Source organism: Leifsonia sp. NPDC056824, from assembly GCF_042789575.1.
In the GTDB taxonomy this organism is placed as follows: domain Bacteria; phylum Actinomycetota; class Actinomycetes; order Actinomycetales; family Microbacteriaceae; genus Leifsonia.
On record NZ_JBHUAV010000007.1, the window covers coordinates 1 to 55,466 of the forward strand.

The 55,466-nt window shown below is 71.4% G+C and carries 52 protein-coding genes and 1 riboswitch (1 of these 53 running past the window's edge); of the genes, 27 read left to right on the plus strand and 25 right to left on the minus strand.

Annotation, left to right across the window (positions count from 1 at the left end):
* Window positions 1-81: 81 nt before the first annotated feature.
* Window positions 82-1,299, minus strand: coding sequence for an MFS transporter (locus tag ACFRFH_RS18955; protein WP_382464544.1), 1,218 nt, complete (start codon window positions 1,297-1,299; stop codon window positions 82-84).
* A 284-nt stretch (window positions 1,300-1,583) separates the two neighbouring features.
* Between ACFRFH_RS18955 and ACFRFH_RS18960 the strand changes: the two genes are divergently transcribed.
* From ACFRFH_RS18960 to ACFRFH_RS18970, 3 genes are all read left to right on the plus strand, one after another.
* A complete protein-coding gene (locus ACFRFH_RS18960) occupies window positions 1,584-4,070 on the plus strand; it encodes a ribonucleoside-diphosphate reductase subunit alpha (RefSeq protein WP_382464545.1) in 2,487 nt (828 codons plus the stop codon).
* A 128-nt stretch (window positions 4,071-4,198) separates the two neighbouring features.
* Window positions 4,199-5,188 (plus strand): ribonucleotide-diphosphate reductase subunit beta, encoded by a 990-nt coding sequence (locus tag ACFRFH_RS18965; protein ID WP_370054308.1) that lies wholly within the window; start codon window positions 4,199-4,201, stop codon window positions 5,186-5,188.
* A gap of 1 nt (window position 5,189) precedes the next feature.
* Window positions 5,190-6,065: a sulfurtransferase gene (locus ACFRFH_RS18970; RefSeq protein ID WP_382464546.1), complete on the plus strand. Its 876-nt coding sequence runs from the start codon at window positions 5,190-5,192 to the stop codon at window positions 6,063-6,065.
* Here ACFRFH_RS18970 and ACFRFH_RS18975 read toward each other — a convergent pair whose 3' ends face one another.
* A complete protein-coding gene (locus ACFRFH_RS18975; RefSeq protein ID WP_382464547.1) occupies window positions 6,066-7,673 on the minus strand; it encodes a hypothetical protein in 1,608 nt (535 codons plus the stop codon). It abuts the gene before it with no gap.
* A complete protein-coding gene (locus tag ACFRFH_RS18980; protein ID WP_382464548.1) occupies window positions 7,670-8,260 on the minus strand; it encodes an RNA polymerase sigma factor in 591 nt (196 codons plus the stop codon). Before ACFRFH_RS18980 ends, ACFRFH_RS18975 begins: the two co-directional genes overlap by 4 nt.
* A gap of 119 nt (window positions 8,261-8,379) precedes the next feature.
* On the opposite strand from ACFRFH_RS18980, the gene ACFRFH_RS18985 reads away from it, so the two are divergent.
* The 3 genes from ACFRFH_RS18985 to ACFRFH_RS18995 are packed head-to-tail and all read left to right on the plus strand — an operon-like array spanning window position 8,380 to window position 12,193.
* Complete coding sequence (locus ACFRFH_RS18985; RefSeq protein WP_382464549.1) at window positions 8,380-9,402, plus strand: PLP-dependent cysteine synthase family protein; 1,023 nt, start codon at window positions 8,380-8,382, stop codon at window positions 9,400-9,402.
* Window positions 9,403-9,426: 24 nt separating this feature from the next.
* Window positions 9,427-10,728: an NtaA/DmoA family FMN-dependent monooxygenase gene (locus ACFRFH_RS18990; protein ID WP_382464550.1), complete on the plus strand. Its 1,302-nt coding sequence runs from the start codon at window positions 9,427-9,429 to the stop codon at window positions 10,726-10,728.
* A 1-nt stretch (window position 10,729) separates the two neighbouring features.
* Window positions 10,730-12,193, plus strand: coding sequence for an aromatic amino acid ammonia-lyase (locus ACFRFH_RS18995; protein WP_382464551.1), 1,464 nt, complete (start codon window positions 10,730-10,732; stop codon window positions 12,191-12,193).
* Window positions 12,194-12,451: 258 nt separating this feature from the next.
* On the opposite strand, the gene ACFRFH_RS19000 is transcribed toward ACFRFH_RS18995, so the two are convergent.
* Complete coding sequence (locus tag ACFRFH_RS19000) at window positions 12,452-12,961, minus strand: GNAT family N-acetyltransferase (protein ID WP_382464552.1); 510 nt, start codon at window positions 12,959-12,961, stop codon at window positions 12,452-12,454.
* Between the two features lie 219 nt (window positions 12,962-13,180).
* Between ACFRFH_RS19000 and ACFRFH_RS19005 the strand changes: the two genes are divergently transcribed.
* From ACFRFH_RS19005 to ACFRFH_RS19020, 4 genes are read left to right on the plus strand one after another with little or no spacing between them, the layout of a single operon-like run.
* Window positions 13,181-14,083 (plus strand): ABC transporter substrate-binding protein, encoded by a 903-nt coding sequence (locus ACFRFH_RS19005; RefSeq protein WP_382464553.1) that lies wholly within the window; start codon window positions 13,181-13,183, stop codon window positions 14,081-14,083.
* 4 nt (window positions 14,084-14,087) lie between these two features.
* Window positions 14,088-15,074 (plus strand): amino acid ABC transporter permease, encoded by a 987-nt coding sequence (locus tag ACFRFH_RS19010; protein WP_382464554.1) that lies wholly within the window; start codon window positions 14,088-14,090, stop codon window positions 15,072-15,074.
* A 47-nt stretch (window positions 15,075-15,121) separates the two neighbouring features.
* Complete coding sequence (locus ACFRFH_RS19015; protein WP_382464620.1) at window positions 15,122-15,874, plus strand: amino acid ABC transporter ATP-binding protein; 753 nt, start codon at window positions 15,122-15,124, stop codon at window positions 15,872-15,874.
* A 37-nt stretch (window positions 15,875-15,911) separates the two neighbouring features.
* Window positions 15,912-16,655 (plus strand): SDR family oxidoreductase, encoded by a 744-nt coding sequence (locus ACFRFH_RS19020; RefSeq protein WP_382464555.1) that lies wholly within the window; start codon window positions 15,912-15,914, stop codon window positions 16,653-16,655.
* An 82-nt stretch (window positions 16,656-16,737) separates the two neighbouring features.
* Here ACFRFH_RS19020 and hrpA read toward each other — a convergent pair whose 3' ends face one another.
* On the minus strand, window positions 16,738-20,601 hold the full coding sequence (gene hrpA / locus ACFRFH_RS19025; protein ID WP_382464556.1) for an ATP-dependent RNA helicase HrpA: 3,864 nt from the start codon (window positions 20,599-20,601) through the stop codon (window positions 16,738-16,740).
* Window positions 20,602-20,687: 86 nt separating this feature from the next.
* On the opposite strand from hrpA, the gene ACFRFH_RS19030 reads away from it, so the two are divergent.
* From ACFRFH_RS19030 to ACFRFH_RS19040, 3 genes are all read left to right on the plus strand, one after another.
* Window positions 20,688-21,311, plus strand: coding sequence for a hypothetical protein (locus ACFRFH_RS19030; protein WP_382464557.1), 624 nt, complete (start codon window positions 20,688-20,690; stop codon window positions 21,309-21,311).
* Between the two features lie 5 nt (window positions 21,312-21,316).
* Complete coding sequence (locus tag ACFRFH_RS19035) at window positions 21,317-21,607, plus strand: transcriptional regulator (protein WP_382464558.1); 291 nt, start codon at window positions 21,317-21,319, stop codon at window positions 21,605-21,607.
* A gap of 90 nt (window positions 21,608-21,697) precedes the next feature.
* Window positions 21,698-23,266 carry a long-chain fatty acid--CoA ligase gene (locus ACFRFH_RS19040; RefSeq protein WP_382464559.1) on the plus strand — a complete coding sequence of 523 codons (1,569 nt, stop codon included), beginning with the start codon at window positions 21,698-21,700 and terminating at the stop codon, window positions 23,264-23,266.
* Window positions 23,267-23,268: 2 nt separating this feature from the next.
* Here ACFRFH_RS19040 and ACFRFH_RS19045 read toward each other — a convergent pair whose 3' ends face one another.
* Both ACFRFH_RS19045 and ACFRFH_RS19050 read right to left on the minus strand, forming a co-directional pair.
* Window positions 23,269-23,679, minus strand: a complete 411-nt coding sequence (locus ACFRFH_RS19045; protein WP_382464560.1) for a hypothetical protein — start codon at window positions 23,677-23,679, stop codon at window positions 23,269-23,271.
* A gap of 72 nt (window positions 23,680-23,751) precedes the next feature.
* Complete coding sequence (locus tag ACFRFH_RS19050) at window positions 23,752-24,585, minus strand: aldo/keto reductase (protein ID WP_382464561.1); 834 nt, start codon at window positions 24,583-24,585, stop codon at window positions 23,752-23,754.
* Window positions 24,586-24,644: 59 nt separating this feature from the next.
* Between ACFRFH_RS19050 and ACFRFH_RS19055 the strand changes: the two genes are divergently transcribed.
* Window positions 24,645-26,495, plus strand: a complete 1,851-nt coding sequence (locus ACFRFH_RS19055; RefSeq protein ID WP_382464562.1) for a thioredoxin domain-containing protein — start codon at window positions 24,645-24,647, stop codon at window positions 26,493-26,495.
* A 24-nt stretch (window positions 26,496-26,519) separates the two neighbouring features.
* Here ACFRFH_RS19055 and ACFRFH_RS19060 read toward each other — a convergent pair whose 3' ends face one another.
* From ACFRFH_RS19060 to ACFRFH_RS19075, 4 genes are all read right to left on the minus strand, one after another.
* Window positions 26,520-27,134 (minus strand): dihydrofolate reductase family protein, encoded by a 615-nt coding sequence (locus ACFRFH_RS19060; RefSeq protein WP_382464563.1) that lies wholly within the window; start codon window positions 27,132-27,134, stop codon window positions 26,520-26,522.
* Between the two features lie 13 nt (window positions 27,135-27,147).
* Window positions 27,148-27,483 carry a hypothetical protein gene (locus ACFRFH_RS19065; protein WP_382464564.1) on the minus strand — a complete coding sequence of 112 codons (336 nt, stop codon included), beginning with the start codon at window positions 27,481-27,483 and terminating at the stop codon, window positions 27,148-27,150.
* 442 nt (window positions 27,484-27,925) lie between these two features.
* Window positions 27,926-28,816 carry an aminotransferase class IV gene (locus ACFRFH_RS19070; protein WP_382464565.1) on the minus strand — a complete coding sequence of 297 codons (891 nt, stop codon included), beginning with the start codon at window positions 28,814-28,816 and terminating at the stop codon, window positions 27,926-27,928.
* A 48-nt stretch (window positions 28,817-28,864) separates the two neighbouring features.
* Window positions 28,865-29,158, minus strand: coding sequence for an acylphosphatase (locus ACFRFH_RS19075; protein ID WP_382464566.1), 294 nt, complete (start codon window positions 29,156-29,158; stop codon window positions 28,865-28,867).
* Between the two features lie 32 nt (window positions 29,159-29,190).
* Between ACFRFH_RS19075 and ACFRFH_RS19080 the strand changes: the two genes are divergently transcribed.
* Entirely contained in the window at window positions 29,191-30,702 is a 1,512-nt protein-coding gene (locus ACFRFH_RS19080) for a methyltransferase (protein WP_382464567.1), read from the plus strand.
* On the opposite strand, the gene ACFRFH_RS19085 is transcribed toward ACFRFH_RS19080, so the two are convergent.
* Complete coding sequence (locus ACFRFH_RS19085; RefSeq protein ID WP_382464568.1) at window positions 30,699-31,199, minus strand: metallophosphoesterase family protein; 501 nt, start codon at window positions 31,197-31,199, stop codon at window positions 30,699-30,701. The genes ACFRFH_RS19080 and ACFRFH_RS19085 overlap by 4 nt on opposite strands.
* Before the next feature lie 48 nt (window positions 31,200-31,247).
* Between ACFRFH_RS19085 and ACFRFH_RS19090 the strand changes: the two genes are divergently transcribed.
* Window positions 31,248-32,279 (plus strand): aldo/keto reductase, encoded by a 1,032-nt coding sequence (locus ACFRFH_RS19090; protein WP_382464569.1) that lies wholly within the window; start codon window positions 31,248-31,250, stop codon window positions 32,277-32,279.
* Window positions 32,280-32,365: 86 nt separating this feature from the next.
* Here ACFRFH_RS19090 and ACFRFH_RS19095 read toward each other — a convergent pair whose 3' ends face one another.
* Window positions 32,366-32,959 carry an NADPH-dependent FMN reductase gene (locus ACFRFH_RS19095; RefSeq protein WP_382464570.1) on the minus strand — a complete coding sequence of 198 codons (594 nt, stop codon included), beginning with the start codon at window positions 32,957-32,959 and terminating at the stop codon, window positions 32,366-32,368.
* Between the two features lie 174 nt (window positions 32,960-33,133).
* Here ACFRFH_RS19095 and ACFRFH_RS19100 point away from each other — a divergent pair, with 174 nt between their 5' ends.
* Together ACFRFH_RS19100 and ACFRFH_RS19105 are read left to right on the plus strand one after the other, a co-directional pair.
* Window positions 33,134-33,424, plus strand: a complete 291-nt coding sequence (locus tag ACFRFH_RS19100) for a hypothetical protein (RefSeq protein ID WP_382464571.1) — start codon at window positions 33,134-33,136, stop codon at window positions 33,422-33,424.
* Between the two features lie 73 nt (window positions 33,425-33,497).
* Window positions 33,498-36,461, plus strand: coding sequence for an AAA family ATPase (locus ACFRFH_RS19105; RefSeq protein ID WP_382464572.1), 2,964 nt, complete (start codon window positions 33,498-33,500; stop codon window positions 36,459-36,461).
* Window positions 36,462-36,591: 130 nt separating this feature from the next.
* Here the strand turns inward: ACFRFH_RS19105 and ACFRFH_RS19110 are convergent, their stop codons facing one another.
* Window positions 36,592-37,008 carry a TraR/DksA family transcriptional regulator gene (locus tag ACFRFH_RS19110; protein WP_382464573.1) on the minus strand — a complete coding sequence of 139 codons (417 nt, stop codon included), beginning with the start codon at window positions 37,006-37,008 and terminating at the stop codon, window positions 36,592-36,594.
* Between the two features lie 72 nt (window positions 37,009-37,080).
* Here ACFRFH_RS19110 and ACFRFH_RS19115 point away from each other — a divergent pair, with 72 nt between their 5' ends.
* A complete protein-coding gene (locus ACFRFH_RS19115; RefSeq protein WP_382464574.1) occupies window positions 37,081-37,371 on the plus strand; it encodes a hypothetical protein in 291 nt (96 codons plus the stop codon).
* Between the two features lie 9 nt (window positions 37,372-37,380).
* Here the strand turns inward: ACFRFH_RS19115 and ACFRFH_RS19120 are convergent, their stop codons facing one another.
* From ACFRFH_RS19120 to ACFRFH_RS19135, 4 genes are all read right to left on the minus strand, one after another.
* Entirely contained in the window at window positions 37,381-37,869 is a 489-nt protein-coding gene (locus ACFRFH_RS19120; RefSeq protein WP_382464575.1) for a glutathione peroxidase, read from the minus strand.
* A 75-nt stretch (window positions 37,870-37,944) separates the two neighbouring features.
* Window positions 37,945-38,871 carry a sulfurtransferase gene (locus ACFRFH_RS19125; protein WP_382464576.1) on the minus strand — a complete coding sequence of 309 codons (927 nt, stop codon included), beginning with the start codon at window positions 38,869-38,871 and terminating at the stop codon, window positions 37,945-37,947.
* A 144-nt stretch (window positions 38,872-39,015) separates the two neighbouring features.
* Window positions 39,016-40,401 carry an L-serine ammonia-lyase gene (locus ACFRFH_RS19130; protein WP_382464577.1) on the minus strand — a complete coding sequence of 462 codons (1,386 nt, stop codon included), beginning with the start codon at window positions 40,399-40,401 and terminating at the stop codon, window positions 39,016-39,018.
* A gap of 76 nt (window positions 40,402-40,477) precedes the next feature.
* On the minus strand, window positions 40,478-40,648 hold the full coding sequence (locus ACFRFH_RS19135) for a hypothetical protein (RefSeq protein ID WP_382458500.1): 171 nt from the start codon (window positions 40,646-40,648) through the stop codon (window positions 40,478-40,480).
* Between the two features lie 281 nt (window positions 40,649-40,929).
* Here ACFRFH_RS19135 and ACFRFH_RS19140 point away from each other — a divergent pair, with 281 nt between their 5' ends.
* The 4 genes from ACFRFH_RS19140 to ACFRFH_RS19155 all read left to right on the plus strand — a co-directional run bounded on the left by ACFRFH_RS19140 (window position 40,930) and on the right by ACFRFH_RS19155 (window position 43,617).
* Window positions 40,930-41,172, plus strand: a complete 243-nt coding sequence (locus tag ACFRFH_RS19140; RefSeq protein ID WP_370054275.1) for a helix-turn-helix domain-containing protein — start codon at window positions 40,930-40,932, stop codon at window positions 41,170-41,172.
* The gene (locus tag ACFRFH_RS19145) at window positions 41,165-41,671 is read left to right on the plus strand and encodes a Clp protease N-terminal domain-containing protein (protein WP_382464578.1); all 507 of its coding nucleotides are present in this window, start codon (window positions 41,165-41,167) and stop codon (window positions 41,669-41,671) included. The genes ACFRFH_RS19140 and ACFRFH_RS19145 overlap by 8 nt, the downstream gene beginning before the upstream one ends.
* A gap of 114 nt (window positions 41,672-41,785) precedes the next feature.
* Entirely contained in the window at window positions 41,786-42,802 is a 1,017-nt protein-coding gene (locus ACFRFH_RS19150) for an ATP-binding cassette domain-containing protein (protein ID WP_382464579.1), read from the plus strand.
* Window positions 42,799-43,617 carry an ABC transporter permease gene (locus ACFRFH_RS19155; protein WP_382464580.1) on the plus strand — a complete coding sequence of 273 codons (819 nt, stop codon included), beginning with the start codon at window positions 42,799-42,801 and terminating at the stop codon, window positions 43,615-43,617. The genes ACFRFH_RS19150 and ACFRFH_RS19155 overlap by 4 nt, the downstream gene beginning before the upstream one ends.
* Window positions 43,618-43,678: 61 nt before the next feature.
* On the opposite strand, the gene ACFRFH_RS19160 is transcribed toward ACFRFH_RS19155, so the two are convergent.
* Window positions 43,679-44,707, minus strand: coding sequence for an acyltransferase family protein (locus ACFRFH_RS19160; protein ID WP_382464581.1), 1,029 nt, complete (start codon window positions 44,705-44,707; stop codon window positions 43,679-43,681).
* A 101-nt stretch (window positions 44,708-44,808) separates the two neighbouring features.
* Window positions 44,809-48,099 carry a BTAD domain-containing putative transcriptional regulator gene (locus ACFRFH_RS19165; protein ID WP_382464582.1) on the minus strand — a complete coding sequence of 1,097 codons (3,291 nt, stop codon included), beginning with the start codon at window positions 48,097-48,099 and terminating at the stop codon, window positions 44,809-44,811.
* 57 nt (window positions 48,100-48,156) lie between these two features.
* Here ACFRFH_RS19165 and ACFRFH_RS19170 point away from each other — a divergent pair, with 57 nt between their 5' ends.
* The 3 genes from ACFRFH_RS19170 (at window position 48,157) to ACFRFH_RS19180 (ending at window position 49,669) form a co-directional block, all read left to right on the plus strand.
* Window positions 48,157-48,738 carry a class I SAM-dependent methyltransferase gene (locus tag ACFRFH_RS19170; protein WP_382464583.1) on the plus strand — a complete coding sequence of 194 codons (582 nt, stop codon included), beginning with the start codon at window positions 48,157-48,159 and terminating at the stop codon, window positions 48,736-48,738.
* A 188-nt stretch (window positions 48,739-48,926) separates the two neighbouring features.
* A complete protein-coding gene (locus ACFRFH_RS19175) occupies window positions 48,927-49,160 on the plus strand; it encodes a hypothetical protein (protein WP_345834400.1) in 234 nt (77 codons plus the stop codon).
* Window positions 49,157-49,669 (plus strand): type II toxin-antitoxin system VapC family toxin, encoded by a 513-nt coding sequence (locus tag ACFRFH_RS19180; RefSeq protein WP_382464584.1) that lies wholly within the window; start codon window positions 49,157-49,159, stop codon window positions 49,667-49,669. The genes ACFRFH_RS19175 and ACFRFH_RS19180 overlap by 4 nt, the downstream gene beginning before the upstream one ends.
* A gap of 13 nt (window positions 49,670-49,682) precedes the next feature.
* On the opposite strand, the gene ACFRFH_RS19185 is transcribed toward ACFRFH_RS19180, so the two are convergent.
* Complete coding sequence (locus ACFRFH_RS19185; protein ID WP_382464585.1) at window positions 49,683-50,252, minus strand: CoA-binding protein; 570 nt, start codon at window positions 50,250-50,252, stop codon at window positions 49,683-49,685.
* Complete coding sequence (locus ACFRFH_RS19190; protein ID WP_382464586.1) at window positions 50,249-51,547, minus strand: O-acetylhomoserine aminocarboxypropyltransferase/cysteine synthase family protein; 1,299 nt, start codon at window positions 51,545-51,547, stop codon at window positions 50,249-50,251. Before ACFRFH_RS19190 ends, ACFRFH_RS19185 begins: the two co-directional genes overlap by 4 nt.
* A gap of 154 nt (window positions 51,548-51,701) precedes the next feature.
* Window positions 51,702-51,766, plus strand: a riboswitch (guanidine-III (ykkC-III) riboswitch).
* A gap of 11 nt (window positions 51,767-51,777) precedes the next feature.
* On the opposite strand from ACFRFH_RS19190, the gene ACFRFH_RS19195 reads away from it, so the two are divergent.
* The gene (locus ACFRFH_RS19195; protein ID WP_382464587.1) at window positions 51,778-52,092 is read left to right on the plus strand and encodes a DMT family transporter; all 315 of its coding nucleotides are present in this window, start codon (window positions 51,778-51,780) and stop codon (window positions 52,090-52,092) included.
* A 16-nt stretch (window positions 52,093-52,108) separates the two neighbouring features.
* Here the strand turns inward: ACFRFH_RS19195 and ACFRFH_RS19200 are convergent, their stop codons facing one another.
* From ACFRFH_RS19200 to ACFRFH_RS19210, 3 genes are all read right to left on the minus strand, one after another.
* Window positions 52,109-53,146 carry a YeiH family protein gene (locus ACFRFH_RS19200; protein WP_382464588.1) on the minus strand — a complete coding sequence of 346 codons (1,038 nt, stop codon included), beginning with the start codon at window positions 53,144-53,146 and terminating at the stop codon, window positions 52,109-52,111.
* A gap of 231 nt (window positions 53,147-53,377) precedes the next feature.
* Complete coding sequence (locus ACFRFH_RS19205) at window positions 53,378-54,997, minus strand: protease pro-enzyme activation domain-containing protein (RefSeq protein ID WP_382464589.1); 1,620 nt, start codon at window positions 54,995-54,997, stop codon at window positions 53,378-53,380.
* A 69-nt stretch (window positions 54,998-55,066) separates the two neighbouring features.
* On the minus strand, window positions 55,067-55,466 hold the 3' end of the coding sequence (locus tag ACFRFH_RS19210) for a dolichyl-phosphate-mannose--protein mannosyltransferase (protein WP_382464590.1). 1,226 nt of this gene lie beyond the right edge of the window; only the last 400 of its 1,626 coding nucleotides appear in the window; the start codon falls outside the window, past its right edge; its stop codon occupies window positions 55,067-55,069.

Sequence of the window (55,466 nt, forward strand, 5' to 3'; positions counted from 1 at the left end):
CTGCGCCGGGCAGCGCCTCCAGGGAGGCCATGTCGATCTCGTTGTCGAAGTGGCCGACGTTGGCGACGACGGCGAGGTGCTTCATCGCGAGGATGGCTGGACGGGGACGGGCTCGGTGTCGGGGATGGGGGAGGCGTCGCGGCCGCGGAGGTCGGGGTGGACGCGCCACGCCAGCGCGGGCACGACGAACCCGACCAGCGCGAACGCGCCCGCCACCCAGAACGCGCCGACCGGCCCCTGAGCGTCGATCAGGAACCCCGCGAGCGCGGAGCCCAGAGCCGCGCCGATGAGCTGGCCGGTGCCGACCCAGCCGTACGCCTCCGCCGTGTCGGAGAACTTGACGCTCGCCGACACGATCGCGAACAGCACGGCCAGCGCGGGCGCGATGCCGAGGCCCGCGATGATCAGCGACAGCGACAGCCCCCACCACGACCACAGCATGAACGTGGAGATGACGACGCCGACGAACACGATGAGCATGCGGCGCGCCGTCGCCCACGGCCCGATCGGGATGTGCCCGAACGCGAGCCCGCCGACCAGCGAGCCCAGCGACCAGATCGCCAGCACGATGCCGGCGAACGGCGAGCCCTCGCCGAAGTTCGCGACGACCCCGGCCTCCACCGCCGCGCACGAGCCGATGAGCAGGAAGCCGACCACGGTCGCCAGCAGCACGGGAGGCCGCGCCAGCACCACCCCGAACCGCCGCTTGCTGCGCGGGATGCGCACCCGGCCGACCTCGGGCGACGAGATGAACCAGGCGCCGCCGAGCAGCATGATCGCCACCGACATCAGGACGCCCTCGACGGTGCCGATCTGCGTCGACACGAACGTGATCGCGACCGGGCCGGCGATCCAGATGATCTCCTGGGCGGACGCGTCGAGCGAGAACAGCGGGGTGAGCTGCCGCGAGTTGACCATCTTCGGGTAGATGGTCCGCACGGCCGGCTGGATGGGCGGCATGCTAAGCCCGGCGAAGAACGCCACCGCCATCGTGAGCGGGATGGGCATCACGACGATGCCGATCGCGGCCACGGCGGCCGAGCACAGCGCGAGCGTCGTCCACAGCACCACGCGCATCCCGACCACGCCCATCAACCGGCTGGTCATCGGGCCGGCGATGGCCTGCCCGATGCTCATCGCGCCGAGCACGAGCCCGGCCGCGCCGTAGGAGTGGTGGATGCGCTCGATGTGCAGCAGGAACGCCAGCGAGAGCATCCCGAACGGGAAGCGCGCCGTCAGCTGCGCGGCGATGATCCGCGCGACGCCTGGCGTCTTCAGAAGGCTCGAGTAGCTGCTCACAGTCTGCTCACTCTATCGGTCCGGCTCGATCGTGGAAGGGTCGTGAAACCCATTCGAGGGGGTGTGGAAATGTGCATAACTTCTGCACATCTGTGGATGACACGCCCACTAGATATGGGGGCATGGAAATGTCGGCACCCGGCTATATAGTGGTGGACGCGACAGGGGGTCCGATCGGCACCCGAGGCCTCGATACGAGGTTTTCGGAGCGCTCCGCTCACCCCGCCGCAGGGACTTCGCCGCTCACCGGAGCGGCACCGTTGAGGTAAACAGAGGGAGAGAAAGTGGCTATCACTGTTGTGAAGCGGAACGGCGAGCGCGAGCCGTACGACGCCAACAAGATCAACCTGGCCATCGAGCACGCCGCCGCCGGTCTGGACGAGAACATCACCTGGGTGACCCAGATCGCCAGCGAGCTGGAGCTGACCCTCTTCGACGGGATCACCACCCAGCAGCTCGACGAGGCGGTCATCCAGGTCGCCCTCCAGAACGTCAAGGACGACCCGGCGTTCGACACCGTCGCCGCGCGCCTCCTCCTCAAGACGATCTACAAGCGCGTCCTCGGCGACTACGCGACCCTCGACGAGCTCACCGAGCTGCACACCTCCCACTTCCGCGGCTACATCGAGCGGGGCGTCTCCGAGACCCTCCTCGACTCCCGCTTCACGACCCTCTTCGACCTCGACCGCCTCGCGGGCTCCCTCGACCCGTCGCGCGACGAGCTGCTCAAGTACATCGGCGTCGTCACCCTCAACAACCGCTACGGCATCAAGGCGCGCAACGGCGACTCCCTCGAGGTGCCGCAGTACTTCTGGATGCGCATCGCGATGGGCCTCTCCCTCAACGAAGCCGACCCGACCGCGCACGCCCTCGCGTTCTACGACAAGATGTCCAACCTGGAGTACCTGGCCGCGGGCTCCACGCTCGTCAACGCGGGCACTGCCTACCCGCAGCTCTCCAACTGCTTCGTCATGGAGATGCAGGACGACATCGAGCACATCGCCAAGTCGGTCCGCGACGTCATGTGGCTCACCAAGGGCACCGGCGGCATCGGCCTCGCGGTCACCAAGCTGCGCGCCCAGGGCTCGCCCATCCGCTCCAACAACACCACCTCCACCGGCCCGATCCCGTTCATGCACACGATCGACTCGGTGCTGCGCGCGGTCAGCCGGGGCGGCAAGAAGTTCGGCGCCCTGTGCTTCTACATGGAGAACTGGCACATGGACTTCCCGGAGTTCCTCGACCTCCGCCAGAACTCCGGCGACCCGTACCGCCGCACCCGCACCGCCAACACCGCGGTGTGGATCAGCGACGAGTTCATGAAGCGCGTCCAGAACGACGAGGACTGGTACCTCTTCGACCCGCTGGAGGTCGCCGACCTCAACGAGCTGTACGGCAAGGCGTTCTCCGAGCGCTACGCGTTCTACGTCGGCGAGGCCGAGGCCGGTCGCCTGCACATGTTCAAGAAGATCAGCGCCCGCTCGCAGTTCAAGGACATCCTGATGAGCCTGCAGACCACCAGCCACCCGTGGCTGACCTGGAAGGACACCATCAACAACCGCGCCCTCAACAACAACACGGGCACGATCCACCTCTCCAACCTCTGCACCGAGATCACGCTGCCGCAGGACCGCGACAACGTCTCCGTCTGCAACCTGGCCTCCATCAACCTGTCGCGTCACCTCGTCGACGGCAAGATGGACTGGGAGCGCATCGAGGCGAGCGCCCGCCAGGCCGTCCGCCAGCTCGACAACCTGATCGACATCACGGTGTCCAGCGTGGACGAGGCCGACTTCTCCAACCAGCAGAACCGCGCGATCGGCCTGGGCGTGATGGGCTTCACCGACATCGTCGAGCGCCTCGGCTTCAGCTACGAGAGCGAGGAGGCGTACGCCCTGATCGACGAGATCATGGAGCACGTCTCGTACGCGGCGATCGACGAGAGCGCCGACCTGGCCCAGGAGCGCGGCGCGTACCCGAACTTCGAGGGCTCGCGCTGGTCGCAGGGCCTGGTGCCGTTCGACTCGATCGCGCTGACGGAAGCCGACCGCGGCCTCCCGATCACGGTCGACCGCACCACCCGCCTCGACTGGGACCGCCTGCGCGAGAAGGTCAAGGGCGGCATGCGCAACGCCACCCTGATGGCCATCGCGCCCACGGCCTCCATCGGCCTCGTCGCCGGCACCACGCCGGGCTTCGACCCGCAGTTCTCGCAGATCTTCAGCCGGTCGACCTCCTCGGGAAAGTTCCTCGAGGTCAACCGCAACCTGGTCGAGACGCTGCAGGAGCGCGGCATCTGGCAGGACGTCCGCGAGGCGATCCTGCGCTCGCAGGGCGACATCCAGGGCATCGCGGCGATCCCGGACGAGATCAAGGCCACGTTCAAGACCAGCTTCCAGCTCTCGCCGTACGCCTTCATCGAGGTCGCAGCCCGCGCCCAGAAGTGGATCGACCAGGCGATCAGCCGCAACATGTACCTCGAGACGCGCGACCTCGGCGACATGATGGACATCTACTACGCCGCGTGGGAGAAGGGCGTCAAGACGACCTACTACCTGCACATGAAGCCGCGTCACCAGGCCGAGCAGTCGACCGTCAAGGTCAACAAGGCCGAGGAGATCTCGGGAGCCCGCACCGGCTTCGCCACGGTGGGCGCCGGCGCTGCTGTCGCCCCCGCCGTCACCGAGACCGCTCCGGCGGCTGCTCCCGCCCGTCGCGGGTTCGGCTTCGGCGGCCTGACCTCCAACACCCCCGCGGGTGGTGAGAAGTAATGAACAGCACCAAGATCGAGGAGTACTACGTGCCGGTCGACCCGATGGACGACCTCCAGTGCGAGTCCTGCCAGTAGAGTCCTCCAAGAGAATCGGGCGCCGCCGTAGACGATAGAGAAGAGACGAAGATGGGCATCCTGGGAACGGGAATCGAGGAGGGCCTCCTCCTCAAGCCGGTGAAGTACAAGTGGGCGATGGACCTCTACGACCAGGCCGTCGCGAACACCTGGTTCCCCAACGAGATCCAGCTCGGCGAGGACATCGCGGACTTCAAGCGGATGACCGACGAGGAACGTCACGCGGTCACCTTCCTGATGAGCTACTTCAACCCGAACGAGCTCCTGGTGAACAAGGCGCTGGCGTTCGGCGTCTACCCCTACATCAACGCGGCCGAGGCGCACCTCTACCTCGCCAAGCAGATGTGGGAGGAGGCCAACCACTGCATGTCGTTCGAGTACGTCCTGGAGACGTTCCCGATCGACCGCGAGCAGGCCTACAACTCGCACGTCGACATCCCGTCGATGGCGCGCAAGGAGGAGTTCGAGGTCGGCTTCATCAAGCGGATGACCGAGCAGACGCTCGACATCACGACGACCGAGGGCAAGCAGGACTTCATCCGCAACCTCGTGGCCTACAACGTGATCCTCGAGGGCATCTGGTTCTACTCGGGCTTCATGGTGGCGCTGTCGTTCCGCCAGCGGAACCTGCTGCGCAACTTCGGCTCGCTGATCGACTGGGTGGTGCGCGACGAGTCGCTGCACCTCAAGTTCGGCATCAACCTCATCCTGACGGTGCTGGAGGAGAACCCCGACCTGCAGACGCCGGAGTTCGCCAACGAGATCCGCCAGATGATCCTCGACGCCGTGGAGATGGAGGAGCAGTACAACCGCGACCTCCTGCCGGGCGGCATCCTGGGCCTGAACGCCAACTACATCAACCAGTACGTCCGCTACCTGGCCGACCGCCGCCTGGAGGAGCTCGGCTTCGAGGCCGAGTACAAGGTCTCCAACCCGGCCAAGTGGATGGCGACCGCCAACGACACGCTCGAGCTGGTCAACTTCTTCGAGTCGACCAACACCTCGTACGAGTCGAACGCGAAGGCGTCGAGCGGTCACTGAGATGACGATGCGGAACTCTCCGCTGATCACTGCCGCCGCGCTGGACGCCGCTTCAGGGACCGAGTCCCTGTGGAGCGGCGCCGGCCGGCGGCGGTCGACGTTGCGGGTACTCGATGTGCGCTGGAAGCTCGGCGGCCCTCCCGGGGCCGAGGAGTTCGCGAAGGGGCACATTCCCGGAGCGGTATACGTCGACCTGGACACCGAGCTGGCCGGGCACGGCCTGCCGACGGACGGGCGGCATCCGCTGCCGGACATTGAGGCGTTCCAGGCGTCCGCGCGCCGGTGGGGCGTGAACGACGGGGACAGCGTCGTCGTCTACGACGACGTCTCGGGCACGTCGGCCGCGCGGCTCTGGTGGCTGCTGCGCCACGCCGGGTTCGAGGACGTGCGCGTTCTCGACGGCGGCCTGTCCGCGTGGGTCGCCTTCGGCGGCGGCCTCGACACGGGCAGTTCGGCTCCCGTTCCCGGGACGGTCCAGCTCTCGTACGGGAGCCTCCCGACGCTCGACGCGGACGCCGCCGCCGCGCTTCCGGCAGGCGGAGTGCTGCTCGACGCGCGCGCCGGTGAGCGGTTCCGCGGCGAGGTCGAGCCGATCGATCCGCGCGCGGGGCACATCCCGGGCGCCGTGAGCGCTCCGACCGCCGACACCATCGGGCCGGACGGCCGGCTGTTGCCGCCGGATCAGCTCGCCGCCCGATTCGCCGCGCTCGGCGCCGGCCCGGAGACGCGGACCGGCGTCTACTGCGGCTCCGGTGTCACCGCCGCCCACGTCGCTCTCGCGATGGAGGCCGCCGGCCTGCCGATGCCCGCGCTCTACCCCGGCTCGTTCTCGGCCTGGTCGAACGATCCGTCGCGCCCGGTGGCCGTCGGCGGCTGATCAGCCCAGCCCTGTCAGCCGGTGGCCGGTGAGCGTCACCAGGTAGCCTCCGGCGAAGTACGCGCCGCCCGGGTAGTTCATTCGCCACAGCTCCGCGCCCGACTGCCGGTCGAATGCAGTGATGGTGCTTTCGTTCGACTGGGGTGCGACCGCATAGGTGTTCGCAGGTCCGAAGAGCAACCCTGTCCCGGTCCCGCTCGGCACATCCGGAAGCGGATGAGGCGCGCCCGTCGATGCCGCGAAGGTGCACGTCTTCGTGGTGCCGATCACGACGATGAGGTCGTCGTGCGCCGCGTCCAGGACGACCTCGGTGAGGGGCATAGGTCGTGACGAGTCCAGACCGCACCGGGCCGCAGACGCGGACCACCGGGTTGTTCCGCTGGCAGCGTCGACGACGGTGAAGTCGGAACCGGAAAGCACAGCGAGGAGATCGGATGCGGTGGGGTAGGTGACGTCCGCCCCGGCGACGCCGTCCATCGCGTGGACGGGGACGACGTAAGCGGTGGGCGGGAGCTGCTTCGTCCAGATCGATCCTCCGGAAGGGTCGAGACCTGTCAGCAGGGAGGGGTGCCCAACGCTGTCGTAACCGGACATCGCCACCCTGGTGGACGCGCCCTGGATCAGGGAGGAGTCGTTCCATCCGGAGTCCAGACGTCCGGTCGTTGCGTCGATGCGGGCGAAGTCGTACGGGTTGCCTGCCGAATCAGGCGAGTTCGCGATGCTGACCGGAGCGAAGTTCGCGCCACCCCCGAACGGAAACACATAGGCGCTCTTTCCGGGGGCGGGGGTCGACCAACGGGTCGAGCTCACGTCGCGGGGGTCGGCCCGGACGATGGTCTTCCCCGTACTCATGATGATGTCGCCCGAGTCGCCTGGCACGGGCACGACATCGATCAAGCGGTCGTTGACTGTGCCTGCGAAGTTCCCCACGGTCGCTCCGGTGACGAGATCGAGGACGTCGTGAGGTCCGCCTCCGAGGGCCGCGTCCGCGACGAGGACGCGTCCTGACGTCCCGAGCACGATGACATCGACGTCGTAGAGCGGCTGAGCGTGCCACGTCCACTCCCGCGACCACAGCACAGTGCCGTGCTTCGTGTCCACGAGCGACACCGCCACGTGCTGCAGATCGTCCTGGCAATCGGGGGAGCCGTCGCCCACGACGTTGGCGCCCAGTTGGACGAGCGCGAGGCCGTCCGCGACGTCGTAGACGTGGTGCTGCTCGCAGCTCCGTCCCGTGCCGGGGAGGTCCACGGACCAGGGAGCTGCTGCGAGTTCGTTCACGTCGTGCCGCTCGATCGGCGTGGTCTGGACGGCGATCGGCAGGGTGGACGGCGTCGGCGTCGGCGTCGCTGTGGGGGTCGGGGTGGACGTGGAGCTCGGTGTCGGCGCGGGCGCAGGCGCGGGCTCCGGCGAGCCGAAGTGCAGCACTCCGCTGATCGCCAGCGCGGCGGTTCCGCCGGCGAGGAGGGCGGCGGCCCCGACCAGGCCGGCGACGAGCGCGAAACGGAGGCGGGCGGGACGGGCAGGGGCGTTCGCGACGGTCTCGTGGAGGATGTCGCGGAGGGCGGCGCTGCGCGCCGGGTCGAAGACGGGGCCGGTGGCGGTCATTCTGCACCTCCTTCGAGGGCGGGGGTCGTGGCAGGGGCAAGCGCGAGGTCGCCGAGACGACGCTTGGCTCGGGAGAGCCGGGATTTGATCGTGCCGAGCGGGACGCCGAGGGTGCGTGCCGCCTCGGCGAGCGGAAGCTCCTCCAGTACGCAGAGCGTGATGACGTTCTGGTCGGCGGCGGACAGGTGGGCGAAGGCGTCGCGGACGCGCCGGTCGCGATCCCGGTTGTCGAGGCCGGCCACGACGCCGTCGGCGTGATCGGGCTCGTGAGCCGGTTCGGGCATGCGGGCGAGGGCCGCCCGGTGGCGGCGCTTGCTGCGTTCGAGGTTGTGGACGGTGTTGTTCGCCGTGACCAGCAGCCACGCGATGATCGAGCCGTCCACCACCCGCACGGCGTCGCGACGGCGCCAGGCCTCCAGGAAGACCATCGCGGTGACGTCCTCGGCGTCGTGAGGCTGCCGGACGAGTCGCAGCGCGTGGCCGAAGACGCGATCGCGATGCGCGTCGAAGAGGAGGGTGAACGCGTCGGGGTCCCCGTGACGCGCTCGGGACCAGGCGTCCGCCTCGTCCGATCCGGCGTTGTTCATATCCCCTAGTGTCCGATCGGCCCGAAAGGTTCCATCATGGCGCGGCGGACGCCGGCCGCACGGTGTAACACGTCGAAACAGCCCGTGCGCTTCCCAGCGCACGGGCCTATCGTTCCTCCATGACCGCGCTCGACCTGATCCCCTCCTCCGCCCCCGGGAACCTCCCGCTGGGCGAGGTGTGCGACTCGGCGGCGGCGCTCATCGGCAACACCCCGATCGTCGAGCTGCACGCCCTCCCGTCCGGGCTCGACGTGAGGGTCCTGGTCAAGCTGGAGGGCCGCAACCCCGGCGGCTCGTCCAAGGACCGCATCGCGCTCAACATGATCCGCACCGCGGAGGCGGCCGGCGCGCTGGCCCCTGGCGGCACGATCGTGGAGGCCACCAGCGGCAACACCGGGATCGGCCTGGCGCTGATCGGCCGGCTCACCGGGCACCCGGTCGTCATCGTCCACGCCTCCGACATCTCCGACGAGAAGCGCAAGGTCCTCGCGGCCTACGGCGCGCGCTTGGTTGAGGCCGACTGGGAGGCCGGGCCCGACGACCCCGCCAACCCGCGCGCGGTCGCCGACCGGATCGCCGCCGAGACGCCCGGCGCGTGGCGCCCGGCCCAGTTCGCGAACACCGCCAACCCGGAGGCGCACTACCGCGGCACCGGGCCGGAGATCTGGCGGCAGACCGCGGGCCGGGTCACGCACTTCGTGGCCGCCATCGGCACCGGCGGCACCGTGAGCGGCACCGGACGCTACCTCAAGGAGGTCAGCGGCGGCGCCGTCGAGGTGCACGGCGCCAACCCGGCGGGCTCGACCTACGACGGGGGAGCGGCCGGCCGCATCCTGATCGACGGGGTCGGGACCGCGTGGCCGCGCGAATTCTGGCCGCAGACCTTCGACCGGGGGGTGGTGGACGAGGTGCACACGGTCGAGGATGGTGTGGTCTACCGCACGCTCCGCCGGCTCGCCGCCGAGGAGGCGCTGCTGCTCGGACCGTCGTCGGCGCTCGCCGTCGCGGCGGCCCTCCGGGTGGCGCGGGAGGCGCGGCCCGGATCGGTCATCGTGGCGATCGCCCCGGACGGCGGCACCAACTACCTGACGAAGGCCTACGACGCGGACTGGCTGACCGCCGCGGGCGTCGGCGTCGACTGACTGACTGACTGACACAAGGATCACATGGCACTCCTCCACTTCGGCTGGTTCCTCGGCGCGGGCTTCGGCGTCCAGGGCTGGGGCGACCCGAGCTACGGCGTCGGCTACGACTGGAAGCAGCCGCCGGTCTACCAGGACGCCGCGCGCGCCTTCGAGGGCGCCGGCTTCGACCTCTTCATCATCGAGGACGGCGTCGCCGTGCCCGACACCTACGGCGGTTCGGCCGAGGTGAACCTCGCCGCCGCGCGCTTCGTCCCGAAGCACGACCCGCTGCCCCTCGTGCCCTACCTGCTCGGGGCGACCTCCCGGCTCGGCATCGTGCCGACGCTGAGCGCGAGCTTCTACGAGCCGTTCACCGCCGCGCGCCTACTGAGCACCCTCCAGCACTTCGCGGGAGGCCGGCTCGGCTTCAACGTCGTGACCAGCGGCTCCGACCTCGCCGCGCAGAACTACGGCCTCGACAAGCAGGTCGAGCACGACCTCCGCTACGACCGCGCCGACGAGTGGGTGGACGTCGTCCGCAAGCTCTGGCGGAGCTGGGAGCCCGACGCCATCGTCGAGGACGTGGCGGGCGGCGTCTTCGCCGACTACCGCAAGGTGCACACGATCGACCACGAGGGCCGGTTCTTCCGCGTCCGCGGGCCGCTCAACACCGCGCCGGCGGCGGAGGACCCGGTCATGGTGCAGGCGGGCGCGTCCGGCCGCGGCCGCGACTTCGCAGGCAAGAACTCGGACGTGGTGCTGGCGCTGGCCTCCACCGCAGAGCGGATGCGGGAGCATCGCGACAGCATCCGGGAGGTCGCCGTGCAGCACGGCCGGCCGGCCGACGCGGTGAAGGTGCTGTTCGTGGTGCAGCCGATCCTGACCGCGAACGCCGAGGAGACCGCGAGCGTCCGCGCCGCGCGCGCCGAGCTGACGCAGGCCGCGATCGACGAGCAGCTCCAGTCGATCAGCTACCTGACCGGCGTCGACTTCAAGACCTTCGACCTCGACGCCCCACTGCCGGACGTCACCACCAACAGCAACCGCGGCACGCTCGACAACTTCGTCTCGTCGGCTCCGGCGGGCTCAACGCTGCGCGAGATCCTGCAGACCCGCGCGAAGAAGGACGGCCTCGCGATCATCGGCACGGCCGACGAGGTCGCCGACCACCTGGGCGAGCTGGGGGAGGCCGTCGGCGGCGACGGGTTCCTGTTCACCGGCCAGGTGCACCCGGCCAACGTGCACCGCACGCTCGACCCGCTCGTGCCCGCCCTGCGGCGGCGCGGTTTGCTGCGGAGCGAGCTCGGGGACGGCGGGCTGCGGCAGAACCTGGCCGATTTCTGACATGCGGCCCGTCCGGTTCGGCGCGCAGTCTCCGACCGTCTCCGACATCGTGGCGGTCGCGGAGGGCGCCCCGGTCGAGCTCGACGCCGACGCCCGCGCGACGCTCGCGGCCTCCCGCGCCGTCGTCGACCGCGCGATCGAGTCGGGCGAGCCGGTCTACGGACTGAACCGACGGCTCGGCGCCGGACGGGACGACGCGGTGGAGGCCGACGAGCTGGCGGCCTTCCAGCGCCGCACCATCGCGAACCACCGCGGCGGCGTCGGCGAGCCGCTCACCGAAACGGAGGCGCGCGCGGTGGTCGCCGCCCGGCTCGCCGGCTTCACGCGCGGGGGAGCGGGCGTGCGGCCCGAGCTCGCCGACGCGTACGCGGCGCTGCTCAACGCGGGCGTGACGCCGCGCATCCCGTCGCGGGGATCGGTGGGGGCGGCTGACCTGACGGCGCTGGCGGAGGTCGCCGCCGTGGTCATGGGCACCGGGGCCGTGCTGCGCGATGGCGCGGAGGTGCCGGCTGCGGAAGCGCTCGCGGACGCCGGCCTGGATCCGATCGAACTCGCGCCGCACGAGGCGCTCGGCGCGTTGAGTGCCAACGCGCTGAGCATCGGCGTCGGCTCGCTCGCCGCCGTCGCCGCCCGGCAGCTCGCCGAGGCGGCCGACCTGGTCGTCGCGCTGTCGCTGGAGGCGGTCGCCGCCCACGGACCCGCGGGCAACCTCAGCCCGTACTCCGAGGCCGTGGCCGACGCCCGCGGAGGCGAGGGCCAGCGCGCGTCCGCCCAGGCGATCCGCACGGCGCTGGCCGGCAGCGCGGTGGAGGCGACGGACCGCACGGTCAGCGTCCAGGACCCGCTCGCCTTCCGGACGGCGCCGCAACTCCACGGCGCGCTGCGGGAGGCCGTCGCCCGGCTCCGCACCGAGCTGGAAGTGGAGCTCGCCGCGCGCTCGGAGAACCCCGTCGTCGACCTCCCGAGCGGCCGGCTCGTCTCCGGCGGCAACTTCCAGGCCCTCCCGCTGGCGCTCGCGCTGGAGAGCCTGCGACTCGCGCTGGCCCACGTCGCGGAGGCGTCCGAGCGCCGCAGCGCCGCCCTCTCGCTCGCGCTCGCGCCTGCCCGGCGTGACGGCCGCACGCGCGTCCCCGGCCTCCTGCTGTACGCGGCCGCGGACGCCGTCGCCGAGGTGCGCCAGCTCGCCGCACCGGCCACGCTCGGCAGCTCGACGCTGTCGGGCGTGGAGGATCACGCCACCTACGCGCCGCTGGCGCTCCGTCTCCTGCAGCGCTCGCTCGCTCTCACAAGCGAGGTGCTCGCGATCGAGGCCCTGCACGCCGCCGACCTGCTCGGCGTCCTCGACGCGACGCCGACCGGCGCGGGCACCGCGCCGCTCGCAGCGGCGCTCACCGCCGCCCTCGGCGCGGCGCCCGCCCTCGACGCGCTCGTGCGCACCACCGAGCGCGCCCTCCTCCTCGGCTGACCCCCCCACATTCGTGCCGAATGTCGCGTTCCGCGCCGCCATTCACCACATTCGTCACGAATCGCGCCGCCCGCGATTCCCCACATTCGTGCCGAATGTCGCGTTTGGCACCGCGATTCGCCACTTTCGTGCCGAATCGCGCCGCCCGCGAATCACGACATTCGTGCCGAATCGCGCCGCGCGCGATTCGGCACATTCGTCACGAATGTGGTGAATGGCGGTGCGAATCGCGACATTCGGCACGAATCGCGGCGCGCGCTAGAGGTCCTTGCGGAAGGCGAGGTACGAGACGCGCTCCCAGTCGCCGTCGAGGTCGAAGAGGGGCGAGTAGCCGAGCGAGATGTACAGTGCGACGGCCTCGGGCTGGCGGGCGCCGGTGGTGAGCACGATCGTGCCGATGCCGCGGCGGGCCGCCTCGGCCTCCAGCTCGCTCATCACCCGGCGGGCGAGTCCCTGCCGGCGGAACGCGGAGTGCGTCCAGACCCGCTTGACCTCGACGGTGGCGTCGTCCTCGCGCATGAACGCGCCGCCCGCCACCGGAACGCCCTCGGAGTCCACCAGCAGCAGGAACGTGCCGCCCTCCTCCGCCGTGAAACGCTCTGCGGGGTAGCGCGACAGCTCCGCCGAGGACGGGATGCCGTCGTTGAATCCGTACCGTTCGTCGTACTCGCGGGAGAGCTCCTCGACCAGCGGTGCGGCGAGCGGATCGTCGGGGCGGGTGACGACCACGCGAGCCGTCGCGGCGAGGCCGGATTGCGGTTGGATCACGACCCGACCCTAGCGCGGCAGGGCGCGTCGCGCGCATTCGATGTCACCGGGGGTCGCAGACAACGGATTCCGCGCAAAGAAAGACGAAATCTCTGCGAAACTTGCAGGAAAACTGGCGTTTCACGCGCGATTTAGTATGCGTATAACGCGTGGGGCCTAGGGTATTCTCCCCTTACCCCTCCTGCACACCCTGCACCAGGAAGAAGGACAAATACCATCATGCGCATCCGTTCCGTGGCCCCCGTGGCCGCCCTCGCCGCCGTGGCAGCGCTCGCGCTGTCCGGTTGTGTCGACAACTCCACCCCCTCGTCGAGCGGCTCAGCGTCGAGCGCCGCGTTCGACGTGAAGAAGGACGACTCGCTCGCCAACAGCGTCCCCTCGAAGATCAAGTCCGCCGGTGTCCTCACCGTCGGCATGGACGACACCTACCCGCCGAACGAGTACAAGGACGACAACGGCAACCCCGCCGGCTGGGAGGTCGACTTCACCAACGCGATCGGCCAGAAGCTCGGCCTCAAGATCAACTATGCGATCGCCAAGTTCGACAACATCATCCCCAGCATCACCGGAGGCAAGGACGACTTCGGGATGTCCTCGTTCACCGACACGGTCGAGCGCGAGAAGCAGGTCGACTTCGTCAACTACTACAACGCCGGCATCCTGTGGGCGTCCGCCAAGGGCAAGACCGTCGACCCGGACAACGCCTGCGGCATGAAGGTCGCCGTCCAGTCGACCACCTTCGAGGACACCGACGAGGTCCCCGCCAAGTCGAAGGCCTGCACCGACAAGGGCAAGCCGGCCATCCAGGCGCTGCGCTACGACAACCAGGACGACGCCACCAACGCGGTCATCCTCGGCAAGGCCGACGCGCTCAGCGCCGACTCGCCCGTCACGCTGTACGCAGTGTCCAAGTCGAGCGGCAAGCTCCAGGCCGCGGGCAAGACCTTCGACGTCGCGCCCTACGGCATCCCGGTCGCCAAGAACTCCGCCCTGACGCCGGTGCTGCAGAAGACCATCCAGGCGCTGATCGACGACGGCACCTACAAGAAGATCCTCGACAAGTGGGGTGTCGCCGACGGCAGCGTCACGAAGGCGGACATCAACGCAGCGTCGAAGAGCTGACCTGATGTCCCAGGGCATTCCTGCCGGTCCGGCGACGGGGGCAGCCCCGTCGCCGGCCGGCGCCCCGCCGTCCGAGCCGATCAAGGCGATCAAGCTCCGTCACCCGTGGCGGATCGTGTTCGCGGTCGTGATCGTCCTGCTGTTCGTCTGGTTCGTCGTCGACGCCTCGCAGCGCTCCGCCTACGGCTGGCAGTACGTCGGCAAGTACGTCTTCGACAGGCGCATCAGTGCTGCTGCGCTCGTGACCCTCCAGCTCACGATCTACTCGATGGTCATCGGCGTCATCCTGGGCCTCGTGCTGGCCGTGATGCGGCTCTCGCCGAACCCGGTCGTCAAGTCCGTCGCCTGGCTCTACCTCTGGGTCTTCCGCGGCACCCCGGTGTACGTGCAGCTCGTGTTCTGGGGCCTGTTCTCGCTGATCTACCCGCACGTCTTCCTCGGCGTGCCGTGGACCGGCGTCGGCGTGACCTTCGACCTCGCCTTCATGCAGAACGCGTTCATCATCGCGATCATCGGTCTTGCGCTCAACGAGGCCGCCTACATGGCGGAGATCGTGCGCGCCGGACTCCTCTCCGTCGACAGCGGCCAGGAGGAGGCCGCCACGGCCCTCGGCATGTCGTGGTGGCAGACGATGACCCGCATCGTCATCCCGCAGGCCATGCGCGTGATCATCCCGCCGACCGGCAACGAGGTCATCTCGATGCTGAAGACCACCTCGCTGGTCGCGGCGATCCCGCTCACCACCGACCTCTACGGTGTCGCGCGCGACATCTCGGCGGTCACCTACACGCCGATCCCGCTGCTGATCGTCGCCTCGCTGTGGTACCTGCTGTTCACCTCGATCCTGATGGTGGGCCAGTACTTCCTCGAGAAGCGGTTCTCGCGCGGCGTCAACATGCGCCGGCCCGACAACAAGGAGCCGGCGCTCGCCACGGGCGCGCTTCCGGCTGCCGGCGCACCCGACGGCAACAACCTGGGAGGCAAGGGATGAGCGACGCGACGCAACGGGACACCACCGCGCGGGCCGGCGTGACGCCGATGGTCCTGGCCGAGGGGGTCTCCAAGAGCTTCGGCTCCAACGAGGTGCTCAAGTCCATCTCGCTTTCCGTGCGTCCGGGCGAGGTGCTCTGCATCATCGGCCCGTCCGGCTCGGGCAAGTCCACCTTCCTGCGCTGCATCAACCACCTGGAGCGCGTGGACGCCGGCCGGCTGTCGGTCGACGGCCAGGTGGTCGGCTACCGTCAGCACGGCGACAAGCTCTACGAGCTGAAGCCGAAGGAGGCCTCCCGCCAGCGCCGCGAAATCGGCATGGTGTTCCAGCGCTTCAACCTGTTCCCGCACATGACGGCCCTCGAGAACATCATCGAGGCGCCGATGCGCGTCAAGGGGCTGCCGAAGGCGCGGGCCGTGGAGCGGGCGAACGAACTGCTCGTGCGCGTCGGCCTCGCGGACAAGGGCGACCACTACCCGTCGCAGCTCTCCGGCGGCCAGCAGCAGCGCGTGGCCATCGCCCGCGCGCTGGCGATGGACCCGAAGCTGATGCTGTTCGACGAGCCGACCTCCGCCCTCGACCCCGAGCTGGTCGGCGAGGTGCTGGATGTCATGAAGGGCCTGGCGGCCTCCGGCATGACGATGGTCGTCGTCACCCACGAGATGGGCTTCGCCCGCGAGGTGGCGGACGAGCTGGTCTTCATGGACGGCGGCGTCGTGGTGGAGTCCGGCGACCCGCGTGAGGTGCTCGCCAACCCGCAGCACCAGCGCACGCAGGCGTTCCTGTCGAAGGTGCTGTAGCCCGGCCGATGCGTACCGGCTCTGCCAGGATGAGGGGATGACCGAGAACAGTCGTCCCCTCGTCCTGGTCACCGGTGTCGGTCGGCCCGCTGCGATCGGCACCGGGATCGTCCGGCGGCTGGCCGCCGACGGCTGGGATGTCGCGTTCGCGGACCTCGAGCCGGAGCCCGGCTTCGCGGAGGCGCTGGCCGAGGAGGCCGGGGCGTCGGGCGCACGGGTGGCCGGCTTCGTGGCCGATCTGTCGACCGAGGAGGGTCCGCAGGAGCTCGTCCGCCGGGTGCGCGCCGAGCTGGGACCGATACGGGCGCTCGTCGGCAGCCACGCGTACTCCGTCGACAGCGGCCTCCTCGACACGAGCGTCGCCGCGTTCGACCGCCACTTCGCCGTGAACACCCGCGGGAGCTGGCTGCTGATCCGCGCGTTCGCCGAGCAGTTCGTGGATGCCCCGGGCTCGGGCCGCATCGTCGCCCTCACCAGCGATCACACCGCGCACAATCTCCCGTACGGCGCCAGCAAGGGCGCGCTCGACCGCATCGTGATCGCGGCCGCCGTGGAGCTCGCCCACCTCGGCATCACCGCCAACCTCATCAACCCCGGCCCGATCGACACCGGCTGGATGACCCCCGACCTCGCCGAGACGCTCGCCGCCGAGACCGCCCTCGGCCGCCTCGGCCGTCCGCAGGACACCGCCGACCTCGTCGCGTTCCTGCTGTCCCCGTCCGGCGGCTGGCTCAACGGCCAGCTCCTCCACTCGAACGGCGGCTTCCACCTCCCCGTGTGACGCCCCCCCAGCCATCAGTTCCGGAGTTGTGTACGCCCATCGACGGCGTGTTGCGTACACAACTCCGGAACGGATTGCGCGGTCAGCCGGCGAGCACTTTGCGGATGCGTTGGAGGGAGACGGTCTCGGCGGTGCCGAGGGACTGCGCGAAGAGGGAGACGCGGAACTCCTCCAGCATCCAGCGCGCGTGCGTCAGGTTCTCGGGCGCGTGCGCGGCGGGCGGGATGCGGCCGCCGGCCTCCGTGTAGAGCGCGGTCGCGGTCTCCACCTGCGTCTGCCAGGCGCGGTCGCGGCCGGGGTTGGTCGGCAGCGCCTGCATGCGCTGGGTGATCCCGTTCACGTAGCGCGGCAGGTGCGCGAGCTGGACGAGGCCGGTCGCCGAGACGAAGCCCGGATAGACCAGGCCGCCGAGCTGTGTCTTCGCGTCGTTGAGCGACGGCAGGTACGCCAGCGCCGTCGTCCCGCCGATCGCCTTCTCGGCGGCGCGCGCCGCGGTCAGGATGCGGGTGACGAGCGCGACCGTCTCGAACATCGAGTCCATCACGACCCCGGACACCCGGTCACGGACCGCCTCGAACTCTGCGCGCATGAAGAGCTGGCCGTCCGGCTTCATCCGGTACAGCACCGAGTCGATCACCGCGAGCAGGCAGTCGTCGAACAGCGCCTTCGTGTTCGGGTACGGGCTCGCCGCCAGCGTCAGCTTCTCGTTGGCGGTCAGGTGCTGCTGCACGTACGCGACGGGCGACGGGATGCTCGCCAGCAGCAGCCTCCTGACTCCGCCGGGCAGCGCCCGCGCCTGCTCGGTCGGTGTCGACATCAGCCGGATGCTGACGCTCGCGCCGTCGTCCACCAGTGCGGGGTAGGCGCGGATGGTGTTGACCGTGCCGCCCGGACCCTTCTGCGTCGTATCGAGGTGGCGGGGCAGCTCCTCCAGGTCCCAGGTGGTGAGGCCGGAGCGCTCGATCGCGTCGGGCGTGCGCGCCTCCGCGACGCGGGCGACCGAGTCGCGGGCGCGCGAGCGCAGCCGCTCCTGCAGTTCCATCAGGTCCTTGCCGCTCGCGACCGGGCGGCCGCGCTCGCCGACCACCTGGAAGGTCGGCCGCAGGTGGGCGGGCAGCCGCTCCAGGTCGAAGTCCGTTGCGCTGACCCGGGAGCCGGTCTGCCGGGAGATGGTGGCGGCGAGCGTCTCGGCGAGGGAGGCCGCGGGGCGCCGTCCCGCGTGGGCGTCCATCCCGGCCGCGCTGGACAGCTCGCCGAGCAGCCGCTTGGCCCAGTCGGCGGCGGGCACGACCTGGCGGCGGATCGCCTTGGGCAGCGACTTGATCATCGCGGTCACCAGTTCCTGGCGGAGGCCGGGCACCTGCCAGTCGAAGCCGTCCGGCACGAGCCCGGCGAGCAGCGGCAGCGGCACCTGCACGGTCACGCCGTCGTCCTCCGCGCCAGGCTCGAAGCGGTAGCGGAGGGTGAGCCGCTGGTCGCCCTGCCGCCAGACCGGCGGGAAGGCCTCCTCGTCGATGCCGGCCGCGTCGTCCTCGAGCAGCGCCTCCGCGGTCATGGTGAGGAGGTCGGGTGTCTCGGTGCGCGCCTTCTTCCACCAGCCCTCGAAGGAGCGCGTGGAGACCACGTCGGCCGGGATGCGTGCGTCGTAGAACTCGAACACAGCCTCGTCGTCGTTGAGGATGTCGCGGCGGCGGGTGCGCTCCTCCAGCTCGCGCAGCTCGGCCAACAGCTTCCGGTTGGCCCGCTCGAACGCCTGCCGCGAGTCCCACTCGCCGTCCACGAGCGCGTGCCGGATGAACAGCTCGCGGGACAGCTCGGCGTCGATGCGCGCGTACTGCACGCGGCGCCGCGGGATGATCGGGACGCCGTACAGCGTGACGCGCTCGTAGGCGACGACCGCGCCCTGGCTCTTCTCCCAGTGCGGCTCGCTGTACTGCCGCTTGCAGAGGTCGCCCGCGATCGGCTCGGCCCAGGCCGGGTCGACGGCCGCGTTCATCCGCGCGAACAGCCGGGAGGTCTCCACGAGCTCGGCGGACATGATCGCGTTCGGCTGCTTCTTGGCGAGCGCCGAGCCGGGGAAGATCACGAACCGGGTCTGCCGCGCGCCGAGGTACTCGGACTGGCGCTGGCCGCGCGCGGAGCCCTTGTTGCCGGCCTCCCGGATGTCTTTGAGCCCGAGGTGCGACAGCAGCCCGGCCAGCAGCGACCGGTGGATGCCGTCCGGGTCGACCGACGGCTCGCCGATGGTCAGCTCCAGCGGCCGGGCGAGCTGACGGAGCTGGCGGTAGACGTCCTGCCACTCGCGCACGCGCAGGAAGTTGAGGTATTCGGCCTTGCACAGCCGCCGGAACGCGCTGGAGGAGAGCTCGCGCTGCTGCTCCTCCAGGTAGTTCCAGAGGTTCAGCAGGGTGAGGAAGTCGCTGGTCGGGTCGACGAAGCGCGCGTGCTTCTCGTCGGCGCTGCCGCGCTTCTCGACCGGGCGCTCGCGGACGTCCTGAATGGTGAGGCCGGCGACGATCGCCATCACCTCCCGCGACGTGTTGTGCCGCTTCGACTCCACGACCATGCGGGCGAACCGCGGGTCGATCGGTAGCCGGGCGAGCTGGCTGCCGACCTTGGTCAGCTCGATGCCTCCGGAGCGGGTGGACGGGCGGGTCGCGCCCAGCTCGGCCAGCAGGTCCAGGCCGTCCTTGATGCCGCGCGAGTCCGGGGGCGTCAGGAACGGGAACGCGGCGATGTCGCCGAGTCCGAGCGAGATCATCTGCAGGATGACGGCGGCCAGGCCGGTGCGCAGGACCTCCGGCTCGGTGAACTCCGGCCGTTTCTCGAAGTCCTCCTGCGAGTACAGCCGGATCGCGATGCCGTCGCTGGTGCGTCCCGACCGGCCGGAGCGCTGGTTGGCGCTCGCCTGCGAGATGGCCTCGATCGGAAGGCGCTGCACCTTGGCGCGTGTGGAGTAGCGGCTGATGCGGGCGGTGCCGGCGTCCACGACGTACTTGATGCCGGGCACCGTGAGGCTGGTCTCGGCCACGTTGGTCGCGAGCACCACGCGCCGCCGGACGCCGGGCATGGTGGAGGGCTGGAAGACGCGGTGCTGCTCGGCGGAGGACAGCCTCCCGTAGAGCGGCAGCACCTCGGTGCCCGGGAGGTTGCGGCCGCGGATCGCGTCGGCGGCGTCCCGGATCTCGTTCTCGCCGGAGAGGAACACGAGCACGTCGCCCGCCGCCTCCCGGGCCAGCTCGTCGAGGGCATCGTTAATGCCCTGGAGATAATCGCGGTCGGCGGCGGGGACCGGGTCCGGGTCGTCCTCGTCCGACTCCAACGCCTCGGCGACGAGCGGACGGTAGCGCAGTTCGACGGGATAGGTGCGGCCGGAGACCTCCACGATCGGCGCAGGGGTACCGTCCGCCGCGGCGAAGTGCGCGGCGAAGCTCTCCGGGTCGATGGTCGCGGAGGTGATGATCACCTTGAGGTCGGGACGCTTCGGCAGCAGCTCGCGCAGGTAGCCGAGCAGGAAGTCGATGTTGAGGCTGCGCTCGTGCGCCTCGTCGATGATGATCGTGTCATAGGCGCGCAGCAGCCGGTCGCGGTGGATCTCGTTGAGCAGGATGCCGTCGGTCATCAGCTTGATGCGGGTCGCGGCCGACACCCGGTCGGTGAAGCGCACCTGGTAGCCGACGAGTTCGCCGACGCTCTGGCCCAGCTCCTCCGCGATGCGCTCGGCGATCGTGCGGGCGGCGAGCCGGCGGGGCTGGGTGTGGCCGATGCTCTCCCGGCCGAGCTCGAGGCAGATCTTCGGCAGCTGCGTGGTCTTGCCCGAGCCCGTCTCGCCGGCGACGATGACGACCTGGTTCTCCCGGATCGCGCGCGCGATGTCGTCCCGCTTCTGGCTGACGGGCAGCTCGGGCGGGAAGACGATGCGGGGGAGGGCGACCGGTGCAGACATGAGCCCTCCAGTCTATCCGTTCGGAGGACATCCACACTTTCGCAAAACTCTTGTGCACGCAGAGTACTTTGTGTTACAAAGTACGCATGAACGAGAACACGCCCGGCGACGCGCGGGAGATGCTGGACCTCATCGACGGCCAGCAACGTCGTGTCAGCCGTGAATACCGCCTCCCCGTCGTCTGGCTGTACACCGTTTGGGCGGTGGCCTGGCTGGTCGGCTTCCTCGCCCTCTACCTCGCGCAGCTCGGCGTGTTCGATCCGGTCGCCGCCGGCATCGTCTTCGGCGTCCTGATCGCCGGCTCGATCGTCGCCTCCGCCGTGATCGGCTCGCGGATCGGCCGCGGCGTACGCGGGGAGTCCCAGTACGCGGGCACCGTCTACGGCGTCTCCTGGTCGGTGTGCTCCGTCGCGTTCGCGCTGCTCGGCATCGGCATGATCGTGCAGGGCCTGGCGGGCGACTTCGCCGGGCTGTACTTCCCGAGCGCCTACGCGCTGATGTGCGGCACCCTCTACCTCGCCGGCTCCGCGATCTGGCACGACCGGCTGCAGCTCGTCCTCGGCCTCGCCCTGCTGGTGGTGGGCGCCGTCGCGCCGTTCCTCGGACTGGGCCCGAACCTGCTGCTCATGGCCGTCGCGGGCGGTGTGATCTTCGGGGCGGGCGCGATCATCACCCTCCGGACGCTGCGCGACCCGAGCTCCCGGCGGTGACGGGCGTGGACGAGCTGGACCCGATCATCCACGCCGCCGCCCGCCTCAAGATCACGGCGACCCTGGCGACGGTCGCGGATGGCGGCAGCATGTCGTTCCCGCGCCTCCAGGAGCTGCTCGACCTCACCGCGGGCAACCTGGCGACGCACCTGCGCAAGCTGGAGGACGCCGGCTATGTGGCGGTCGAGAAGACGCACCGCGGCCGCGTCCCGGTCACCTACCTCGCGCTGACCACCTCCGGCCGCCGCGCGTTCGAGGACTACACCGCCACGCTCCGCTCCATCCTCGGCGCCTGAGCGCGAACTGGGCATTGTGGGCGCGTGCACCGTGACGTAGGTTTCCCTCAACCCGACCGGGTCACGTCATCGTCGACGAAGGAGCCCCGCATGCCTCACGGCTACGCCACCATGTCCGTCGCCAGCATCCTGGCCGAGACCGCGCACCGGATGCCCGACAACGTGGCGTTGATCTTCAACGGCCAGGAGATCGCCTACCGCGACCTCTGGGACCAGACCCGCCGCTACGCGGGAGCCCTGCGCGACCTCGGCGTCGGGCCGGGCGACCGGGTGGCGTTGATGATCCCGAACGTGCCCGACTTCCCGCGCGCCTACTACGCGGTGCTCGCCCTCGGCGCGGTCGTCGTCCCCATCCACGCGCTGCTCAAAGCGGCCGAGATCGAGTACGTGCTGCGGGACTCCGGGTCGACGCTGCTGATCTGCGCGGCGCCGCTGCTGGCGGAGGGCGCGAAGGGCGCGGCGCTCGCCGGGGTCGGCACGCTCTCGGTGCTGGTGCCCGACGACATGGTCGAGCAGCTCCCGTTCCCGCGGCTGGAGGACGCAGCGGCCGGCGCCGAGCCGATCGACACGTACGTGCCGCGCGACCCGGTGGACACCGCGACCATCCTCTACACCAGCGGCACGACGGGCAAGCCGAAGGGTGCGGAGGGCTGCCATTTCGCCCTCGTGGAGCAGGTGAACGTCCTGCTCTCCGGCACCTTCGACTTCGAGCCGACCGACCGGGTGCTCGGCTGCCTCCCGCTCTTCCACACCTTCGGGCAGACCTGCGTCATGAACATGGGCTTCCGCGCGGGGGCGACCATCGTGCTCGTGCCGAAGTTCGACGGGGCGACGGCGCTGCAACTGCTCAACGCGCACGGCTGCACGATCATGACCGGCGTGCCGACCATGTACATCGCGCTGCTGGAGGCCGCCAAGACCAACCCGGAGCGGCCGCCGCTGCGCTACGGCCTGAGCGGCGGCGCGGCCATCCCGGTGGCGGTCATCGAACGGATGAAGGAGGTCTACGGCATCGACATCCACGAGGGCTACGGCCTCACCGAGACCTCGCCGGTCGCCTCGTTCAACAGCCGCGGGAAGCCGACCAGGGTCGGCACCGTGGGCCAGCCGATCTGGGGCGTCGACGTCGAGATCGCGGACCCGGAGGTGGACGACGCCATCCACCTGCTGCCGCGCGGCGAGCTCGGCGAGATCGTCATCCGCGGGCACAACCTGATGAAGGGCTACCTCAACCTCCCGGAGGCCAACGCGGAGGCGGTCGTGGACGGCTGGTTCCGCACCGGCGACCTCGGCACGAAGAGCGACGACGACTACATCACCATCGTGGACCGCAAGAAGGACATGATCGTCCGCAACGGCTACAACGTCTACCCGCGGGAGGTGGAGGAGGCGCTGTCCACGCATCCCGCCGTCGCGCTGGTTGCGGTGTTCGGCATCGCGGACGACACGCGCGGCCAGGAGATCATGGCGGCGGTCACGCTGATGCCGGGCTCCGAGGCGTCGGGGGAGGAGCTGGTCGTGTTCGCGCAGGAGCGGGTGGCGGCGTACAAGTACCCGCGGCGCGTGGAGATCCTGGAGGCCCTCCCGCTCGGTCCGAGCGGCAAGGTGCTCAAGCGCGAGCTCGTCGCCCGCTTCGAGACGCAGACCCCGGTCGGGTAGCGCTACGGCGCGGTGTCGAGCAGGCGCAGCCGGTAGGAGGAGTTGAGGTAGTACGCGGCGAGCAGTGCGTAGCTGATGCACGCCACCGCGGGCACGACCGAGTTCTCCGGTCTGCTCGCGAGCGCGCCGACGCAGGAGATGAAGGCCAGGATTGCGAGGATCCCGCCGAGCCAGAATCCCGCCGCCGGTCGCCCGGTCGCCCGCCACCAGGGTCGCGGGTCCTCGCGGTTCTCGCCCTCGCCGCGGAAGATGCGGGTCCCGACGATCACGTAGGCCACGTTGAGCACCGCGACGACCAGCACGTCGAGCGCCGGGTTGACGAGGCGGTCGATGATGAAGAAGTTGAGCGCCAGGATCCCGCCGAAGACGCCGACGACGTAGATGACCTTCCCCGTGATCGTGGTGATTCTCACGGTGCGAGCCTAGCCGCCATGCGGCGGTCGCGGAGGACCCGCCTCCGCCACCGCCGCACGAGCAGCACTGGGTCAGTTGACCTCGTTGGGGTGCGCGCTGACGCGGCCCTCGCGCTCCATCGCCGTGATCGCGGCGACCTCGGCGTCGGTCAGCTCGAAGTCGAAGACGTCGAAGTTCTCCGCCATCCGCTCGCGGCGGTTCGACTTGGGGAACACGATGTTCCCGGTCTGCAGGTGCCAGCGGATGACGACCTGCGCGGGGGTCTTGCCGTGCTCGGCGGCCGGGCCGGCGACCTCCGGGGCCTCGAACAGCGGGTACTTGCCCTGGCCGAGCGGTCCCCACGCCTCGATGTGGATGCCGTGCTCGCGCGCGAACGCAGTGACCTCCGGCTGCTGGTGCGCCGGGTGCAACTCGATCTGGTTGACGGCCGGCACGATCTCGGTGTTCGCGAGCAGCTTCTCCAGGTGCGGGACGAGGAAGTTGGAGACGCCGATGGCCTTGGCGCGACCGGTGGCGTAGATCGTCTCCAGCGACTTCCACGCCTCGACGAAGGTGTCCTTCTCGGGGGTCGGCCAGTGGATGAGGTAGAGGTCCACGTAGTCGAGGCCCAGCTTGGCGAGCGACTCGTCGAAGGCGGCCTGCGCGTCGGTCTGCCGGTCGTTCCAGAGCTTGGTCGTGACGAACAGCTCGTCGCGCGGGATGCCGGAGGAGGCGATCGCGGCGCCCACGCCCTCCTCGTTGCCGTAGATGGCAGCGGTGTCGATGTGGCGGTAGCCGACCTCCAGCGCGTCGGTGACGATGCGGGTCGTCTCGGCCGGGTCGACCTTGAAGACGCCGAAGCCGAGCTGCGGGATGGTGGTGCCGTTGTTCAGGGTCAGGAGCGGAGTATTTGCGTGTGCAACCATATCGTCCACGATAGCAAGCCCGCGCGCCCCGACCGGACCCGGGGTCGTAGGGTGAGCGCATGACGAACCGGCTGGCGGGCGCGATCAGTCCCTACCTGCGCGCGCACGCGGAGAACCCGGTCGACTGGTTCCCGTGGGGGCAAGAGGCCTTCGCCGAGGCGCGCCGCCGCGACGTGCCGGTCATCGTCTCGATCGGCTACGCGACCTGCCACTGGTGCCATGTCATGGCGCGGGAGAGCTTCAGCGACCCGGGGGTCGCCGCGCTCATGAACGAGCGGTTCGTGTCGATCAAGGTCGACCGGGAGGAGCATCCCGATGTCGACGCCGCCTACCTCTCGGCCGCCAGCGCGTTCACCGAAGGACTCGGCTGGCCGCTGACCGTGTTCGCCACCTCGTCGGGGCGGGCGTTCTTCGCCGGCACCTACTTCCCACCGGTCGCGACGGGAGGGCGGCCGTCGTTCACGCAGATCCTCGACGCGGTGGCCGACGCGTGGACCGAGCGTCGCGCGGAGGTGGAGGCCGACGCGGGCAAGGTCGGGGAGGCGCTCGCTGCTGCGGCCGCGCGCGCCACGACGGCCTCCGAGCTGCCGGACGGCCGCGCCCTCGACGCGGCGGTCGACGTGCTCGCCGAGACCGAGGACCCCTTGTACGGCGGCTTCGGCGGCGCGCCCAAGTTCCCGGTCGCCCCGGTGCTCGGCTTCCTGCTGGAGCGGCCGGCCGGCCGCGAGCTCGCACAGCGCACCCTGCGCCGGATGGCGGACTCCCCGCTGCGCGACCCGGTCGACGGCGGCTTCTTCCGCTACGCCACCCGGCGCGACTGGAGCGACCCGCACTACGAGCGGATGCTGTACGACAACGCGCAGCTCCTCGACGCGTACGCCACCGCGTGGGCGCAGACCGGCGAGGAGTGGGCGGAGCGAACGGCCGACGGCGTCGCGGCCTTCCTGCTCGGCGTGCTCCGGCGGCCCGGCGGCGCGTTCGCCTCTGCGCAGGACTCCGAGAGCGTGATCGACGGCGCCCGCGTGGAGGGCGGCTACTACCGCGTGCCGCCGGCCGAGCGCGTGACGCTCACGCCGCCCGCGCTCGACGAGAAGGTGCTCACCGGCTGGAACGGCTTCGCGATCGGCGCGCTCGCCCGCGCGGGGCGCATCCTGAACCGGCCCGCCTGGATCGCTGCGGCGGGGGAGGCGGCACGCTCCGTGCTCGCGACGCATCGCCGGCCCGACGGCACGCTCGGCCGCGCGTCGGTCGACGGAGCCGTGTCGGAGGCCGCTGCGACATTGGAGGACTACGGCGGCCTCGCCGGCGGCCTCCTGGAGCTGGCGCTCGCGAGCGGCGATGTGGAGGCCGCGACCGCCGCGAGGGAGCTGGTCGACCTGTGCCTGGGAGCCGTGGACGGCGGCGACTGTCCGTTCGGCGTGCCGGGCGGCGGCGACCCGCTGCTGAGATCGACCGGCCTCGCCGTGCGCGTCGACCCGTCGGAGGGCGCGTACCCGTCCGGCCTCACCGCGACGGCCTCGGCGGCGCACACGCTGTTCCTGATGACGGCCAGCCGCCGCTACGAGCGCGCCGCGCGCGAGGCGATGCGGCTCGTGGCAGGCCCGGCCGTCGGCGTCCCGAGCGCGTTCGGCGCTGCGCTGGCGCTGATGTCGCGACTGGAGGGCGAGCCGCAGCAGCTCGTCGTCGTGAGCGCGGACGGAGCTTCGGACGATCCCGAGGGTCTGATCGCTGCCGCTCGCCGCCATCCCGCCGACCTGGTCGCGCTCGTGGACGCGCCGCAGGGTGAGGCGCTGGCGGACGCGGGATTCGAGCTGTTCGCCGCCCGCGGCACGCGCGACGGCCTCCCGACCGCCTACCTCTGCCGCGACTTCGTCTGCAGGCTCCCGGTCACCTCGCCCGCCGGGCTCTGAGCGGACTCAGCGCACCACACAGCGTCAGCGCACGACCCGGTACGTCAGGTGCGCGACCTCCGGCGTCACCCGCGACCGCAGCAGCTCCAACTGCAGGGAGGGCACCCGGTCGAAGACCCGCTCGCCCGCGCCGAGCGTGATCGGGACGACGTGCAGCCGCAGCTCGTCCACGATGCCCGCCCAGAGCGCCTGGTTGAGCGTCTCGGCGCCGCCCGCGATCGCGACATCGGCCTCCCCGGCAGCCTCTCGCGCCAGGTCGGTCGCCGCGTGGATGCCGTCGGTGACGAACTCGAATGTCGTCCCGCCCTCCATCGGGATCGGCGCGTGCTCGTAGTGCGTCAGCACGAACACCGGCGCGTGGTACGGCGGATCGTCGCCCCACCAGCCGCGCCAGTCTCCGAACGTGTCGCCCTCGGCGGGCCAGTCGCCGCGCACCGGGCCGAACATGTTGCGGCCCATCACGTAGGCGCCCGCCGCGGTGATCGCGGCGATCTCCTCGACGTGCGCATCGCGGTACTCGAACATCCAGGTGTGCAGTCGCTCCACCCCGCGCTCGCCGAGCGGGTTCTCCAGCGACTGGTTGGGCCCGGCGGCGAACCCGTCGAGCGAGACAGCGATATCGGCAGTGACGATCCCCATGCCGCCTGGTCTACTACGCGCGCTCGACCTTGTCGAGCATCCCCCAGACCGCTTCGCTCAGTTCGGGGTGCTCCAGGGCGATCCGGCGCAGCACGCCGTACTCGAAGCGCGTGTACGTGTCGCGGCCGGCGGCGGGATGGTGCGCCCGCGACTGCTCCTCGGCGAGGTCGAACTCGTCGATCGCTCCCGCGCGCAGCGCGATGACCACCTGCTCGTCGACGCTGGGCAGGTCGGGGATGAAGTGCCAGGGGTCCTCGCCGGCGCGGCAGCGGTGCTCGATGATGGCGGAGAGCTCGTCGCGCGCCTGCTGGCGCAGCACTTCGATGCTGCTCGGGACCTGCTCGTCCACGTCGACCTCCCTTCCCCTGGCGGTGGTCCCGGCGTCGTCGCCGGTACGGTGCCACACAGCCTAAACGGCGAACGCGAGCACCGCGAAATCGGCGTGTAACGGATAGTCCACGCCCGGGTGAACACCTCCCGACCGCCCCCACCCCCAACGGCCCGCCCGACCCAGCACCGCAGCCAACGGAGGACATCCCACCCCCAGCCCCTGCGATTTCCTCCGCAAACTGACCCGGCTCGGCGTGTCACCCCGGATCTCCTCCGTTGCCAACGTCCGCGCCGTGGCGCGGGTAACGGAGGATATGGGGGCCGACACGCCGGGGCATGTCGGTCAACGGAGGAGTCCCGGGCATCCCATGCCCGGGACTCCTCCGTTGCAGACGCGAGGCCCGGCTCAGTGGGTGGGGGACGGCACGGGCCGGCTCGGGGGGTGCGGGCGGCGGGCGGGCTTAGTGGGTGCGGGAGAGTAGATAGCGGTTGAGGTCGGCGGTGAGGGCGGCGTCGACGGGGTACTCCCGGCCGTCGAGGTGGGTGATCGGGCCGGCCTGGCGGACGCTGGAGACCAGCCACAGGGCGTCGGCCGCCGCCAGCTCCTCTGCGGTGATGTGGCGGTACTCGGTCGGGTAGCCGCGTTCGGCGAAGAACGCGAACACCGCGGCCTGCGTCGTGCCGGCGAGGATGCCCTGGTCGGTCTGAGGCGTGCGGATGACGCCGTCGGCGAGCACGATCACGTTGGAGGTCGGCCCCTCCAGCGCGTAGCCGTCCGAGCTGATGAAGATCACGTCGTCCGCGCCGCGGCGGGCAGCCTCCCGCTGGGCCGCGCGGTTCACGGCGTACGAGAGGCTCTTGGCGCCGGCGAGCAGCCACGGGGAGGTCTCCGCCACGTCGTGCCGGAGGCCGCGGTCGAGCGTGACGACCTTGAGGCCGAGGCGCTGCTGCGTGAAGTCCTCGCCCTGGTCCACGAAGATCCAGCCGCTGGGCCGGCCGGTCCCCTCCACGCCGCGCGTGTAGATCAGCTTGGCGAACAGCTCGCCGCCCGCGCCGTTGCGCGACTGGTAGTCCGCGACGCCGGCGAGCACGGCCTCGTGCCAGACGTGCTCGGCGGGCACCGGGAGGTCGAGGAGCTCGGCGGAGTGCGCGAGCCGCATGAGGTGGGGTCCGAGCGCCTGCGGGTGGCCGTCGATGACGGCGATGGTCTCGAAGACGCCGTCGCCGCGGGTGATGCCGAGGTCGGTGATCCGCACCTGGGCGGCGTCGTAGTCGGCGAGGGCGAAGCCGGGGTCGCCGGTGGTGGGCTCTCCGGTCGGCACGGTGATGGTCAGCAGCGTCGCGCGGGTCATGTGCCTATTGTGCCCGGGTGCGGGCCAGAAGTCAGGGGTGCCGACTCCTCAGTCCGTCTGCCGGATGCGGAACGCGTCGTCGCCGTCCGGCGCGGCCTCCGTCACCCGCACGTCGTCCACCGCGCTCCCGGGCGGCCCGGCGCGCAGCCAGTCGAGCATCCGGCCGACGCTCGCGGCGTCCCCCTCCACCTCGACCTCCACGCTGCCGTCGGAGCGGTTGCGGGCCCAGCCGGTCACGCCCAGCCGGTGCGCCTCCTCGCGGGCGCTCCAGCGGTAGCCGACGCCCTGCACCATCCCGGTCACGATCGCCCGCTTGCGGATCGTCGTCTGTTCCTGGCTCACGCCGCCCATTCTGGCCCTGATTGAATGGGAGTGTGACCTCCATCGCCGCCCTCCGCTCCGACCTCGCCGCCGCCGGGTTCACCGTCGACGGCCTGACCGCGCTCTGGGGCGAGGAGGCCGCGGAGGCGCTGCACCGCGGGCAGCGGGTCCCGGCCGAGCGGGCGCTCGCGCGGCGCGACGCCGGACCGCTGGCGACGCTCGCCGCGCTGTTCGTGCTCGGCCGTTCCGTGAGCCGGGAGGCGGCTGCCGCGGCCCTTCCCGCGCTGGGGCTGGACGGTGCGGCGGAGTTGGGGCTCATCCGCGCCGACGCCTCCGACGTGATCGCCCCCGCCGTCGACCTCCGCCCGTACGCGTTCGTGGACGCCGTCGGCCCCGCCGAGTGGTGGATCGTCTCCGACCTCGGCGAGCTCGCGCTGGGCGGCGCCCTTCCCGAGGACCACGTCCTCGGCGTCGGCGGCGCGTCCATGACGCTCAGCGGCCTCATGCTCCAGCGCCCGGTGCGTTCGGCGCTCGACCTCGGCACCGGCTGCGGCATCCAGGCCCTGCACGCCGCCCGGCACGCCGAGCGCGTCGTGGCGACGGACATCTCCGAGCGCGCACTCCGGCTCGCCGCGCTCAACGCCGAGCTGAACGGGATCGACGGCATCGAGTTCCGGCTCGGGAGCATGTTCGAGCCGGTGGCGGGGGAGGTCTTCGACCACATCGTCTCCAACCCGCCGTTCGTCATCACGCCGCGCACCGACGGCGTCCCCGCCTACGAGTACCGCGACGGCGGGATGGTCGGCGACAGCCTGGTCGCGGAGTTCGTCGCCGGCTGCGGCGATCACCTCAACCCGGGCGGGGTGGCGCAGCTGCTCGGCAACTGGGAGTACCACGGCACGGCGGACGCCCTGGAGCGCGTCCGCGGCTGGGTGGACGCCTCCGCGCACCCGCTCGACGCCTGGGTGATCGAGCGCGACACCGAGGACGCTGCCCAGTACGCCGAGACCTGGATCCGCGACGGCGGCACCCGGCCGGGAACGACGTTCGACACGCTGCTGGGCGCCTGGCTGGACGACTTCGAGGCGCGCGGGGTCCGGGAGGTCGGCTTCGGCTACGTGCTGCTGCGGCGGGCGGAGGGCGTGCCGACCCTGCGCCGGTTCGAGCGCCTGCACGGGGCCATCGGCGCGAACCAGGCCGGGCTCGGCATCCACCTCGGCGAATGCCTGGCGGCGCACGACGCGCAGTCCGCGCTGGACGACGCCGCCTTCGGCGCTCTGCTGCTCACGGTCGCGGGCGACGTGACCGAGGAACGGCACCTCTGGCCGGGAGCCGATGCGCCCTCGGCCATCCTGCTGCGCCAGGGCGGCGGTTTCGGGCGCGTGGTCGGGGCGGACACCGGACTGGCGGCGCTGGTCGGCGCGTGCGACGGCGAGCTGAGCGTGGCCGCGATCGTCGGCGCGCTCGCCCAGCTCCTGGAGGTGGACGAGGACGCCCTGCGCGCCGACCTCCTCCCGACCGTGCGCGCGCTCGTCACGGACGGGCTGCTCCTGCTCCCGGCCTAGCGCGGCGGAAGGGCGACCAGACACACGTCGGTGAGGCGCGCGTCGGCGACGGTCGCGGTCAGGTACGTGCACGCCGGCTGGCGGCGGCGGTCGGTGGGGGAGCCCGGGTTCAGCAGCCGCAGCCCTCCCGGCGCGACCGTGTCCCACGGGATGTGCGAGTGCCCGAACACCAGCACGTCCGTGTCGGGGAAGTCGCGCTCGCAGCGCTTCTCGCGTCCCTTCGCCTGCCCGGTCTCGTGGACCATCGCGAACTGCAGACCGCCCAGCTCGAACCGCGCGATCTCCGGCAGCCGGCGGCGCAGGCCGGGGCCGTCGTTGTTGCCCCACACCCCGATCAGCCGCCGCGACCGCTCCTCCAGCAGGTCGAGTGTCGCCTCGTCCACCCAGTCGCCCGCGTGCAGGACGACGTCCGCCGCCTCCACCGCGGCCAGCACCTGCGGCGGCAGCGTCTTCGCCCGGAGGGGGATGTGGGTGTCGGACAGCATCAGAAGCTTCACGTCGGCAAACGGTAGGCGATTCGGCGCGGCGAGGCTAGCGTCTGGGGCATGGACCTCAGGACCCTCGGAAACAGCGGAACCATCGTGTCCGCCTTCGCCCTCGGCACGATGACGTTCGGCGCGGAGGCCGACGAGCCGACCTCGCACGCCATCCTGGATCGCTTCGTCGACGCCGGCGGCACCCTCATCGACACCGCCGACGTGTACAGCGCGGGGACGTCGGAGTCGATCATCGGCCGCTGGCTGTCCCGTAAGCACGGCGCCCGCGACCGGCTCGTCATCGCGACCAAGGCGCGCTTCCCGATGGGGCCGGGCTCCAACGACCTCGGCCTGTCGCGCACCCACCTGCGCAAGGCGCTGGACGACTCGCTGCGCCGGCTCGACGTCGACCACATCGACCTCTACCAGATGCACGCCTGGGACTACCTCACCCCGCTGGAGGAGACGCTGCGCTTCCTGGACGACGCGGTGACCGCGGGCAAGATCGGCTACTACGGCTTCTCGAACTACCTCGGCTGGCAGCTCACCAAGGCGGTCGCCGTCGCGGACGCCTACGGCTTCGTCGCGCCGGTCACGCTGCAGCCGCAGTACAGCCTGCTGGTGCGTGGCATCGAGCACGAGGTCGTCCCGGCCGCACTGGACTCCGGGATCGGCCTGCTGCCGTGGTCGCCGCTGGCCGGCGGCTGGCTGAGCGGCAAGTACCGTCGCGACGAGGCGCCCACAGGTGCGACGCGGCTCGGCGAGAACCCGAAGCGCGGGATGGAGGCCTTCGACGCCCGCAACGCCGACGCGCACACCTGGGAGGTCATCGACGCGGTGCAGTCCGTCGCCGAGGAGACCGGTGCGAGCATGTCGCAGGTGGCGCTCGCCTGGCTGGTCGACCGGCCGGCGGTCTCCAGTGTGATCCTCGGTGCCCGCACGCTGGAGCAGCTCTCCGACAACCTCGCGGCGGGCGACCTGGAGCTGAGCGACGACCACCTCTACCGGCTCGACGACGCGAGCGCGCCGCGCACCGAGGTGTACCCGTACGGGCCGCAGGCGGTCGCGCAGCGGCACCGCAGGCGCGAAGGCGGGCGCTGAGCCGGCTCGCGCCCGACGAGCATCGAGGGGTCGCAACACGCCGCCATCTCCTTCGCTGACGGCGTGTCGCGTCCCCTCTGCGTCACTTAGCGCGGGCCCGGGACGACCGTCAGCACCCGCTCGATGTACTCGAAGAACGACACCATGAAGCGGCGGAGCAACGCCTCCGTCGCCTCGTTCGTGACCGTCCCGTCGTCCTCGATCAGCCCGGGCTTGAGCTGGATGTAGGCCTCCGGCGCGTTCATCTGCGGCGCCTGCAGGAAGCTCAGCACACTGCGGAGCTGCTGCTGCGCCACCGCGGTGCCGATCGGGCCGGTGGACGCCCCGATCACGGCCGTGGCCTTGCGCGCGATCACGTTCTCGCCGTGCGGCCGGCTCGCCCAGTCGATCGCGTTCTTCAGCGCGCCGGGGATGGAGCGGTTGTACTCGGGCGTGATGAACAGCAGCGCCTGCTGCGCCGCGATCGCCGCCTTGAAGTCGCGGACGACCTCCGGGAAGTCCCCGTCGTAGTCGCGGCTGTAGAGCGGCAGGTCGCCGATCCCGATATCGGTGAAGACCAGCTCCTCCGGCGCCAGCTTCAGGAGCGCCGTCGACAGCCTGCGGTTGATGGACCCCGACGAGATGCTGCCGACGATGTAGCCGACCCGGTAAGGCGGTTGGAGCTCGTTGACCGTTGCCATGCCGCCAGCTTGCCCCCGGCCCCGCACGGTGTCGAGTCCTGCACCTGAGCCGTCCGTGCCTCCATCTGAGTCCTAGGCACGCCGGAATAGGGCATCTTCCCGATGTGGGAGGGGGTCCTTAGCGACGAGGGTGGGGTCATCGAAGAAAGCAGTTCGACGAAGGGTGTGGGGATCATGATGCTGTCCGAGGAGTTCGTGGCCGCGAGGGTGTACGCGGGGGATGCCCAGCGGGCCGAGCGCGACCGGGAGCTGCTGCGCCGCATCCGCGAGGAGCGGGTGGAGCGCAGAGCGGAGCGGGCGTCCGGACGCCGGGCGCGGCACGCGGCGCCGGCGGTCCAGGAGGCCGCGGCCGCGCCGGTCACGGCGCCGCCTGCGACCGGCTCCGAGGCTGCTGCGCTCGCCGCAGGGGCGGCTCCAGAGGCCGCGCGCGAGGAGCGGCGGGAGCTCGCCCACGCCGGGCGCTGACCACCGTTCTGCCGTGGGCGAAGCGTGGCAGAGCGGGGGTCCGGATGTCGGTGGTCCATGGCACGATGAGGCCATGCGATCACCGGCCTCCAGCCCCACGATGATCGGGCGCGAGTCCGATCTCGAGGCGCTGCGCGAGGAGCTCGACGGGGTTCGTCGCGACGGTGGTCTGCGCGCGGTCGTGATCGGCGGGGAGGCGGGCATCGGCAAGTCGCGGCTGCTCTCCGAGTTCCTGGCGGAGGCCGAGGGGTCCGCCACGGTGCTGCTCGGCCGGTGCGTCGACCTCGGCAACGACGGGGCTCCGTACGCGCCGTTCGCAGCCATCCTGCGCCGGCTCATCGAGCTGCGCGGGCTCGACGCGGTGCTGGAGGCCGCCGGCCACGGCGCCGGCGCCCTCTCCGTGCTGCTGCCGGAGCTGGCCGACGACTCCGCGGTGCCGGCGCGCACCGGGGCCGAGCGGCTGTACGAGCTCGTCACGGTGCTGTTCGAGACGGTGTCCGCCGACCGTCCGCTCGTCCTGGCGGTGGAGGACCTGCACTGGGCCGACACCGCGACGCTCGAACTGCTCCGGTTCATCGTCCGGATGGCCGAGCGCGGGCACATCCTCGTCCTGCTGAGCTATCGCACCGACGAGATCACGCGCGGCCACCCGCTGCGCGCCTACCTCGCCGAGCTGGAGCGCACCCGCCGCGTCACGCGCTGGGAGCTCGCCCGGCTCGGCCGCGCCCAGGTGGAGGCGCTCATCGAACGCCTGCTCGGCTATGAGCCCGACGCCGCGACGGTCGACCGCGTCTACATGATGAGCGAGGGCGTCCCGTTCTTCGTCGAGGAGCTGATCGGCATCGACGGGCTCACGACCGGCGAAGACCTGCCGGAGACACTGCGTGAGCTGCTGCTCGCCCGGTTCGAGAAGCTCAGCGACCCCGCCCAGCGGCTGCTCCGCCTGGTCTCGGCGGGCGGGTCCTGCGTCGACCACGAGCTGCTCAGCGCGGTCTACGACGGCACGCCGGACCAGCTCGACGCGGCGGCGCGGGAGGCCGTGGTCGCCAACGTCCTGGTGGCCGACTCCACCGAGTACACCTTCCGGCATGCGCTCGTGCGCGAGGCGATCCATGCCGACCTGCTGCCGGGGGAGCGCGGCCGGTTCCACATGCGGTTCGCCGAGGCGCTGGAGGCCAGCCCGCAGCGCTCGGCGGCCCAGCTCTCCACGCACTGGCTCGCCGCGCACGACCTGCGACGCGCGTTCATCGCGTCGCTGGAGGCCATGAGCGAGGCGCGGATGTCCTACGCCTACATGACGGCCGCGGCGCTGGGCGACCGCGCCCTGGAGCTGTGGGACAGCGTGCCGGACGCCGACGAGCTGAGCGCGCAGTGGATGAAGGGCGGAGGCCGCACGGAGCTGCTGTCCCGCACCGCGTCGGCGCTGCGCAACGCGGGCGACAACGAGCGCGCGCTCGCCCTCATCAACATGGCGCTCGAGACGGCGGAGGGTCTTCCTCCCGCCCGGCAGGCGCGACTGCTGCGCGACAAGGCGCAGTACCTCCAGAACCTCAACCGCATGGGCGTCCAGGAGCTGCTGCAGAGCGCGCTCGACGTCGTGCCGCCCGGCACGCTGCCGGAGGGCGACGGCCTCCGCCTCCAGCTGCTCGCCGAGCTGGCCGCCCGGTACATGCTCGCGGCCCGGTTCGACGACGCCGTGACCGTCGCGACGCAGGCGATCCAGGAGGCCGGCGACGGGTCGCCCGCGCTGCGCTCGGTCGCGCACAACATCCTCGGCAGCTCCCTGGTGTCGCAGGGCGCCGTGGAGCGCGGGCTGGCGGAGCTGGACGAGGCGGGGCGGCTCGCCGAGCACGACTCCTCGGCCGAGCTGCGCTACGCGGTCAACGCGTCCGACGCGATGAACAACCTCGGCCACTACGCCGAGGCAGTGCGGCTCGCCGAGGTGGGCGTCCGCGAGGCCCGCGCCCGGGGCGTCGAGCGCTCCACCGGCGTCATCCTGTCCTCCAACACCGTCGAGCCGCTGCTGGCGCTCGGCGAGCTCGACCGGGCCGAGTCGCTGCTCGAGCCGGCGCTCGCCCTCGACCCGCCGCCGACCTTCCGCGCGCACCTGCAGCGCATGAAGCTGTGGATCACGCTGTGGCGCGGCGACCTCGAGACGACGGAGACCCTGCTGCGCCGCTGGCACAGCGGCCTGCGCACGCTCGGCGAACTCGAGGTCCAGTCCGAGCTCGGCGTCGCCCGACTCGCCGCCGAGGTCGCGATCGCACGCGGCGACGCGTTCGACGCCTGGGAGCACACCGCGCCGGTGCGCGCGTCGACCCACCGCCCGCTGCCCGCCTACGACCTCCCGGTGCTCGCCGCAGCAGCGCGCGCCCTGGCGGATGTGGCGTTCCGCTCAGCACAGGAGCGCGCCGAGCGCGACACCCCGGTCGACGTGGCCGAGGAGGCCGCTCGTCTCGAGGCCGCGCTCGCCGCCATCGAGGACTGGCCGACCGCTGTCGCGTGGGGCCCGGTGATCCGGGCCGAGCTCGCGACCGCGCTGGCCGCGGCATTGGACGAGACGGGGTCGGACCTGTCCGCCGCCGAGCGTTTCGATGGTGCCCGGGCAGCCTGGGAGGGCGCCATCGAGGCGACCGCGTCGCCGCTCGCCCCCGCGCACCTGCGTCCTTACGCGCTCGTGCGCGCCGCGCGGGTCGCCCGCGCCGCGGGAGACCGCCCTGCCGCGGAACGCCTGGCCATCGCCGGACGCGACGAGGCCGCTCGCTCGGGCTTCGGACTCCTCGTCGAGTCCGCGGTGGCCCTGATCTCGTCGCGCGGCGCCCGCGCGGCCGGCGGCCCGGCCGGCCCCGGCGCCCCGCTCACGGAACGCGAGGAGCAGGTCCTGGCCCTCATCGAGCAGGGCCTGAGCAACAAGCAGATCGGCGAGGTGCTCTTCATCTCGGCCAAGACCGCGAGCGTCCACGTCTCGAGCATCCTCCGCAAGGTCGGCGCCGCCAGCCGCACCGAAGCCGTGTACCGCGCGCACGCCGCCCGCTAGCCTGCAGCCGTACTCGCGCGGATCCCCTTCGCCCTCCGCGCGCGAACGCCATCCACGAAGGGCACGTCGTTGTCACTTTCGCACGCGAAAAGTGACAACAACGTGCCCCTCGGCGGCCTGCGACGCGCGCTCAGCGCTCGGCGGCGACCGCGCACACGATGCACAGCTCGGTCGTCGGCCGGGCCTCCAGCCGCGGCACGCCGATCGCGCGCCCGCACGACGCGCACATCCCGTAGCGTCCCAGCCGGACGCGCTCGCGAGCCGCGTCCACGTCCGAAATGTCCGCCGCGATCTCCGAGCGGAGGGCGTGCAGCCTGCTCCACTCCGAGCTCAGCGTCGGGCCCTCCGGGTCGTGCTCGTCGTCGGCGGTCGACTCCGACCGCGACGACAGCAGTGAGCCCAGCGCCTCCGCGACCCGTTGCGACTCCGCGACGCCCCCACGGCGTCGCTCGTCCAGCATCCTGTCGAACCCCTCCAGCTCGTCGATGGTCAGTCCGACGTCCTGGACGATGTAGAGCTCTCGTGTGTCCGGTGATCCGGTGTGCATCTGCGCACCCCCTTCCGATTCCCCGCCGGTCAGCGTACGCCGGGGTTTTCGTATCCGACGTAGGCTCGGCGCGTGCCTTCGTTTCGTGTGATCATCCCCGTCGGCCTCCTGCGGCCCGACGTCGCCCCGACCGACATCGAGCCCGCTGCCGCCGCCGCGGTGGCCGAGCTGACGACCGTCGAGGCGTCGAGCGTCGACGTCGTCAGCCGGGAGGCGCGGATCACCGTGCGTTTCACCGCGGACGGCGCCCACGACGCGCTTCGCATCGCCCAGCACGCGGTCGCCGTCCTCGGCTCGCTCGCGGACACCGGCGACTGGCGGCTCACCGAGCGCGTCGGCGGCCGCTGGTTCCGCCGGGCGTGACCTGGCGGCTCAGACCGTCGCCGGCAGCGACGCCTCGATGAGCCCGACGATCCGCGGGTCGTCCGGCTCCAGCTGCGGCCGGAACCGGTGCACAGCGCCCTCCGGCGTGATGACGAACTTCTCGAAGTTCCACTTCACCTTGCCGGCCTTGCCGTCGATGTCCGGGTGCGTGGTCAGCTCGGTGTAGAGCGGGTGCGCGTTGCGGCCGTTCAGCCGAACCTTCTCCATCATCGGGAACGTGACGCCCCACGTCGTGGAGCAGTACTCCTTGATCGCCTCGGTCGAGCTGAGCTCCTGGAGGAACTGGTTGCTCGGGAAGCCGAGCACGGTGAAGCCGCGGTCGCCGTAGGTCTCCTGCAGCTGCTCCAGCTTCTCGTACTGCGGGCTGAGGCCGCAGCGGGAGGCGACGTTGACGACGAGGATGACCTTGCCCGAGAAGGCGGCGAGGCTGGTCGGAGCTCCATCGATGGTGTGGAACGGGATATCCATCAGGGTCATGCTTCGAGCCTACTTCCCGATACGGGAGTGTATGCGCGGTTGAGGCGAAGACCCAGGAACGCGGCGCGCCGCGACTCAGGCGCTCGCGAGCGGCGCCGCCGGATCGGACGCCCACTCGTTCAGCGACCCGTCGTAGACGGTCACGTCGTCCCGGCCGAGCAGCGCCAGTGCGAGGGCGTCGGCCGCCGCCGCGATCCCGCCGCCGCAGTACGCGACGATCGGGTCGGGGGAGGCGAGCACGTCGGCGAAGAGGTCGCGCAGTCCCGCGGCCGGCAGGAACGCGTTGGTCGCGCGGTCGACGAGCCGCAGGGCCGGCGCGCTCACGCTGCCCGGGATGTGCCGGGCGGCGAAATCCTTCGGCGGGGTGCCGCAGACCAGCGTCCCGGTCCGGTCGCCGGCGAGGAGCGCCTCCACGTCACCACGGTCGCTCCAGAACCCCGGCAGCTCGGCGGCGCCGAACCGGCCGGCCGGCTCGGGCGCGACGGGCCCCGACTCCAGCGGCCGGCCCTCCTCCCGCCATTTGGTCACGCCGCCGTCGAGCACCGCGACGCGGTCGTGCCCGAACGAGCGGAACAGCCACCACAGCCGCGCGGCCCACTGCCCGACCGCGCCGTCGTAGACGACGACGGTGGTGGTGTCGGCGTCCACGCCCAGCGCCGCCGCGGCCGCGGCGAACGCCTCCGCGCCCGGGCGCGTGAACGGGAACGGCCCGGCCGGATCGCTGAACCGCTCGAGCAGGTCGGCGAACACCGCACCCGGGACGTGGCCCTCGCCGTGCCGCCCGATCCCGCTCACGTACTCCGTACGCCCGTCGGCGCCGCTGACCGCGACGACCGACGCGTCGACCACGAGGAGCCCGTCCGACCCGAGATGGTCGCACAGCCACTGCGTCGACACCAGCGGCCCAGCCAGCGCGGCGCCGACCGCGGCGCCCCGGTCCTCGCCGAGGCTATCGGGATCGGGGACGGTCGGCTCGCCGGATTGCGCGGTCGTGAGAGTCATGCGCACCACGCTAACGGCGGCCCCCGACGCTGACTACGGGACGCGCAACCGTGCGTAATGCGCGTGGCGGGCGCTGGTTCGGTGGCGGGCAGCGCAGTCGTTTGACGTCGACTACGGGACGCGCAACCGTCTGTAATGTGCGCCTCAGCACTCGATGACGTTGACCGCCAGGCCGCCCTCGCTGGTCTCCTTGTACTTGGTCGACATGTCCAGGCCGGTCTGGCGCATCGTCTCGATCACCGTGTCCAGCGAGACCAGGTGCGAGCCGTCGCCGTGCAGGGCGAGGCGGGCGGCGGAGACGGCGGTGGAGGACGCGATCGCGTTCCGTTCGATGCACGGGATCTGCACGAGGCCGCCGACCGGGTCGCAGGTGAGGCCGAGGTGATGCTCCATCGCGATCTCGGCCGCGTTCTCGACCTGGGTCGGCGTGCCGCCGAGTACCGCGCAGAGCGCACCGGCGGCCATCGCGCACGCCGAGCCGACCTCCGCCTGGCAGCCGCCCTCGGCGCCCGAGATGGAGGCGTTCGCCTTGAACAGCGAGCCGATCGCGGTCGCGGTCAGCAGGTATTTGCGGATGCCGTCGAGCGTCGCGCCCGGCACGAAGCGCAGGTAGTAGTGCGCCACCGCCGGCACGATCCCCGCGGCGCCGTTCGTCGGCGCGGTGACGACGCGGCCTCCCGAGGCGTTCTCCTCGTTCACGGCCAGCGCGAAAGCGTGCAGCCACTCCAGCGACGTCGCGCGCCCCGGGTCGTCCTCGACGCTCTCCAGGTGCTCGCGCATCGCGGCGGCACGACGCTTGACGCCGAGCCCGCCGGGGAGGGTCCCGTCGCCGGCCAGCCCGCGCGCGACGCACTCGGCCATCGCCTCCCAGATCAGGTCGAGTCGCGCGTCGGTGGCGTTCTCGCCGTGCAGGGCGATCTCGTTGCGTCGGGCGACCTCGCAGATCGGGATGTCGAGCCGCGCGCAGATCGCGAGCAGCTCCGCGGCCGAGTCGTACGGCAGCGGGTGCGACGCGCGCGCGGCGAGCTCGGCCTCCTCGCCGTCGCGGCGGATGAAGCCGCCGCCGATCGAGTAGTAGGTCTCCTCCAGGAGGGGGAGCGGCTCGCGCGTGCCGTCGGCGCTGCTGCCCCAGGCGCGCAGGGTGAGCGCGTTGGGGTGGCCGGGGAGGCGCGTCCGCGGCTCGAAGTCGATGTCGCCCTTGCTGAGCGGGATGTCCCGCACGCCCGCGAGGCGCAGCGTCGTGCCGTCGCCGATCCCGGACCAGGCGCCGCGGACGTCGTCGGGCTGGCAGTTCTCCGGCTCGTTGCCGCGGAGGCCGGCGACGACCGCGTCCGGCGTGCCGTGCCCGATCCCGGTCGAGCCGAGGGAGCCGTACAGAGTGCAGGTGACCTGGTCGACGTGCTCCACGAGCCCGTCGGCGACGAGGCGGTCGGCGAACGCCTTCGCCGCCCGCAAGGGTCCGACGGTGTGCGAGCTCGAGGGCCCGATGCCGATCGAGAACAGGTCGAAGGCGGAGACGTACGCAGTCACTTCTCCAGTGTACGTCGCGGATTGTGGGGGATTCCCGCGTGAGGCTGCGCATCGGCGCAGAAATCCCGCGCAGAACTCAGGTTTCGCGAACCTTCACCCGCGCGTCACCCGGCGGGCACCAGGTGGTGTCCAGACCGCCCTCGACGGGCGTGTACTCGATGAGGAACTGACCTCCCTCGTCCGGTCCCTCCACCACGACGCCCGGGCGGTCCCCGAGCCAGACGGTCGTTCCGACGCCGATGTCCATGCCGGTCACCCTACGCCCGCGCGCGGCGAACGGAGGACTTCCGCCCGCCGCGGCTGCCGGATGACCGCTTCCGGAGGAGTTCCGGCGCCTTTCCGCCACAATCTCCTCCGTTACCCACACCGCAGGGTCGCCGCCCGCCAGGCGCCAGCGGAGGATGCCCGGCCCCGATCCGGCCGGATCTCCTCCGTTCCCTGCTGTGGGACGGTGTAGCGACGCGGATCTCCTCCGTTCGCTACGCAACCAAAGTTGACAAATCGGAATAAGCAACTAAAGTTGCTCTCATGAACCCTCCCATCCCGGCTCCGGACCCGCTCGGCGGGGTCGCCGACGGCCTCGCCGCCGTCGTCGCCCTCCGTGAGCTCGCCGACCGACTCGAAGACGCGGAGGTCGAGCACGCCCTCCGCGACGGCTGGAGCTGGACCCAGATCGCCGACGCGCTCGGCGTCACCCGCCAGGCCGTGCACAAGAAGCACCTGCGCCGCGTCGCCGCCGCAGGCGTAGCCCTCAGGAGACGAAATGTCTGACATCCCCGGAACCGCCAACAACGCCCCCGGCCAGCCGCTCTCCAAAGCCCTGCGCTCGGTGGTGATCGCCTCGGTCACCGAGGCTCAGCGCCGCAACGCCACCCTCGTGGAGGCCGAGCACCTGCTGCTCGCGCTCTCCCGCGACGGCAGCGGCGCGGTCCGCGACGTGCTCGCGTCCGCCGGACTCGACCCCGCCGGCCTGGAGGCCGCACTGCTCGCCGAACGCGAGACCAGCCTCCGCGTGGCCGGCGTCACCCCGCCTCCGGAGGAGCGGCTCATCGCGTCTCCCCGCGTCGCCCGCCCGCGCTGGGGCGCGTCGGCCAAGGAGGCGCTCACCCGCGCCCACCGCGTCGCGTCGGCGCATCGCCGCCAGCGCTCGGCGGAGGCCGACCTCGTCACCGCGATCTTCGGACTCGAGCTCGGCACCGTGCCGCGCGCACTGATCCTGGCCGGCGTCGACCGGCCCGCGGTCGTCGCGGCGCTGCGGAGCGTGGCCTGACGTTTCGGCCGCCCCATCCCTATCGCCCGCTTACACGGCCCCCGCGCGCCTGTAAGCGCCCCGTAAGCGCCCTCCGCGAGCATCGACTCATCCACCTCACCAGGAAGGACCACCATGACTCGCAGCACCGAGTGGGCCGTCGAGGCCCACGGGCTCGTCAAGGTCTTCGGCGACAACCGGGCGGTCGACGGCGTCGACCTGAACGTCCGCGCCGGCACCGTCTACGGCGTCCTCGGCCCCAACGGAGCCGGGAAGACCACCACCATCTCCATGCTCGCCACCCTGCTCCGCCCGGACGGCGGCGACGCGTTCATCTTCGGCCACGACATCCGCAGGGAGCAGCAGATCGTCCGCCAGCTCCTCGGCGTGACCGCCCAGTTCGCCTCCGTCGACGAGACCCTGTCCGCCAACGAGAACCTGATGATCTTCGCCCGCCTGCTCGGCCTCAGCGGCCGGGAGGCGAAGGCCAAGACCGCAGAGCTCCTGGAGGAGTTCGGGCTGTCCGACGCGGCCAAGCGCCCGCTGAAGAAGTTCTCCGGCGGCATGCGCCGGCGACTCGACCTCGCCGCCAGCCTGATCGCGCAGCCGCCGCTGATCTTCCTCGACGAGCCGACAACGGGCCTCGACCCGCGGACCCGCGCGCAGATGTGGGACACCATCCGCCGCCTGGTCTCCACGGGCTCCACGGTCCTGCTCACCACGCAGTACCTGGACGAGGCCGACCAGCTTGCCGACCGCATCGCGGTGATCGACCGCGGCCGCGTGGTCGCCGAGGGCACCGCCGACGAGCTGAAGGCGTCGGTGGGGGAGTCCTCCCTCCAGCTCCGGCTCACCGACCCGGCCGACATCGAGGACGCCCGCCGCGCCATCGCCACCGTGCTGGGCGTGGAGGCCGTCGTCTCCCCCGAGGGCTCCCGGCTCACCGCGCCCATGCGCGACGCCGATGCCGTCACCGACCTGTTCGTCACGTTCCGCGAGGCGGGCATCCATCTCCAGGAGATGTCGGTGCAGAAGCCGACGCTGGACGAGGTGTTCCTGACGCTCACCGGGCACGGAGTCGAAGACGAGAAGGCCGAAGACGAGACCGCCGAGACCGAGAACGCCGCCGCATCCGAAGGAGTCCGGGCATGACCGCCATCGCCACCATCACCCCGCCGTCCGAGCGGAACCTGAAGAACCACGTCAGCCTCAGCCAGACCCTGGCCAACACGGTCACGATGGCCCACCGCGGCCTCCTGAAGATCAAGCGGACGCCGGAGCAGCTGTTCGACGTGACGCTGCAGCCGATCATCTTCACGATCATGTTCGCCTACCTGTTCGGTGGTGCGATCGCCGGAAATGTCCAGGCTTACCTCCCGACGCTCATTCCCGGAGTGCTCGTCCAGACGGTCATCACGACGTCGGTGGTCACGGGCGTGCAGTTGCGGGAGGACATGGACAAGGGGGTCTTCGATCGCTTCAAGTCCATGCCGATCGCACGCATCGCGCCTCTGTCCGGCGCGCTACTGGCGGACACGCTGCGCTACACGATCGCCACGACGATCACGTTCATCGTCGGCTTCGCGATCGGCTACCGACCCGCCGCGGGTCTCGGCTTCGTGGCGCTCGCCGGTCTGCTGGTCATCTTCTGCTCCTGGGCGATCAGCTGGATCTTCGCCTTCTTCGGCGTCATCGCCCGCACGGCGGGTTCGGTCCAGGGCATCTCGTTCCTTGTATTGTTTCCGCTCACGTTCTTCTCGAACGCTTTCGTCGGTGTCGAGACCCTCCCGAGCTGGTTGCAGTGGTTCGTCAATGTGAACCCCGTCTCGCACCTGGTGACCGCGGTTCGCGACCTGACCGCCCACGGCACGTTCGGCGTGGACGGCTGGCTCGCGCTGCTCGGCGCGGCTGTCGTGGTCGCGGTCTTCGCCCCGCTCACCGTGCGGGCGTACATGCGCAAGGCGTAGTGACCTCCGGGCAACGAACAGCGGCCGCCGCATCCTGGAGAGGGATGCGGCGGCCGCTTCGTCAGACGCGCGCCTCGTCCAGTTCGGGTTCGCGGCGACCCCCGAGCCACGCGGGCACGCCGATGTTCTTGAGCCGCATGGCCCTGGATTCGACCAGGTACCAGGAGGCGGTGGCCAGCCCAGCGGTGACGACCAGCACGATCGTCAGGTACAGCGGAAGCCCGAGCGCGTTCAGCCCGAAGAAGGAAGCGAGCTGCAGCACCGGCCAGCCGAGGAGGTACAGGCCGTAGGAGAGGTCGCGTTTGACCCCGACGGTGGTGAAGGGGAGCCGAGCGCCCGCCCAGATGATGAGGTAGGCGAACGCGAGGACGCCCACCTGCCGGAACCCGGCCGTCGCGTACGTCACACCGGCGACCACGAGGCAGCCGCCGAACAGCCACCAGGACAGCCGGCGCTCGAGCAGCACATCCCGCCACAGGTAGATCAGCGAGCCCAGCAGGAAGCACACGGTGAGCGTGGGCTGGCGCGGCTCGGTCATCCCAGTCAGGTTGAAGAGCACGACCTGCTGCCAGACCCACGCGGCGACGAAGAGCACCGTCACCACGCGCCGGTTCAGCACCCGCATCGCCGCGAGCGCCAGGATGATCAGGTAGCACGCGAACTCGTAGGCCAGCGTGTAGATCGGGCCGTCCCAGAGCGTCGGGTAGGGGTTGGACGCGAGAGTGTCGCCGATCTGCTGCTGGTTATTCGCCAGCAGCAGGTTGTTGACGAAGAAGCCGATCGGGTTCGGCGTCGCGAAGGGGTACTCGGTGAGGCCGTGGGATGCCCGCCACACGATCGGCGCGAACACCAGCACGATGAGGGCCAAGGTGACCCAGTACGCCGGCATAATGCGCAGGAGGCGGTGCCAGAGGAAGCGGCCGGACGTGAGCCGTTCGCCGCTGCGGGTGATGAGGAAGCCGGAGATGGCGAAGAAGCCTTCGACCGCGAGGAACCCGAGGTTGTTCGAGGTTCGGCCGGGATCGGTCCCGAATCCGCCGAGCGGCCACGCGTGCGACACGATGACGGCCGTCGCCATCACGAGGCGCATGAAGCCGATGCTGTTCCGGCGGGGATCGAAAATTGTCACAGTCGTCGATTTTTGCATACCCCCGGCCGGACGAAATCCATCGCTGCCCGTTCGCCGCCCGATCAGACCCGGATTTCTCCCAGTAGTGCCAGCCCCCGCACGGCCGCCGCATCCCGCCCGATCGCGGCCGCAGCCGCCTGCGCCGCCGCCAACCGCTCCTCGCCCCACGTCCGCCGCACCCGCTCGGTGAGCGCCGGCCGGTGGAGGCTCACGATGTCCTGACGGGAGTTGGCGCGCGCCGCCAGCGCGAACAGCTCAAGCCCGGCGTCGACCCAGTCGTCTCCGCGGGCGGCGCCGACCTCCGCGTCGAGCATCCAGATCGCGACGCCGAGAAGGCCGGTGCCGATCACCGGCTTGTCGAGGTACTGCGGGCTCAGCCGCGCGTTCACCAGGACGCGCACCCGCAGCCGGCGCGCGGCCTCTGCGGTCTCCGTGCGCGTGAGCGGGTCGGTGTCCGGGATCCCGGCCTCCTGCGCGCGCAGCCGGGCCGCGATGAGCGCGGCGCCGAGGATGGTCAGCCACGGGTTGGCGACCGCCTCGCGCTCGACCGTCGTGTCGTCGGTGTAGACGCCGATCGCCTCGTCGTACAGGCGAACGCCGCGCGCGAAGTCGCCCTCCGCGAGCGCGATCTCCGCCAGGCCGGCGAAGCCGATCCCGTAATAGTCGACGTAGTCGAAGCCGGTGCGGTCGACCTCCTCGTGCAGGTAGTCCTCCAGCAGGGCGCGCCCGCGATCCACGTCGCCCGCGGAGATGGAGTTGACCGCGATCAGCCAGTCGAGCTGGCGGAGGTCGCCGGCTGCCCTGAGCGTCGCGAGTCCTTCGTGGGCGCTCTCCGCCCAGGCGAGCGCCTCGTGCGGGTGCGCGAGCTGACTGTGGAGCTGGGCGAGGGACTGCGCGGCCGAGGCCCGGGACCAGGTGTCCCGTGCCTCGATCGCCTTCTCGTGCGCGCGCGTCGCGCTCGTGAGTGCGTCGTCCAGTTCCCCCGCGTTCTCCTGAAGCTGCGCGGTGAGGAGGCCGCCCATCGCGGCGAGTTCGGGATCGGCGGAGCGGCTGAACTCGGCGAGCAGTCGCATCCCCGGCTCGACGTGCCCGGCGGCTAGGACCAGGCTCGCGATCGCGCCGAGCCGCGGGTCGGCGAAGGGTGCGTCACGGCGGAGCCGGCGCAGGCGTGAGATCGCGCGGACGGCGGTGCGCAGGCCCGCGTAGAGGAAGGTGCCGCCGATCAGTGCATAGCAGGCGGCCGCCGACTCCCGGTCGTCGCCCTCCGGCTCCCACCCGGCCAGCGCGTCGAGCACAGCGGCGCCGAAGCCGAGCACCTCGGTGTGGGTGCTGCGCAGGGACCAGTAGTACGCCAGCACGGCGAACACCGCGGCCGTCGTCGCGGGCCGGTCGCCGTCGATCGCCGAGCGGAGCACAGCGACCAGGTTGTCCTGCTCGGCGGTCACGAGGGCGAAGGTCGGCACCTGGTCCGGGCCGTGCATGTGGGCCATCGTCTCGCGCGCGAACGCGACCGCCCAGGCGTCAACCCCGGCCTGCACGTCGGCGGCCTCCCCGGCCGCGGTCAGCTCCAGGTCGCCGAACTCGCGGACCGTCTCCAGCATCCGGTAGCGCAGGATGCCGGTGTCCTCATCCTCCGAGACGGTCACGAGGGACTGGGCCACGAGCGCGTCGAGGTCGTCGAGCACCGACGCCGCGCCGGCTCCCGCGACCGCCTCCGCCGCCTCGGCGCTGAAGCCGTCGGGGAAGGTCGAGAGCCGGCGCATCAGGGCCTGCTCCGACGCCGCCAGCAGGTTCCAGCTCCAGTCGATCACCGCGAACAGCGTGCGGTGGCGTTCGGGCGCGGTGCGCTCGCCGCCGGTCAGCAGCGCGAACCGGTTGCCGAGCCTCCGCTCGATCTCCTCGACCGACAGCGAGCGCGTGCGCGCGGCGGCGAGCTCGATGGCGAGCGGGAGGCCGTCGAGCCGCGCGCACAGCCGGGCGACGGCCTCCGGCGGCAGCACGACGCCGGGGCGCGCGGCCCGTGCACGCTCCCGGAAGAGCTCGACCGCCGGGCCGTCGTCGTCGGAGGGCAGCGGGCCGAGCGCGTAGACCCGCTCGGCGCCGATCGCGAGCGGGGCGCGGCTCGTGGCGAGCACCCGCACGGTCGGCGTCGCCGAGAGGATGTCCTCGATGTAGGCGGCGGCCGCGTCGATGATGTGCTCGCAGTTGTCGACGATGAGCAGCGTCTCGCGTTCGGAGAGCAGGCCGAGGATGCGTGAGCGAAGGTCGAGCTGGGCTCCCGGCTCGGCCAGCCGGGCGCTTCTGGCCTCCCGGATGCCGAGGGTGGTGGCGAAGGCCAGCTCGACGTCCGCGCCGGTGCGGACGCTGGCGAGCTCGACCAAAACGACGGCGGGCGTGTGGATGGCGCGGTGGCCGACCTCGTGGGCGAGCCGGGTCTTGCCGAGGCCGCCGGCGCCGAGGACGGTCGTCAGGCGGGAGGTGGCGACCAGGTCCTCCACGGCCTCCAGGTCGTACTCGCGCCCGACCAGCGCGTTCGGCGCGGCGCGCAGTCCGATCCGGACCCGGCGCGGCGATGCGGGCTCGCGATCGTCGTCCTCGCGCTGGTCCTCCTCGGCGAGCAGCTGGGCGTTCAGGGCGACCAGCTCTGCGCCCGGGCGTGTGCCGAGGCGTTCGCGCACGGCCTCCGTGACGTCCGCGAAGGCCAGCAGGGCGTCGCTGCGGCGGCCGGCGTCGGCGAGCGCGCGCATCCGCTCGGCGTGCAGGGACTCGTCCAGCGGGCGCAGGCGCAGCAGCTCGTGGAGGTCGGCGAGGGCGGTCGTGGAGTCTCCGCTCTCGCGGGCGGCGCGGGCGCGGGCGACGAGCAGCTCGGTGCGGAGTTCGGCGGCGGTTCGTGCCAGCTCCTCGGCGAGCCGGGAGCCAGCGAGCTCCAGCCCGGGCTCGCCGCGCCAAAGCGCGAGGCCGGAGTCCGACTCGCGGAGCGCGTCGCCGTGGGCGGCGGCCGCCAGGGCGGCGCGGGCCGACGCGAGGTGGTGCGCGGCGAGGTCCAGGTCGGTGCCGTGCGCGCCGACCGCGAGCGCGTAGCCGCTCGGCGTGGACTCCAGGATGCCGTCGGCACTGCTCGTGCGCACCCGGGAGACCAGCGTCTGCAGGGCCGCGCGCTCCTGCCGGGGCGGGGCGTCGTCCCAGAGGTCGTCGACGAGCGCAGGGACCGAGCGGCCGCCCGGGGCGAGCGCCAGCGCCACGATGAGGCTCTTGCCGCGCGTGCCGGACGGCTCGGCGAGCGTGCCGGTGCGGTCCTCGACGAGCACCGGGCCGAGCACGGCGACGCGGGGACGGGAGGGCACGGATTCCACTCGCCGATTTTAGCCAGGGCCGGGCGTTCCGCGCCGCGCCGCGCGTAGGCTCTGGGCATGGCGTTCGACTGGTCGCACTTCTACGAGAAGCAGGGCGGACGCGGCGTCCGGCCGACCTACGAGTCGGCGCTCGCGGCCTGGGACGGGCCGGCGGGGACCGCGGTGGACCTCGGCTGCGGCGACGGAGTCGAGACACGCGACCTCGCCGAGCGCGGCTGGCAGGTGCTCGCGGTGGACTCCGACCCCGCGGTGGACGAGCGGGTGCGTGCCGGGCTCGACGAGGAGGCCTCCGGCCGCGTGTCGACGCGCTGCACCACCTTCGAGGCGGTCGGCGAGCTGCCGCGCGCCGAGCTCGTCTACGCCGGGTTCGCCCTGCCGTTCTGCGACCCGACGCAGTTCCCCTACCTGTGGGCGGACATCCGGGATGCGATCGAGCCGGGCGGCGTGTTCGCGGGCGAGCTGTTCGGGCCGCACGACGAGTGGTTCGGGCGGCCGGGGATGAACTTCCACGACCGCGCGGGGGTGGAGGCCATGCTCACCGGGCTGGAGGTCCTGCGGCTGGTCGAGGACGACCGGCGCGGGATGTCGTTCGAGGGGCCGAAGCACTGGCACGTCTTCCACATCGTGGCGCGGGCGTGAGCGGCGGGGTGCGGTACTGAACGCCGGCGCGCGACCGGAACTCCTCCACAGCCGCTGACTCCCGGCGACTTCTCCACAGATTTCGCCGGGGCCGTTTCCGCACGTCTCCGCCCGCCCAGGATGGACACAACACATCCACCTACAGAAAGGCACCTGCACAATGCAACCCATGCTGCTAAACTGCATGCATGCCCATTTCCATCACCATCCGCTCCGTTCCGGACGAGGTCCGCGACGAGCTCGCGGCGCGTGCGGCGCGCTCGGGGCGATCACTTCAGGAGTACCTCGTGCATGAACTCACCCGTCTCGCCGGCAAGCGCACGGTCGACGACGTCCTCGACAGCATCCGGCGCCGCGCCGAGCACTTCCCGCCTCTCGACAGGGAGGCCGTGGCCGACATGATCGCCCGGAGCCGCGAATGACCGCGATGGCGGCCGCCGTGCGACGCACGGCGGCCCACACCGCGCACCCCTCGGCGGCGTCCGCCGATCCGTCACCCCACGACTTCGGCCTTCCGGAGACGGTCATCGTCGACACCTGCGCCGTCATCGACCTCCTCACCGACCCCGGCGAGAACGGCCGTGCCGTGGCAGAACGACTACGCGGCCGCGACCTGGCCGCTCCCGACCTGATGTTCGCCGAGGCGGCGAACGTCCTGCGCAAGCTTCGGCTGAAGGGCGCCCTGAGCGATGGCGAAGCCTCGATGGCCTACGCCGAACTCCTGGAGCTCCCCATCGAGTCGTGGCCGTTCGAGGCGGTCGAGCAGCGGGTGTGGGATCTCCGCGGCAGCCTCAGCGGGTTCGACGCGACGTTCGTCGCACTGTCCGAGCTGCTCACGGCCCCGCTCGTGACGACCGACAAGCGGCTCACGCGGGCGATGGAGTCGCTGCCCGCGGTGAAGGGAGGTGCGCTGACGGCGGTCGACGAGTAGGTCAGCGAATAGGTCAGCGCAGCGTCTTGCGGGCGGTGATCTGGCCGGTGTCGAAGCCGAGCAGGTGAAGTCCGCCGTGGAAGCGGGCGTGCTCGATCTTGATGCAGCGGTCCATCACGACCGTGAGGCCCAAGGACTCGCCGTACTCGGCGGCCTCCTGGTTCCAGATGCCGAGCTGCACCCAGACGGTCGGCGCGCCGACGGCCACGGCCTCGTCGATCACGCTGGGGATGTCGCTCGCACGGCGAAAGACGTCCACGATGTCCGGCACCTCGGGAAGGGAGGCGAGATCCGGGTAGGCCTTCTGCCCCAGGATGGTGTCGGCGTTCGGATTGACGAAGTACACGCGGAAGTCGCTCGACTGCTGCAGGTACGTCCCGACGAAGTAGCTGGAGCGGGCCGGGTTCGCCGAGGCTCCGACGATCGCGACCGACTTCGCGGCGCGCAGGATGCGGAGACGCTCCTTGGCGTCGGGGCCGGTCCAGGTTCGCTGCGACTTCAGCAGCTTGGCCAGGGGCGAGTCGGACGGGAGGGAGCAGCTCAGGCCGTTGACGAGCTGGACCTGCGTCGTGGTGTCGGTCATGCTGCCGCCTCCTTCGCCGCCGTGCTGAGCGCCTGGTCCAGATCGTAGATGATGTCGTCGACATCCTCGATGCCGACGCTGATGCGCACGACGCCGGGGAGCACGCCCGCGTCGAGGAGCTGCTGCTCGGTGAGCTGCGCGTGCGTCGTCGAGGCCGGGTGGATGACGAGCGTCTTCGCGTCGCCGATGTTCGCGAGGTGACTGGCGAGGTTCAGCGACTCGATCAGGCGCTGGCCGACCTCGCGGCCGCCCTTCACGACGAACGAGAACACGCTGCCCGGGCCCTTCGGGAGGTACTTCTGTGCGCGCCCGTGATGCGGGTGCTCGGGGAGCCCGGCCCAGAAGACCTTCTCGATCCGCGGGTCCTCGTCGAGCCACTCGGCGACCGCGCGGGCGTTGTCGACGTGCGCCTGGATGCGGTAGGGCAGCGTCTCGACGCCCTGCGCCAGCAGGAACGCGGAGTGCGGAGCCAGCGACGGGCCGATGTCGCGGAGCTGCTCGGCGCGCAGCCGGGTGAGGAAGGCGTACTCGCCGAAGTTGCCCGACCACTGCAGCCCGCCGTACGACGGCACCGGCTCGCCGAACAGCGGGAACTTCTCCGTGTGCCAGTCGAAGCGGCCGCTCTCCACGACGACACCGCCGAGGGTCGTGCCGTGGCCGCCGAGGAACTTCGTCGCCGAGTGGATGACGACGTCCGCGCCCCACTCGATCGGGCGGTTCAGGTAGGGCGTGGCGATGGTCGAGTCGATGATCAGCGGGACGCCGGCGGCGTGGGCGACCTCTGCCAACCCCTCGATGTCGGCGATCTCGCCGGACGGGTTCGCGATCGTCTCGGCGAACACCAGCTTGGTGCGGTCGGTGATCGCCGCCGCGTAGTCGGCAGGGTCGGAGCTCTGCACGAAGGTCGTGTCCACGCCGAAGCGGCGCAGCGTCACGTCGAGCTGCGTGATCGAGCCGCCGTAGAGGTTCGCGGACGCCACGATGTGGTCGCCCGCGCCGGCCAGCGACGCGAAGGTGATGTACTGCGCGCTCAGCCCGCTCGCTGTCGCGACGGCGCCGATGCCGCCCTCGAGGCTCGCGACGCGCTCCTCGAACGCGGCGACCGTGGGGTTCTCCAGCCGGGAGTAGATGTTGCCGTACTTCTGCAGGGCGAATCGCGCGGCGGCGTCCGCGGTGTCGTCGAACACGAACGCGCTGGTCTGGTAGATCGGCAGTGCGCGCGCCCCGGTGACAGGGTCGGGGATGTTGCCCGCGTGGATCGCACGGGTCTTGAAGCCATATTCGCGATCAGCCATGCGGCCACGCTACCCGAGGCCGCAGGAGCGGGCCGGGCTGCGGCCGTAACACACGGTCATCCCCACAGGCCGTCCGCAGCGGTCCGCCGAGGCCTGACGGAACCGGGTTTCCGACCGTGCACCGGGGGTGCTCAGGCGGCGGCGCTACCCTCGAAGCGATCGCAGCACCGCGATCCCGGACGACGGTTCAGTACCCGGCACGCGACAAGACTGGCCAAGGAGTCGTCATCGTGTCGTGGATCGTCCTCATCCTCTCCGGCGTGCTCGAAGCCGTCTGGGCGACGGCCCTGGGAAAGTCGGCCGGATTCACCCGCCTCTGGCCGACCGTCGTGTTCGTCGTCGGCCTCCTCGCCTCGATGGGCGGGCTCGCGTACGCGATGCGCGAGATCTCCACCGGCACCGCGTACGCGGTCTGGGTCGGCATCGGCGCAGCGCTCACCGTGCTCTACGCCATGGTCTTCGGCGGCGACGGCTTCTCCATCGTGAAGCTGCTGCTCATCCTCGGCCTGGTCGGCTGCGTCGTCGGCCTGAAGCTCGTGCACTAGCGAGCGACCCCGCCGATCAGGCGGCCGACACCCACACCGCGCCCAGCGCGAGCGCGGCGATCAGCGCCCACGAGAGCAGCCCCGTCGCGAGCGCGCGCCAGCCCGTCCCGACGAGAGTGCGCAGCCGCACGGCGGTCCCGAGGCCGAACAGGGCCATCGCGAGCAGGATGGTCTGCAGCGTGTCGGCGCCGTCCGTCACGACGGTCGGAAGCGGCACGAACGAGCGGATCAGCACGGCGGCGATGAAGCCCGCGACGAACAGCGGGACGATCGGCGGGCGCTTGACGCTCGGGTCGCCCTCCACCTGCCGGCGGCGTTCGACGACCGCCGCGATGGCGACGGTCGGGGCGAGCATGAGGACGCGGGTGAGCTTGACGACGATCGCCACGGACAGCGCGGCCGGGCCCGCGATCTGCGCGGTCGCGACCACCTGGCCGACATCGTGGACGCCGCCGCCGACCCAGTGACCGAACTGCACGCTGGAGAGGCCCAGCGGATGCCACAGCAGCGGCAGCACGAAGATCGCGAGCGTCCCGCACAGGGTGACCAGGGCGACCGGGGTGGCGGCCTCCTCGTCCTTCGGCTTCACGACGCCGCTCATCGCGCCGATCGCGGACGCGCCGCAGATCGAGAAGCCGGTCGCGATCAGCAGCGGCTGGTGGCCGGGGAGGCGGAAGAGCCGGCCGATCAGGAAGGTACCGGCGAAACTGAACACCACGATCCCGACGGTGGTCAGGATGGCGACCCAGCCGAGCCCCGCGATGTCGCCGAGGCTGAGCTTGAGGCCGAGCAGCACGACGCCGATCCGCATCAGCCGCTTCGCGCTCACCGCGAGACCCGGGGCCAGCACCCCGCCGAGGGCGCCGCGCGCGGCCGGGATCTGCCCGACGACGATCCCCAGCACGACCGCCGCCGTGAGCAACGGCACGGCCGGCGCCAGCCAGTGGATGCCCCAGGCCGCCGCCGCTGCAAGAGCCGCCGCCGCGACCCCCGGCAGCCACGCGAGGGCCGAGCGGGCGGGGGAGGGTGCGGGCGGAGTGGCGGGTGAGGTCACCTCCCCATTCTTGCGTCCCCGCGCACGCGCCCCCGACCACCCCAGCCGCATGCCCCTGGCTGCGCCCGCGCGACGCTGCACTCGCCCCATCGCGAGGGGACGCAACACGCCGCTCCGCGCGCGCGTTGGCGGCGTGTTGCGTCCCCTCGTGGCCGGCCATCTACCTGACAGAACACGCCGTCCCGCGGCGGGGCGAGGCGGCGTGTTCTGTCAGTTACTTTGCGCGGCGCGTCAGAGCGTCGACAGGAGGCGGGCGCCGTCGGGGACGCCGAGGCCGGTGCAGGCGTCCCAGCCCGCGCCGGCGGTGTAGGCGCCGTTGTTCCCGGCGGTGATGTCGCGGAACCCCGCGGCGACCTGTCCGGCGCGGATGGAGTCGTACAGTTTCGGCTGCACCAGCCCGAAGCGGGTCCCGGTGGACTGCGCCAGCCGGGCGATCAGTGCGGCCCACAGCGGCGCGACGGCGCTGGTGCCGCCGATGACCATGTCCTTCCCGTCGACGCGCACCTGGTAGCCGGTCTGCGGGTCGGCCACCGCTGAGACGTCCGGCACACCGCGGCCGCCCTTTGCTGCGCCCCCGGCGTGGCCGCCGCCGGAGCGCTTTGCGGCGTCGACCGCGTGGGCGGCGCTGGGACGGGAGGGCACCCCGACGTTCGCCTGCCAGGTCGGCAGCGCGAAGACGTCGCTCACGCCGCCGCCGGTCGCACCGTTGCCCGTGCCGTTGTTCCAGACGGTCTCGGACGTGACCGCGCCGGTCGACGGGTCCGCCTCCAGCCGGGTGCCGCCGCAGGCGAGGGCGTGCGGGGACGAGGCAGGGAAGTCGACGTGCGCCTTGCCGTCGCCGACGCGGTCGGTGCTGCCGTCGTCGCCGGCCGCCACGGTCGTGGTGACGCCGAGGGCGGCGGCGTCCTGGAGGGCCTGGTCGAAGGCGTTGCGCGCCTGGGCGGTCCACTGGTCCTCGGACTGGCCCCAGCTGACGCTGATCACGGCGGGGGTGGGGGTCGCGTGCGCGGCGGTGCTGATGGCGTCGAGGAAGCCCGCGTCGGTGTTGGGTGCGAAGTACACGAGCAGCGCGGCGCCGGGGGCGAGGGCGCCGGCCACCTCGATGTCGAGCATGACCTCCCCGTCGGCCCCGTTGGGGTCCTGGCCGGGGACGTTCGCGGCGCCGTCCACGCCGACGGCGGTCACCGACGGCGAGGGGATGCCGAGGCCGGCGAAGTACGTGTCCAGGTCGGCCTGCACGTATCCACCGCCCAGCTCGATGATGGCGATGGTCTGGCCGCTGCCGTCCGTGCCCGCGGGGAAGTCGTAGACTTTCCCGAGCTGCGGCGGGGTGTAGCTGGTGCTCACCGCGGCGGCCGCCGTCAGCCGGAACTGGGCGCGCGCCTGCGGGCGGTCGTCGAGCCCGAGCACCGCGGTCACGATGCCGTCGAGCTGGGCCGGGATGCTCAGGCCGCCGGAGCGCTGCCGGAAGCTCGGAGCGTCCGCCCCGGCGTCGGCAGGCCGGGCCTCGGCGAGGTCGGTGCCGAACACGCGGGCGAGGACGGAGACCGGGCCGGACACGCGCACGCGCCGTTCGGCGGCGTTCTCCTCGTCGATGGTCACGCCGAGGCGTTTGAGGGTGGAGGTCACGAGCTGGAGGTCCTCCGGCGAGGCGCCGTAGCGGTCGCCGAGCTCCTGCGTGGTCAGGTGCGACGTGAAGGCGTCGTCGGGGAGCGGGGCCCGGCGGCGCAGGATCAGCGTCGCCTCCACCGGCGTGTCGGGAGCGAGGGCTCCGTGCGTCTGGAAGCCGGCGCGTTCAGGCTTTTCGCTTCCAGGAAGGGGGACGAGGTTCAGCGGCTCTTCGGCATCCATACTGAACGGTCTACCACCCGGCGTCGACAGTGGCAGCCCCCAATGCCAGACCCGCCCGAGCAGGAGAGCTCAGACCCAGCTCGGCAGCCACATGTGGATCTGCCAGAACCAGAACGGCACCTGCTGCGCCGTCCAGATCGGCCAGAAGAACGCCGAGACGACGGTCGCGAGGCCGAGGAACACCGCGGTCCAGGCGATCCCCGTGCGCCGCCGCCGCTCCGGGTCGGTGCGTTTGCCGAGCACCAGCGCGATGACCGCCGCGAGGGCGAGGATCGTGTACGGCTCGAACGCGATCGCGTAGAACTGGAAGATCGTGCGGTTGATGTAGAGCAGCCACGGCAGGTACCCCGCCGCGAGCCCGGTGAGGATGAGTCCGGCCTGCCACTCGCGGTAGCGGGCGAGTCGGTAGACCAGGTAGAAGACGGCTGCGGCGGCCGCCCACCAGATGATCGGGTTGCCGAGCGACGTG

What these genes read in the sequence shown, in the direction of transcription:
- ACFRFH_RS18965 (WP_370054308.1), top strand. Translation starts at nt 4,199, where the DNA reads ATGGGCATCCTGGGAACGGGAATCGAGGAGGGCCTCCTCCTCAAGCCG.
- ACFRFH_RS18970 (WP_382464546.1), top strand. Translation starts at nt 5,190, where the DNA reads ATGACGATGCGGAACTCTCCGCTGATCACTGCCGCCGCGCTGGACGCC.
- ACFRFH_RS18975 (WP_382464547.1), bottom strand. Translation starts at nt 7,673, where the DNA reads ATGACCGCCACCGGCCCCGTCTTCGACCCGGCGCGCAGCGCCGCCCTC.
- ACFRFH_RS18980 (WP_382464548.1), bottom strand. Translation starts at nt 8,260, where the DNA reads ATGAACAACGCCGGATCGGACGAGGCGGACGCCTGGTCCCGAGCGCGT.
- ACFRFH_RS18985 (WP_382464549.1), top strand. Translation starts at nt 8,380, where the DNA reads ATGACCGCGCTCGACCTGATCCCCTCCTCCGCCCCCGGGAACCTCCCG.
- ACFRFH_RS18990 (WP_382464550.1), top strand. Translation starts at nt 9,427, where the DNA reads ATGGCACTCCTCCACTTCGGCTGGTTCCTCGGCGCGGGCTTCGGCGTC.
- ACFRFH_RS18995 (WP_382464551.1), top strand. Translation starts at nt 10,730, where the DNA reads ATGCGGCCCGTCCGGTTCGGCGCGCAGTCTCCGACCGTCTCCGACATC.
- ACFRFH_RS19005 (WP_382464553.1), top strand. Translation starts at nt 13,181, where the DNA reads ATGCGCATCCGTTCCGTGGCCCCCGTGGCCGCCCTCGCCGCCGTGGCA.
- ACFRFH_RS19010 (WP_382464554.1), top strand. Translation starts at nt 14,088, where the DNA reads ATGTCCCAGGGCATTCCTGCCGGTCCGGCGACGGGGGCAGCCCCGTCG.
- ACFRFH_RS19015 (WP_382464620.1), top strand. Translation starts at nt 15,122, where the DNA reads ATGGTCCTGGCCGAGGGGGTCTCCAAGAGCTTCGGCTCCAACGAGGTG.
- ACFRFH_RS19020 (WP_382464555.1), top strand. Translation starts at nt 15,912, where the DNA reads ATGACCGAGAACAGTCGTCCCCTCGTCCTGGTCACCGGTGTCGGTCGG.
- hrpA (WP_382464556.1), bottom strand. Translation starts at nt 20,601, where the DNA reads ATGTCTGCACCGGTCGCCCTCCCCCGCATCGTCTTCCCGCCCGAGCTG.
- ACFRFH_RS19030 (WP_382464557.1), top strand. Translation starts at nt 20,688, where the DNA reads ATGAACGAGAACACGCCCGGCGACGCGCGGGAGATGCTGGACCTCATC.
- ACFRFH_RS19040 (WP_382464559.1), top strand. Translation starts at nt 21,698, where the DNA reads ATGCCTCACGGCTACGCCACCATGTCCGTCGCCAGCATCCTGGCCGAG.
- ACFRFH_RS19050 (WP_382464561.1), bottom strand. Translation starts at nt 24,585, where the DNA reads ATGGTTGCACACGCAAATACTCCGCTCCTGACCCTGAACAACGGCACC.
- ACFRFH_RS19055 (WP_382464562.1), top strand. Translation starts at nt 24,645, where the DNA reads ATGACGAACCGGCTGGCGGGCGCGATCAGTCCCTACCTGCGCGCGCAC.
- ACFRFH_RS19060 (WP_382464563.1), bottom strand. Translation starts at nt 27,134, where the DNA reads ATGGGGATCGTCACTGCCGATATCGCTGTCTCGCTCGACGGGTTCGCC.
- ACFRFH_RS19070 (WP_382464565.1), bottom strand. Translation starts at nt 28,816, where the DNA reads ATGACCCGCGCGACGCTGCTGACCATCACCGTGCCGACCGGAGAGCCC.
- ACFRFH_RS19090 (WP_382464569.1), top strand. Translation starts at nt 31,248, where the DNA reads ATGGACCTCAGGACCCTCGGAAACAGCGGAACCATCGTGTCCGCCTTC.
- ACFRFH_RS19095 (WP_382464570.1), bottom strand. Translation starts at nt 32,959, where the DNA reads ATGGCAACGGTCAACGAGCTCCAACCGCCTTACCGGGTCGGCTACATC.
- ACFRFH_RS19100 (WP_382464571.1), top strand. Translation starts at nt 33,134, where the DNA reads ATGATGCTGTCCGAGGAGTTCGTGGCCGCGAGGGTGTACGCGGGGGAT.
- ACFRFH_RS19105 (WP_382464572.1), top strand. Translation starts at nt 33,498, where the DNA reads ATGCGATCACCGGCCTCCAGCCCCACGATGATCGGGCGCGAGTCCGAT.
- ACFRFH_RS19110 (WP_382464573.1), bottom strand. Translation starts at nt 37,008, where the DNA reads ATGCACACCGGATCACCGGACACACGAGAGCTCTACATCGTCCAGGAC.
- ACFRFH_RS19120 (WP_382464575.1), bottom strand. Translation starts at nt 37,869, where the DNA reads ATGACCCTGATGGATATCCCGTTCCACACCATCGATGGAGCTCCGACC.
- ACFRFH_RS19125 (WP_382464576.1), bottom strand. Translation starts at nt 38,871, where the DNA reads ATGACTCTCACGACCGCGCAATCCGGCGAGCCGACCGTCCCCGATCCC.
- ACFRFH_RS19135 (WP_382458500.1), bottom strand. Translation starts at nt 40,648, where the DNA reads ATGGACATCGGCGTCGGAACGACCGTCTGGCTCGGGGACCGCCCGGGC.
- ACFRFH_RS19140 (WP_370054275.1), top strand. Translation starts at nt 40,930, where the DNA reads ATGAACCCTCCCATCCCGGCTCCGGACCCGCTCGGCGGGGTCGCCGAC.
- ACFRFH_RS19145 (WP_382464578.1), top strand. Translation starts at nt 41,165, where the DNA reads ATGTCTGACATCCCCGGAACCGCCAACAACGCCCCCGGCCAGCCGCTC.
- ACFRFH_RS19150 (WP_382464579.1), top strand. Translation starts at nt 41,786, where the DNA reads ATGACTCGCAGCACCGAGTGGGCCGTCGAGGCCCACGGGCTCGTCAAG.
- ACFRFH_RS19155 (WP_382464580.1), top strand. Translation starts at nt 42,799, where the DNA reads ATGACCGCCATCGCCACCATCACCCCGCCGTCCGAGCGGAACCTGAAG.
- ACFRFH_RS19160 (WP_382464581.1), bottom strand. Translation starts at nt 44,707, where the DNA reads ATGCGCCTCGTGATGGCGACGGCCGTCATCGTGTCGCACGCGTGGCCG.
- ACFRFH_RS19170 (WP_382464583.1), top strand. Translation starts at nt 48,157, where the DNA reads ATGGCGTTCGACTGGTCGCACTTCTACGAGAAGCAGGGCGGACGCGGC.
- ACFRFH_RS19175 (WP_345834400.1), top strand. Translation starts at nt 48,927, where the DNA reads ATGCCCATTTCCATCACCATCCGCTCCGTTCCGGACGAGGTCCGCGAC.
- ACFRFH_RS19180 (WP_382464584.1), top strand. Translation starts at nt 49,157, where the DNA reads ATGACCGCGATGGCGGCCGCCGTGCGACGCACGGCGGCCCACACCGCG.
- ACFRFH_RS19185 (WP_382464585.1), bottom strand. Translation starts at nt 50,252, where the DNA reads ATGACCGACACCACGACGCAGGTCCAGCTCGTCAACGGCCTGAGCTGC.
- ACFRFH_RS19190 (WP_382464586.1), bottom strand. Translation starts at nt 51,547, where the DNA reads ATGGCTGATCGCGAATATGGCTTCAAGACCCGTGCGATCCACGCGGGC.
- ACFRFH_RS19205 (WP_382464589.1), bottom strand. Translation starts at nt 54,997, where the DNA reads ATGGATGCCGAAGAGCCGCTGAACCTCGTCCCCCTTCCTGGAAGCGAA.